Source organism: Arthrobacter sulfonylureivorans (genome assembly GCF_047607445.1).
Taxonomy (GTDB): domain Bacteria; phylum Actinomycetota; class Actinomycetes; order Actinomycetales; family Micrococcaceae; genus Crystallibacter; species Crystallibacter sulfonylureivorans_A.
In genome coordinates, this window is the sequence record NZ_JBLKRT010000029.1 from 1 (window position 1) to 55,267 (window position 55,267).

Consider the following 55,267-nt stretch of genomic DNA (forward strand, 5'->3'; position numbering starts at 1 on the left):
CGAGATTGTGGCCCAGGTGGAGAAGGCGTTCGGCGCCGACTCCAAGGCGTCGGTGACCGTGGTGACGTCGGACCGCGCGCTGCGCGAACGAATCGAGTCCCTCGGCGCACGCGCAGTCGGCGCGGGAACCCTGCTGGAACTGCTCGGCTGACTCGCCGCGGAGCCGCGCCGAAGTCCGCTCCGGATTCGCACGCCCCGGACAGTGGCCGCTCCATTCGATCCCACGTTTAATACCGGCTGGGAATGTTTCCGCAGGGCGGAATCAATCGGTGAATGCAACAACCTGAAAGGGGTTGCTGCATGGATTTCGATGATCCGGCGTCCATTCGTCTTGTTCAGTTGGTCCGCTCGGGGCTCTCACTGAAGAAGGCGTCTGCCCAGGCCGGCTTGTCTTACGACGAAGGCAGGACGCGGTGGGCGAGGCTTGACGGCCGGAAGCTGCAGGGCGGCAGGCTGGGAGGCCTGCCGAAGCCACCCCGCCGGAAGCCTGCCGTCAGGGCCCGCGGACCCTGGGAATTCACGGATGCTGCCTCGCTGCGTTTCGTGGAGCTGGTCCGATCCGGTGCGTCGATGTTGGCGGCCTCCCGCGAGGCGGGGCTGACCTACGACCAAGGCAGGACCCGGTGGGCAAGACTGGGCGATGTGAAACTGCAATTAGGCGCGATCGGCGGGATACCTCGGCCAAAGAAACCGCGGGGGCTGGCCCCCGGAGACATTCCGGCAGCGCCGGCAGCACCATGCACCGGACCGGTGACCTTCTATGAACGGTGCATGATCCAGTTGCGGCTCCAGGATGGGTGGAAACAGGCAAGGATCGCCAAAGAACTCGGCAGGGATCCGAGCGTCATCAGCCGTGAACGCTGCCGCAACCGGAACAAGGACGGCATCTATGACGCCAGATGGGCCCAACTCAATGCCGAGAAGCAACTGAAGCGGCCCAAAGGATTCAAGCTGTTGGCCAGTCCGGAGTTGGTCAAGTTCGTCGAGGACAACATGGACGACGGGTGGAGCCCGAAGCTGATCTCCGACGTCCTAAAAGTCCTTCACCCGGAGAATAGGGACATGCAGGTATCGCACGAGACGATCTACCAATGCCTCTACGTTCAAGGCCGCGGCGCCCTTCGTCAGGACCTCTACCGTAGCCTGAGCCTCAAACGCAGTTCCCGACGCTCCCACAGCCGGACAACCAGCATGCGCGGCAGCCGCTACGAGGACGCGCTGACCATCCGCCAGCGTCCGCCAACCGTCCAAGACCGTGCCGTACCCGGACATTGGGAAGGAGACCTCATCCTCGGCGCGGGCAACACATCCGCGATCGGGACACTCGTTGAACGATCGACCAGGTTCACGATCCTGCTGCACCTGCCCGGCGACCATACCGCCCACACCGTCGCCGAAGCGATGCTCAAGGCCATGGGCGAACTTCCCTGGCACCTGCGCCGCTCGATCACTTGGGACCGCGGCGTCGAACTGGCCGATTAGGACCGGATCATGCTTGAGCTGCAAGCGCCGGTCTACTTCTGTGACCCTTACGCGCCGTGGCAGCGCGGATCGAACGAAAACACCAACCGCTTACTGCGGCACTGGTTCGAGAAGGGCAGCGACCTCTCCGGCCACACTCCCGAGGATCTCCGCCGCGTCCAGGACAAACTCAACAGCAGGCCGCGACCAACCCTGAACCTGAAGACTCCGGCCCAAGCCCTGACCGAACTACTCTTGCCACAGGTAGCCTGAACCCGACTACAAAATTGCATTCACCAATTGAATCCGCCCAGGTCAGCGGCCTATGGGTAGTCCGAAACATGGGAAGTTACTGCGATACGTGGGAAGTTACTCCCGGCTTGGGCGAGCCGACGCGGCGCGAACCACGGCCAACCAGTGCTGACGCGAACGCCGACGTTAGTCGCCCGCGAACCGGCCCGATCCACCGCCGGCGCCAGCCCCTCACCAGCCTACGGAGCGGGCGTTACCACCGGCTGGGCGAAGACGTGGCGGCGGATCCACGCGTGCATCGCGATGGCCGCAGCGGCGGAGGCGTTGATCGAGCGGGTGGAGCCAAACTGCGCGATCGACAGCGTGGCGTCGGCGGCGGCGTGGACCTCTGGCGTCAGCCCTGGCCCTTCCTGGCCGAATACCAGCACGGCGTTCTCGGGCAGGTCATAGGTTTCCAGCGGCACCGAATCGGGGAAGTTATCGATCCCGATGATTCGCAGCCCTTCGCCCTGCGCCCAGGCCACGAAGTCCTCCACGGTGGGGTGGTGCCGAACGTGTTGGTAGCGGTCGGTGACCATCGCCCCGCGCCGGTTCCACCGCCGTCGTCCGATGATGTGCACTTCCTTGGCCAGAAAGGCATTGGCGCAGCGCACGACGGAGCCGATGTTCAGGTCATGCTGCCAATTCTCGATGGCCACGTGGAAATTGTGGCGGCGCGAGTCCAGGTCCGCGACGATCGCATCGTGCTTCCAGTAGCGGTACTGGTCCGTCACGTTGCGGCGGTCGCCGTCGGCCAGCAGCTGCGGATCCCAGTGGTCACCCTCCGGCAGCGGCCCTTCCCACGGCCCGACGCCGATGCTCGCCTCAGCGGCGCCGGTTCCGGGAGCGTCGCGGTCGGCCCGGGAAACATCCGAACCGAGTTCCTGGCCGTCAGTTAGCGGTCGTTCGGCCTCGGCTTCACCTGCGTTTTTTTCCACCCCACAAGCCTAGGTGACAGACTGGGGCCGGAAGCGCCGTCCCGTCGGCACTCCCCGCGCGCACGAAAGGGAACCATGCACCAGCAGAAGACTCGCACACCCGCCGACATTGAGTGCTGGCTCACCGACATGGACGGCGTGCTGGTGCATGAGAGCACCGCTATCCCGGGCGCAGCTGAACTGATCCAGCGCTGGGTGGACACCTCCAAACGGTTCCTGGTGCTGACCAACAACTCCATCTACACTCCCCGGGACATGGCCGCACGGCTGCATCAGGCCGGACTGGAGGTGCCCGAGGAAAACATCTGGACCTCGGCCCTGGCCACCGCCCAGTTCCTTCGCAACCAGACCCCCTTGTCGGAGGGGCACGGCCGCGCATACGTGATCGGCGAGGCCGGGCTGACCACGGCCCTGCACGAGGCCGGCTTCATCCTGACCGACCGGGATCCGCAGTACGTGGTGCTGGGCGAAACGAGAACCTACTCCTTCGAAGCAATCACCAAGGCCATCCGGCTCATCCTGGCCGGTTCGCGATTCATCGCCACCAATCCAGACGCCACCGGCCCGTCCACGGAGGGCGTGCTGCCGGCAACCGGAGCCATCGCGGCGCTGATCAGCAAGGCCACCAACCGCATGCCGTACATTGTGGGCAAACCCAATCCGATGATGTTCCGCTCGGCCATGAACCAGATCGATGCCCACTCCGAGACCACGGCAATGATCGGCGACCGGATGGACACAGACATCGTCGCAGGCATGGAGGCCGGGCTGCACACCGTGCTGGTCTACACCGGCATCACCCAGCCCGACGACGTCTCCCGCTTCCCCTTCCGGCCGAACCAATCCTTCGACTCAGTGGCAGACCTGATTCCGCACCTCTAGGCGGCGACGACGGCGGCCTCGCCCTAGGCGGCAGGGCCTCCCCTAAGCCGACAATCCGCCCCTAGAAGAACTGCGCCCGGAAGCCGCCCACCGGCAGCGGGAGGAATGCGTCCTCCACTTGCTGGATGATCGGGACGTAGATTGCCGAGTTCCACTGCGGACTTGCGTGGGCCGGCCGGGCGCCCTCGGTGACCAGGTTGTTGGTCAGGAAGTTCGCCTCGTAGTTCACCAGCCAACTGCGCCGGGCGGTGGTGTAGTTGATCGTTTGATCCCCCGGATTTCCCATCCACACCATCTTGGTCTCGCCGATGCTGTGGCTGAACCGGTGCGCGTCGAAGTGGTAAATGTACGAGGACTGCGACTGGATCAGCGTGCTGGAGACCGCCAGCGGGGACAGCTGCTCCATGGTCTGCTCAACGATCTGCCGCCAGCTGCGTTCGTTTTTGTGCACAATCCGTTCGCCCAGCTCGTAGCCTCCGCGCAGATAGCTCGGGACCCGGTAGCCGGCCTCATACAGGAACACCACGCCTTCGAACATGGTTTTGTCCAGCACGTCGAACCGGCTGTAAGGGGACGAATCCATCAGGATCAGTTCCACCGGGAAGCCTTTGGCCCGCAGGCGCGCGGTCATCTCGACCGCCACCATGCCGCCGAAGCTGTGCCCGTAGAAGTAGAGCCTCTCCAGCCGGTTGTCCTGGATGTGCTTTTGCAGCACCTCGGTCAGTTCGGCCAGATCCAGCCCGCGGTTCGAATAGCCCGCCACCGCCAGCCGTCCACGCTCCGCCAGGCCGGGACGCAGCGAGTTCAGGATCCACAGCCCTTCCTCCCAGCTGGTCTTGTACCCCGGGAACAGCACCCAGCTGGAGCGCGGGAAGCGCCGGTCGGCGTGCTCGTCCGCCAGCGTGAGGATCTGCGGTTCGTTGCGCATCTCCTGGATGGACCGAGTGGCCGCCAGATCCGCGGCGGTGCCCAGGCCGAAGGCCGCAGCGATCAGGAACGAGCGCCGCGAGACCCGGTGCAGGTCGCTGGCCAGGCGCAGTTGGCGGGCGGCCTTGTTCCTGCGTACATCCATGAGTTTGGTGGGCTGCCTGCCGCGGCTAGTCCAGTCCCAGCTCGTCCTTGCCGAAGGCGAACAGATACGGCACGCCGGCTTCGGCCTCGATGCGCTCCTTGGCACCGGTGTCGCGATCGACGATGACGGCCACGGCCTTGATCAGGCCACCGGCGTTGCGCACGCCTTCCACCGCGGTCAAGGCGGAGCCGCCGGTCGTGGATGTGTCCTCCAGTATGACGACGGAGCGATCCTTGACGTCGGGACCCTCCACTTGGCGGCCCATTCCGTAGGACTTCTGCGCCTTGCGCACCACGAAAGCGTCCACGGCGCGGCCGGCGTCTGCCGACGCGTGCATCAGCGCTGTGCCCACCGGATCGGCACCCATCGTCAGCCCGCCGGCCGACTGGAACTCGATGCCGGCCTCGTCCAGCATGGCCAGCATGACCCTGCCGACCAGGCGGGAGGCTTCGTGGTGCAGGGTGACCCGGCGCAGGTCAATGTAGTAGTCAGCCTCGGCACCGCTGGACAGCGTGACCTTGCCGCGCACCACGGCCAGTTCTTTAATCAGTTCGAGCAGGCGGGCGCGGTCGGCCGCTGGATCGGCCGCAGAAGTCTGGGTCATAATCCCCAGTCTATGGGGTTGCTCGATTGTCCTTCCCCATCGGTGACGCGGGGAGCGGGCGCAAAGTTTCGATGACCCGGGGAGCTGAACCCAGAGTTGCGCCGTCGCACGGACGCCCAGCGCAAAGTTTCCGGACTTCCGCGCCCCGCCAGCCTCCGGACCAGTGACCATCCGGCCCGGGGCTGTCATACTCAGGGCCACGCGAGCTAGGGGAGGTTTGCAGACAATGGCCACCTTTGTGTTGATTCACGGGGCCGGGGATGTCGGGTGGTACTGGCATTTGGTGGAGGCCCAACTGCGGGCCCGAGGGCATGACGTGGTCGCGCCCGATCTGCCCAGCGAGGACGAGGCCAAAGGGCTGGACGAGACGGCAGACGCGGTAGTCCGCGAGATCGGCGACCGGCAGGATTTGGTGGTCGTTGGCCAGTCCTTTGGCGGCTTCACCGCCCCGCTGATCGCCGCCCGGCTGCCGGTCAAGGTGCTGGTCTACCTTGCCGCAATGGTCCCGGCGCCCGGTGAGCGTCCCGCGGACTGGTGGGCCAACACCGGGTACAGCGAAGCGGCCGAGGCACAGGCGGCGGTGGACGGCGGATTGACCGGTAATCCGGATCCGTTCATCTGCTTCTACAACGGCGTCCCGCAGGAGCTGGCCGAGGAAGCACTGAGTTACGAGCGGGGCCAGTCCGAAGCGTCCCAGGCAGAACCCTGGCCGCTGGACGCACACCCGGACGTACCGACCAAGTTCATCCTGTGCAAGGACGACCGCTTCTTCCCCGCCGATTTGTTCCGCCGGATCGTGCCCGAGCGGTTGGGCATCGTCCCGGACGAGATCCCCGGCTGCCACTGCGTGGCGCTCAGCCACCCAAAAGAGCTGGCAGACCAACTGGAGAGTTACTTGGGCGAATAGCTGACTGGTCCCGTGCGGCAGCCCGTCGGCTACGGCCTGCCAGCCGTCCGGGACCGTCGCTTAAAGCCCCCAGACCAGCAGGTTCGGGTGCAACTGCTCCCAATCGGCTGCAAGTTCTCGGCTCGCGTCGTATCTGTCCTGAATCAGTTTGGCCTTCACCCCGGAGACGCCAAGTTCAAGCGGCTCGGGGCCGACTTTGCCGCAGCCGGCCGATGCCTCATCAACCTCCAGATCCACGATGATCAAACAGACGCCATGCTTGGCAAAGTTGTCGGCGAGGGCAACGTAGAAGGCGCGATCTTCCTTTTCCATCAACAGCCGCGTGCTGTCTGGCAAGACGTTCACGTTCCCCAGTCCGGCGTCCAGCTTGTCACTTGGGCGGGCCGGGGTTTCCAGTGCCCCGATCCCCGTCGGTGATCCGCTACAGCCGGCCAGAGCCAGCAGCAGGGCAGCACCGGCTGCCCCTTTGACCAGTGCGCGCATGGCTCCCCTTCCGCCATTGGATGGCTATTTGTCTCACGCTAGCCACGTAACAAGAGGCATGGGAGCTCGACGAGGTTGCGAAACGATAACTTCAGGACTATCCGGAGCGCGGCAGTCACGCCGACGCGGCAGCCTCGATTGCCTCCGGCGACAGCACGTGCCCGATCGCCAGCGATACGGCCCCCAGCACGCCTGCTCGTTGGCCGGCTACGGACGGAGCGATCCGCAAGTGCTCGGTCGCCAGTGGCAGTGAGCGCCGGTAGACCACTTCCCGGATGCCGGCCAGCAGGTGCTCACCCGCCTGGGCCAGTCGCCCGCCGATCACGATCACCGACGGGTTGACCAGGTTCACGCAGGTAGCCAGCACATCGCCGATGTCCCGGCCGGCCTGTCGCACGGCCTGGATCGCCTGCAAATCGCCCGAGCGCACCAAGTCAATCACATCCTGGCTGCTGTGGGCCCTCTTCCCCTCGGCGGACAACACCGCAGCCAGCGCCGGCCCGCCGGCCAGCGCCTCCAGGCAGCCGGTGTTCCCGCAGCGGCATGCCACGCCGTCGCCGCGCGGCACCCGTACGTGCCCCAGGTCCCCGGCTGTGCCTTGCGCGCCGCGTTGCAGTTGGCCGGAGGAAATGATGCCGGCACCAATTCCGGTGGCCACCTTGATTAACATCAGGTCGGCGGTGTCCGGCCAAGCCGTGGCCTGCTCGCCCAGCGCCATGATGTTGACGTCGTTGTCCACCAGGACCGGCACGTCGAAGTGTTGCTGTACCAGCCCGGGAACGTCCACGCGGTCCCAGCCAGGCATGATCGGCGGATTGATCGGCCGACCGGTGTCATGTTCCACCGGGCCGGGCAGTCCGATGCCAATCGCACCAAGGTCCGTGGCGCTCCGGCCGGATTCCTTCAGCAGCCTCGCCACCGCCTCGCACAGCCAGCCCAGCACGCTGTCCGGGCCACTGGCGATGCTCAGCTCGGCGCGCTCTTCGGCCAACACCGTACCGGAAAGGTCGGCCACGACCACCAGCGCGTGGGTTGCACCGAGGTCCGCTCCAACCACCAATCGTGCGGCCGGATTGAGCGCAAACAACGACGGCGGTCTGCCGCCGGTCGAGGTCGCCCCGCCGACCGGTGCAATCAGTCCCACCCGCATCAGCGCATCCACACGGGCGGTCACCGTGGACCGGGCCAGACCGGTCAGCTGCGCCAACTCTGCGCGGGTGCGCGGCTGGCCATCCCGGAGCAGCTGGAATACCTCACTGGCTCCTGCGGCTGGCTGCGCGGCCAGCCGCTGCTGGGCGACTTCGGAGTTCAACACACTTTCAGTAGAGCATGCCGCGCTTCTGTTTGTCTCTACGACGACTATGAAACAACTTCAAACAACTTTTGTTTGCCTATCGACAAAAGTATGTGAGGCATGCCACAGTAGGGGGCGTGGAGGGTATTCTCAGCAGCGATGCGGCCGAAAACGGCCAAATACGGGATCAGCCTGTGCTTGAAGTGCGCGGGCTGACGAAGAGTTTCTTTGGCAACCCGGTGCTGCAGGATGCGTCCCTGACGCTGCACCCGGGCGAGGTTCACGGCGTCGTCGGGGAAAACGGCGCCGGGAAGTCCACCTTGATGAAAATCCTGGCCGGGGTGTACCAGCGGGACTCCGGAACTGTGCTGCTGCGCGGGCAGAGCGTGCAGTTCAGCCACCCCACCCAGGCCCATGAAGCCGGCCTGTCCACCGTGTTCCAGGAGTTCAACCTGTTGCCGGACCGCACGGTGGCCGAGAACATCTATCTGGGCCGCGAACCCCGCAAGGGCCTGTTGGTCAGCCGGGCGAAGATGAACGCCGCCACCGCGGACCTACTGGAATCCCTCGGTATCGGATCGATCCGTCCCACAGCGCTGGCACGGTCGTTGTCAGTGGCCGAGCAACAAATCGTGGAGATCGCCAAGGCGGTCAGCTACGACGCCCGAATCATCTCGATGGATGAGCCGACCGCCGCTTTGTCCGGCCCGGAAGTCTCCCTGCTGTACGGCATCGTGCAGCGGCTGGCCGAGCGAGGCACCGGAATCCTCTACGTCTCGCACCGGCTGCGCGAAATCTTCGACCTCTGCCAGACCATCACCGTGCTCAAGGACGGGCGGATCGTGGACACCAAACCCGCCGCCGAACTGGACGACGCGTCCTTGGTGCGGATGATGGTGGGCCGGCCCATCTCCGCGTACTTCCCCGACAAGCTCCCGGCCGAGCCTGCGGCACCAAGCCGGACGGCGGAAAGCCCGGCGGCGGCGGCCGGCGAAACCGCTGCCCCCACCCCGTTGCTGGAACTGGAGGGTGCCGGCAACGACCAACTGGACGGCATCGGCCTGCGGCTGATGCCCGGCGAGATCGTCGGCGTCGCCGGACTCCAGGGCTCCGGCCGAACAGAACTGCTGCACGCCATCTTCGGCGCCGCGCCGTTCAACCGCGGCACCATGCAGCTGGACGGCCGGCCGGCCCGGGCACATTCTCCGCGGCAAGCAGTACGGCAGGGCATCGCGCTGATCACCGAAGACCGCAAGGCGCAGGGCCTGAGCCTGAACCAGTCGCTGCTGGACAACGCGCTGGGCGTGGTCCGCGCCGTGTTCCCCGGCCGCACGTCCAGCGTCCGGCGCGAGGTCGCCGGTTCGTTCAGCAGCTTGGAGGTCGTCGCCCGGGACCTGGACCAAGAGGTGCAGTACCTCTCCGGCGGCAACCAGCAGAAGATCGTGCTGGCCAAGTGGCTGGCAGTCTCCCCGCGCGTGGTGCTGCTGGACGAACCAACCCGGGGCATCGACGTCGGCGCCAAGGTGGCGGTGTACCGGTTGATGCGCCAGCTTGCCGCCGAGGGGAAGGGCGTACTGATGGTTTCGAGCGAACTGCCGGAGGTGATCGGCATGTCCGACCGGATCCTGGTGATGCGCGACGGGCGGCTCACCGGGGAACTCCCCGCGGGATCCACCGAAGAGGAAATCCTGCGACTTGCTACCGGCGCGAGGGTGCCCGGCACGACGCCGGAGGACGGCAGCACGACCGGAGGGACGGCATGACGACCACGCGCTCGGCAGCCCGGGCCACGCAGACCGCACCGGCCGGTGGGTTTTTCGCCAGGCTGAGCTCAACCCAGATCGTCTATCTGGTGGCTCTGCTGGTGCTGATCGCCGGCAGCATCCTGGTGGCCACCACCGGCCGCAACTTTTTCAGCCCGGGAAACATCTCCGCCATCCTGACCGGCACCAGCGTCCTGGGCTTCATCGCCATTGGCCAGACCCTGGTGATCCTGGTCGGCAGCCTCGACCTCTCGGTCTCCTATGTGACCAGCCTGGCCAGCCTGATCGGCGCCGGCGTGATGGCCAACCGGAGCGAGAACGTGGTGTCCGCCGTGGCCTTGGCACTGGGGATCTCGGCGGTGATCGGCCTGGCCAACGGCCTGATCGTCGCAGGCCTCAAGGTGCACGGCTTCATTGCCACCCTGGGTATGGGGTTGATCATCAGCGGCTACCTGGCCACCAACTACAAGGGCAGTTTCGGCCAGACGCCGTTTTCGTTCCGGCTGATCGGTGCCACCGGGCTCGGGCCGGTGCCGATCTCCACCCTGATCATGCTCGGCTGCGCCACGCTGGTGATCCTGATGCTGCACCGAACCCGGATCGGCCACCACATTTATGCCGTCGGCGGCGACCGGGACGTGGCCCGCATGTCCGGCGTCCGCGTGCCAGGGGCTGTGATCACCGCACACGTGATCTGCTCGGTTCTCGCGGGCATGGCGGGCCTGCTGCTGGCCAGCCGGCTGGGCGTCGGCAGTCCGACGGTCGGTTCGCAGGGCGGCTACGACCTGCTCTCGATCGCCGCCGTCGTGCTGGGCGGAACGCTGCTGGCGGGCGGCAAGGGCTCGGTGGTCGGCACGCTCGGCGGCGTGCTGATCTTCGCGATGCTGGACAACATCATGTCCGTGCTGCAGATCAACCCGTTCCTCAAGGACGTGGTCCGCGGTGTGGTGATCGTGGTCGCCGTGGCCGTCTATGCCCGCCGCACCGTCATCACCCGGCCGCCGCGCTTTGGGCACGGCGGACACCAGCAGGAGCTACAGCCATGAGCACCATCCTGGACCCAGCAGCCGGCCGCGAGGTCCTGCAGCACAACCGTGCCGGCCGCGGCGAGCGCTTCCTGCGCGGCCTGCGGACTCCGGGCGGCGGCGTCTTCATCCTGCTGCTCGCCCTGCTGGTTGCCATCATCGTCATTAACCCGTCGTTCGGCGAGCCCGAATCCTTCATCCGTTTCATTGGCCGCACCGCCCCGATCGCCATCGCGGCCATCGGGCAGTACTTCGTCATTGTTTCCGGCGAGTTCGACCTTTCCATGGGGTCGGTAGTCACCATGCAAGTGATCGTGGCCGGCAACCTGATCGGCGACGACGACTCCAAGGTCATTCCGGTGCTGGCGCTGATGTTCGTCCTCGGCGCCGTGATCGGTCTGATCAACGGCCTCATCACCACCTTGCTGAAAGTCCCCAGCTTCATCGTCACGCTGGGCATGATGCTGGCGCTGCTGGGCCTGGTGCTCTTCTGGACCGGAGGCGCCGCCCAGGGCAACCCGGCGGACAGCTTCCGGCAGATCGGCCGTGGCGGCATCGAGGACGTACCGGTGCTCGGGATCATTCCCTATCCGGTGATCATCCTGACCGTGGTGGCAGTGCTGGCCTTCTGGCTGATGCGCCGCCCGTACGGACGCACGCTGATGGCGGTGGGCGACAACGACGTCGCCGCCGCCCTGACCGGTGCCCGCGTCTGGTGGGTGCGCACCCGCGCCTTCATGCTCTCCTCGCTCGCCGCCACGGTCGCGGGAATCCTGCTGGTCGGCTACGCCGGAGTTCACCCCTCGGTAGGGCGAGGGTACGAGTTCACGGCGATCACCGCCGTCGTGCTCGGAGGGGTGGTGCTGGGCGGTGGGCGCGGCTGGGTGCTTTCCGCCGCCGCCGGCGCCTTCGCCCTGGAAGCGCTGTTCACGCTGCTGAACTTCATGGGCGTGGCGTCCACTTGGCGTCCCACAGTGCAGGGCGTCATCATCATCGTCGCCGTGGCTGCCGCCGCGCAGTCATGGCAACGCAAGCGCCGCGGAGGCTCTGCGGCCGCGCAATCCGAACAACAACGCATCACTGCGGCACCAGAGCCCGCTGAGGGCACCGACAAGGGAGGGAACTGACATGACGAGGAAACGTCTAAGTACCGCGGTCGCGCTCACAGCGGCCGGCTCGTTACTGGCCATGACGGCGTGCACCACCGATCAGTCGATTACGGAGGAGGGCGGCAGCCCCGCCGCGTCGGCTCCGGCGGAGACCACCGAGGCCACCACGGAGTGGTTCGACCAGGCGCTCTATGACGAACAGTTCGAACAGCGCACCGCCGACTTCGAGGGCAATCCCGACCAGCCGTGGCTGCAGTACATTGCCGGCGACATGACCGACACCGCCGACTTCGCCGCCGAGGGCGCCAAGAAGGTGTGCTTCGCCAATGCGTCCATCTCCAACCCGTGGCGCCAGACCGGCTGGATCACCATGAACCAGCAGCTCAAGGTGCTGCAGGACGAAGGCGTGATCTCCGAGATGGAGACCCGCGACGCGCAGGACGATTCCAATACCCAGATTGCCGACATCGACTACTTCATCAGCGAAGGAAACTGCGATGCCTTTGTGATCTCGCCGAACGCGACGGCGGCGCTGACGCCGGCCGTGGAGCGAGCCTGCGAGACCGGCAAGCCGGTGGTGGTCTTCGACCGCGGCGTCGAAACCGACTGCGCCACCACCTTCATCCACCCGATCGGCGGATTCGCCTGGGGCATCGACACCGCCAACTTCCTCTCCGAACGGCTGCAGCAGGGCGACAAGGTAGTGGCGCTGCGCATCCTGCCCGGCGTGGACGTGCTGGAGCAGCGCTGGGCGGCGGCGGAGAAGATCTTCGAGGAAAAGGGCATCGAAGCCACCGACTACTTCACCGGCGCCGATCCGACCGAGATCAAGAAGATCATCTCCGACGAGCTGGCCACCGGCGACGTACAGGGTGTTTGGATGGATGCCGGCGACGGCGCCGTCGCAGCGATCGAGGCGTTCGAAGACGCCGGCAAGGACCTCCCGGTGATGACCGGTGAGGACGAACTGAGCTTCCTGCGCAAGTGGAAGGACACCGGCATCGACGCACTAGCCCCGGTCTACTCCAACTTCCAGTGGCGCACCCCGCTGCTGGCGGTGCAGAAGATCTTCGCCGGCGAAGAAATTCCGGCCGAGTGGGTGCTGCCGCAGACGCCGATCCCGGCCGAGGAGCTGGACGACTGGCTGAAGCGCAATGAAGGCATGCCGGACGGCCACTACGCCAAGTTCGGCGGCGAGGACCTGCCGGGCTACCCGGAGGTCTGGCAGCAGCGCCAGATTCCGTAAAGCAGGCGTGTCCGGCCGGGTGTGGGGGCCCGTCCGGACACGCTCCTCCCGTCCGGACGCGTGTTCGGGCGGATCACGCACGGCACCGTGCACGGCAGCAGCAGTTGAGGGAGGTACACCATGGACCGGCCGATCGGGATCAACACCTGGGTGTGGCAGTCCCCGCTGACCGACGCCGTGCTGCCGCAGCTGCTGGCGAAGATCGCCGGGATGGGGTTCGATGCGGTGGAACTGCCGCTGGAAAACCCCGGCGACTTTACCGCCGGCACTGCCCGGGACGTCCTCGAGGCCACGAACCTGAAGCCCTACCTGGTGGGCGCCATGGCACCGGGCCGCGAATTGGTCCTGGCCGACGCCGGGTCGGTGCAGGCCACCCAGGACTATCTGGCGGCCTGCATCGATCTGGCGCACGACCTGGGTGCCCCCGCCGTGTGTGGGCCGTTCTACTCGAGCACTGGCCGGGTCTGGCGGATCGATGCCGAGGACCGGAACGAGGCGTACCGCCAACTGCGCGCCAATCTGGCGCCGCTGGCCGCCCGAGCCGAAGCGGCCGGCGTCGTGCTGGGAATTGAACCGCTCAACCGGTACGAGACTTCGCTGATCAACACCGTGGAGCAGGCGCTTGAAGCGCTGGACCCACTGCTCGGCCACGGTGTGGGGCTGGCGTTGGACAGCTACCACCTGAACATCGAAGAACGTTCCAGTTCGGCGGCCATCCGCGCTGCCGGCGAACACCTGGTCCACCTGCAGGTCTGCGGCAACGACCGCGGAGCCCCGGGCGGCGACCAGACCGACTGGCCGGCGCTGCTGAAGGCGCTGGACGACGTGGGCTATGCCGGCCCGCTGAACATCGAGAGCTTCACGGCGGACAACGCCGCAATCGCCACGGCCGCCTCCATCTGGCGTCCACTGGCACCGAGCCAAGACCGGCTGGCCGAGGACGGGCTGGCGTTCCTGCGCAGCCTCTGACCGCGGCCGCTGGCCTTCAGTCGCCCGATGGTTCGGGCGCAGCACAGGCCGAGCCACAGCACAGACCGACGAGCACCAAGGAGAAGACGATGACCGCCAATCCGGACGGGCCGCCGCTGGGCGTGGCGGTATTGGGGCACGCCTTCATGGGCAAGGCGCACTCCAATGCCTGGCGCAATGTCTCCGCCTTCTATCCCGGCGGGCCCGCGGTGGCCCAGCGGGTGCTGGCCGGCCGCGACCCGCACAGCGTCGCCGCTGATGCCGGCCGGTACGGCTGGGCCGAGGGCTCCACGGACTGGCGCGCCGTCCTGGAACGCGACGATGTGCAGATCGTGGACATCTGCACCCCCGGCCACCTGCACGCCGAACTGGCGGTGGCTGCGCTGGAGGCCGGCAAGCACGTGATCGTGGAGAAGCCGCTGGCCAATTCGGTGGCCGAGGCCGAGACGATGGCGGCCGCGGCCCGAACCGCGCGCGCCTCCGGTGTGCAGGCCATGGTCGGCTTCAACTACCGCCGGGTTCCCGCGCTGGCCTTGGCCCGCCAGTTGATCGCCGAGGGCAGGATCGGCACCGTCCGGCAGGTGCGGATCGCCTACCTGCAGGACTGGCTGGCCGACGATACCGCACCGATGACGTGGCGGCTGCGCCAAGAGACCGCGGGCTCGGGGGCGCTCGGCGATTTGGCTTCGCACGCGGTGGACCAGATCCACTTCCTGCTCGGCGCGCGCGTTACCTCCGTGTCCGCCACGCTCAACACGTTCGTGGACACCCGGCAGGGCCCGGACGGGCCGGAGCCGGTGACCGTGGACGACGCGGCGTGGGCCACGCTGCGACTGGACTCGGGCGCGGTGGCCAGCCTGGAGGTCACCCGGATGGCCACCGGCCGAAAGAACGCGCTGCGGATCGAGGTGTACGGATCGGGCGGGAACCTCAGCTTCGATCTGGAGCGGTTGAATGAACTCCACTATTACGACGCCGGTGCCCCGCCAGGGCTGGCAGGTGCGGCGAGGATCTTGGTCACCGAGCAGTCGCACCCGTACCTGCAGGCCTGGTGGCCGCCCGGGCATGTGCTCGGCTGGGACCACACCTTCACCAGCCAGGCCGCGGACTTCCTGGCCGCGGTGGCTGCCGGCTCGGCGCCCAGTCCCGGTTTTGAGGATGGTCTGGCGGTGCAAAAGGTGCTGGACGCGATGGTGCGCAGCGCCGCTCAGGAGGGCACCGCCGTCGTCCTTGCCGAACCCGGCACCCCGCACGACCTTTCAGCGACAGGAGCAACCGATGCCTCGTAACTTCACTCTGTTCACCGGCCAGTGGGCGGACCTGCCCTTCGAGAAGGTGGCGGAACTCGCCGCCGGATGGGGCTACGACGGCCTGGAAATCGCGGTGTCCGGCGACCATCTGGACGCGTGGCGTTGGGACGACGACGACTACATCGCCAACCGGCTGGACATCTTGGAACGCCACGGGCTGAAGGTATGGGCCATCTCCAACCACTTGAAGGGCCAGGCGGTCTGCGACGACCCGATCGACTTCCGGCACCAGGCGATCGTCGGCGAGCGCGTCTGGGGCGACGGCGATCCGGAAGGCGTCCGGACACGGGCGGCCGAGGAGATGATGCACACCGCGCGGCTGGCGCAGCGGCTCGGGGTGAAGACCGTGGTGGGGTTCACCGGGTCCTCCATCTGGCAGTACGTGGCGATGTTCCCGCCGGTGCCGGCCCACGTGATCGACGACGGCTACCGAGACTTCGCCAACCGGTGGAACCCCATCCTGGACGTGTTCGACGAATGCGGCGTGCGGTTCGCGCATGAGATCCACCCGTCCGAGATCGCCTACGACTACTGGTCCACGGTGCGGGCGTTGGAGGCCCTGGGGCACCGCGAGGCGTTCGGGATCAACTGGGATCCCAGCCACATGATGTGGCAGGACATTGACCCGGTGTCGCTGATCTGGGACTTCAAGGACCGGATCTACCATGTGGACTGCAAGGACACGAAGCTGCGGATCACCGGACGCAACACCCGGCTGGGATCGCACCTGCCCTGGGGCGACCCGCGGCGCGGCTGGGACTTCGTCTCCACCGGACGCGGAGACGTGCCGTGGGAGGCCAGCTTCCGGGCACTGGCAGCGATCGGGTACGACGGACCGATCTCGGTGGAGTGGGAGGACGCCGGGATGGACCGGTTGCAGGGGGCGCCGGAAGCGCTGGAGTTCCTGAAGCGGTTCGACTTTGACCCGCCGGAGACCTCGTTCGACGCCGCGTTTAAGCAGTAGCGGCGCGGGGGGGGGTTCGCACCGGGGTCCGCGGCCGGGCCACCGGCGGGTTCCCCCGCCAGAACTGTCCAGGTTCAGCCATAACTGTCCACGTTTCGACGCGCTGCGAGCCCCTGACCTGCGACGATGTTCAGGCGGCCGCCAAAACGTGGACACCAATCCGAGGTCCTCCAGTAGGCTGAGGTCATGCGTGAACTCCAAGCCACGATCATTGACGAAATGGGCGTCCAGCCCTCCATCGACCCGGCGCAGGAAGTCGCACGGCGCGTCGGATTCCTCAAGGACTACCTCAAGGCCACCGGCACCAAGGGCTACGTGCTGGGCATCAGCGGGGGCGTCGACTCCAGCCTTGCCGGCAAGCTCGCGCAGCTGGCCGTGGACGAGCTCAAGGCCGAGGGCGTAGAAGCCACCTTCGTTGCCGTGCGCCTGCCATACGGGGTCCAGCATGACGAAGAGGACGCCCAGGCAGCGATGGACTTCATCAGGCCGACGGCGTCATGGACGTTCAACATCAAGTCAGCGGTTGACGGCTTCCAGTCCGAGTTCACGGAGACCACCGGCGAAGAGATCACCGACTTCAACAAGGGCAACATCAAAGCCCGCGCCCGGATGATGGCCCAGTACGCGCTGGCGGGACAGCACAACTACCTGGTGCTGGGCACGGATCACGGCGCAGAGTCGGTGACCGGCTTCTTCACCAAGTTCGGCGACGGCGCGGCCGACGTGCTCCCACTCTTTGGGCTGAACAAGCGGCAGAACCGCCAACTCCTGGAACACCTCGGCGCCAGCGACCAAGTGGCGCACAAGGTGCCGACGGCGGACCTGCTGGACGACAAGCCGGGCCGCACGGACGAAGACGAACTGGGCATCAGCTACGACCACATCGACGAGTACCTCGAGGGCGGCACGATACCGGATGAGGTCGCCGAGAAGATCGAGCAGCGCTACCTAATGACCAGGCACAAGCGCACCACCCCGGTGTCCATCCTGGACAAGTGGTGGCGAAGCTAGCTGTCCTGAGCCTGGACCAGCTGGCGCTCAGCCGACCAGTCTCTTCGCCCGCCGCACGGCCTGACGGAAGTCTTCCTGGTTCTTCTTGCTGATCATCCCCCGGCTGCCGGGGCTGGGCGCCTTGATGACGGTCGGCTTGCTGAACGCACCCATGTGCTTCGCCCACTGGGCCTTGGTGAAGGTCCCGCACAGCACGACGACTTCCAGGCGAGGCAGCAGCCCCAGCACCGATTTGAGCGCTTTGACTCCGGCGATGGTCTGAACCGGTGTGGGCTCGGCCCCGTCCAGGAAAAAGGGCACGGTGTTCCACAGCACGATTCCGTCATGGAGCTCCGCGTCGTTGCGTTCTGTCCAGCACCGCTCGGCGGCCTGGTCCGGGTTGTCTACCGAGACGAATCCCGGCTCCTCGGCCGTGACTGTCGCGGCTCCGGGGCTGTCGAGCAAGAAAAGCACCCGCGCTGCGGAACCGGCATCCGCCGGGTCGAAATGCGGTACGGGCTCTGTTCGTGTCTTTGCGAATTCCTCCCGCCATTCTTCAAGTTCTTGGATGGCCGGCGCGGTGTGCAGCATGGCTTTCCTCTGCTGCTGTTCGTTCGGATCTGCGAGAGACTGCGGCTTATCGGCGAACATGTCCCCAACATACCCTCGGGCCAACGGAGCCGTCAGGGCCATTCGCCGCTGCGTGGCCCGATTAGCCGAAGGCGGGAAGCGCAGCCTGCGCCGGTTGGGTAACGTAGCTGTTGTGAAGATTGCTACCTGGAATGTGAACTCGATCCGTGCCCGCGCCGACCGTGTTGAGGCTTGGCTGCAGCGCTCCGACGTGGATGTCCTGGCCATCCAGGAGACCAAGGCCAAGGACGAGAACTTCCCGTGGGACCTGTTCGAGAAGAACGGCTACGAGGTGGCGCACTTCGGCCTGAATCAGTGGAACGGCGTGGCCATCGCTTCCCGGGTTGGCCTGGATGACGTGGAACGGACTTTCCCCGGCCAGCCGCACTTCGGCAAGACCGAAGAGATCACCGCGGCCGAGGCCCGCGCCATCGGGGCAACCTGTGGCGGTGTGCGGGTCTGGAGCCTGTATGTTCCCAACGGCCGGGCGGTCAACGACCCCCACATGCCCTACAAGCTGAACTGGCTGAAGGTCCTCAAGGAAGAAGCCGCCAGCTGGGTCCAGGCCGACCCCACCCTGAACCTCGCCCTGATGGGTGACTGGAACATCGCCCCCACTGACGACGACGTCTGGGACATCGAATGGTTCCGCGCCCAGAACGCCACGCACATCACCGAGCCGGAGCGGGCTGCCTTCCGTGCCTTCGAAGAGGCCGGATTCGTGGACGTGGTCCGGCCGCACACCCCCGGCCCCGGCGTCTACACCTACTGGGATTACACCCAGCTGCGCTTCCCCAAGAAGGAAGGCATGCGCATCGACTTCATCCTGGCTTCCCCCGCGCTGGCCGCCCGCGTCAGCGGCGCGATGATTGACCGCGAGGAGCGCAAGGGCAAAGGCGCCTCCGACCACGCACCGGTCATTGCGGAGCTGGACTGAGATGAAGTTTCCGTACGTCTCCTACCTGCGGGTCTTCGAACCACTGGATGTGTTCGACGACGAACAGCAGCTGCTCATCATGAGCCAGCGCGGCCGCGGTCGGGACGTGACGGAGAACCTGGACCGCGGTGACTCGTTGCGCCGGATCACCCGCACAGTGTCCGATCCGTTCCCGCATTCCAGCGAGGACCTGATCCGCGTATTGCATTACCCGACGTCGGATGGCATCACCGCCCCGCGGTATTGCCCCAACCAGCTGGCCGTCCGCAGCACCTTGGCCGCCGAATCGCTCTCCAGCAGCCTGCGCGACCCGCTGCTGGGGCTGCTCGTGCCGGAAGCTGCGCGCGACGCCCAGCAGTCGCGGCTGGATCCGGACAACTTTGTGGAATCGCTGGCCAAGCTGCACACACGCAGCTCCACGTGGGGGATCCCGTTCGGCTGGTTCGTGCTGTTCCGCGAGGACGACCACACCGAAAGGGTGGAGACGGACCACACGCTGCAGACCGTACGGTTGGCCGCCCCGGTTCCGCAGTGCATTGACCGGGCCCGTTATGCGGCGGCATCGCTGGCCGTGGCCGCCCCCGGACTGGATCTGCTGGAAGAGCTGACCGAGCTGATCGAGTGGCTGGAGACCTTTACGGCCGATGCCATCGTGGAGCTGGATTACGGTCGCGTGGCCGAACTCGTCTACCCGGACGAATCGCCGTCGGATGTGCACGCCGGCATTGAATCGCTCGCGGAGGGAGACATGACCGGCGCCGCTGCGGCCTACCGTCGGCTGGCCGGCCGCTGGATCAAGATCCGCCAACTGGCCCGCGCCTCCTAACCGGCGGCACCCCCCGCGCGACGGCGGGGGCGATCCCCTTGCCCTACCGCCTGACGCGTCAGCTTCCCATCGGTGACGACGGCGGTGGGCCGGTCGATGCCCTAACCACCAGTTCGTGCGGCTGGATCCGCGGCACGTCCAAGCGGGCCTTGCCCTGCAGCTCGGCCAGCAGCAGCTCCGCTGCGTAGGCGCCCTGCTCGTCCGGCCGCTGCCGGATGGTGGTCAGGCCCATCGGCTCGGCGAACTCGTGATCGTCAATCCCCACTACGGACAGGTCCTCGGGCACCCGAAGCCCCCGTTCATGCGCGGCCTGCAGCGCACCGAAAGCCATTTCGTCCGCGGAGGCGAAGATCGCCGTCGGCCGCTCCCCCGGAGCATCCAGCAGCCGGCCAGCGGCTGCCTTGCCGCCGGCGAACCGGAAGTCCCCCATGGCCTGCCATTCCGGGCGGACCGGCAGGCCGTGCCGGGCCATGGTGTCCCGGAAGGCCTGCTCGCGTCGGCGCGGCACGTCGAAGTCGATGCCGTAGGCGCCGCCGCCCTGCAGGTGGGCAATTCGAGTGTGACCGAGCGAAATCAGGTATTCCACCGCGTCGGTGGCGGCGGCGGTGTCGTCCACGCTGACGCTGCGCAGCCCGTCAGCGTGGCCACCCACAATCACGTTGGGATACTCCAGCGTCTGCAGGGCTGCCAGTTCGTCCGGGGTCAGCTGCATGCACATCACCAGCAGCGCGTCGATCCGTTTGCGCAGCATCGACCGGTGGAAAACGCGTTCGCGGTTAGTGCCGGTGCCGCCCAGGCTGAACACGATCAGGTCGTAGCCCGCAGCGCGCAAGGCCCGGTCCACGCCTTCCAGCGCGGACGCAAAGTACCAGCGCTCGATCAGCGGCAGCAGCACGCCCATGGCCATGGTGCGGCCGGAGGCCAGATGGGCTGCCGACGACGACGGCTCGTAACCCAGCGAGTCGGCTGTCTGCAGCACCCGGTCGCGGGTGGCGGCGGAGACCCCGGACAGCCCGCGGAGGGCGCGCGATACCGTCGCCGTCGAGACGCCGGCGGCCCGCGCGACGTCGTCGATCCCGGTCACGGTGCCATCACCCCTTGAGGCCACCCGCCATCAGGCCGCGGACAAAGTAGCGTTGCAGGCCGAAGAACACCGCCAGCGGCACGATCATGGAGACGAACGCTCCCGCCGTCAGGCGGTGCCACTCGTCGCCGCGGGTGCCGGTCAGTTCCGCCAGCCGCTGCGTGATCGGTGCGACGTCCGCGGTGCCGCCGGAGAACACCAGTGCCACCAGCAAGTCGTTCCAGACCCAGAGGAACTGGAAGATGCCGAAGGCGGCGATGGCCGGCATGGACAGCGGCAGGACGATCCGCCAGAAGATGGTGGCGTGTCCGGCGCCGTCGACCCGCGCTGCCTCGATGACTTCGCCCGGGATTTCGGAGATGAAGTTGTGCAGCAGGAAGATGGCCAGCGGCAAGGCGAAGATGCTGTGCGCTATCCACAACTGGGCGTAGGTTCCCGAGGGCAGCAGCTGGAACTCGCCGATCTTGAGGTTGATGAACAGCGAGAGCAGCGGGATGAGCGCCATCTGCAGCGGCACGATCTGCAGCGCGAAAATGAAGATGAACAGCGTGTCCTTGCCGCGGAACCGGCCCCAGGCGAAGACGTAGGCCGCCATGGAGGCGATCACCAACGGAATGATGGTGGCGGGGATGACGATCGCCAGCGAGTTGATGAAGTACTGTCCCAGGTTGGATGCGGAGCCGCCTGCGGATGCCAGCACGTCGGTGTAGTTCTTGGTGGTGAACTCCAGGTCACCGAGGATGTTCCACCAGCCGTTGGCCTGGATGTTGTCTTCCGGCCGCAGCGAGGAGATGAACAGTCCGAAGGTCGGCACCGTCCACATGACGGCAATGATGATCGCGGCGGCGGTGGCCCCGCGCGAGGTGAGGCGCTTTTTGACCCGACGGGCGATCGGGGCCTGGTCTTCGGCGGCTCGGGCCACGGCTGCCTCGGGAGCGGCCGGGATGGCTGGCGTTGCGCTCATCGGATTTCCCTCTGCTTCTTGAGCTGCCGGGCGTTGTACAGCACGATCGGGAGCACCATCAGGAACAGGACCAGCGCCAGCGCGGCGCCGCGTCCCGGCTCGCCGGCGCGGAACGCCTGGGTGTACATCTCGTTGGCCACCACGGAGGTTTCAAAGTTCCCCGCGGTCATGGTCCGCACAATGTCGAACACCTTCAGCGTGCCGATGGTGATCGTCGTGACCACCACGATCAGTGCCCCGCGGATGGAGGGGATGGTGATGGAGAAGAACTGCTGCCAGGCGCTCGCCCCGTCCAGCCGGGCCGCCTCCACGATTTCGGTGGGAATGCCCTTGATCGCCGCGGAGAGGATGACCATGGCAAAACCGGTCTGGATCCAGACCATCACGGCGATCAGGAAGAAGGTATTCTCCGGCGCATCCAGCAGAAACTGCTTGGATTCGCCGCCGAACCACACCAGGATCTGGTTCAGCAGGCCGATCTGCTCGCGTTCGGCCCCGCGGTAGGTGTACATGAACTTCCAGATCACGCCGGCACCCACCATGGAAATGGCCATCGGCATGAAGACAAGCGCCTTCAGCGCCTTCTCCCCGCGCGCCCGGTCGATGAACACCGCATAGGCCAGGCCGATGCCGGTGGACATCAGCGGCACCAGGACGACCCACAGCAGCGTGTTCCGCAGCGTGACCAGCGCCTCGGGCTGGGTGAACATCCAGACGAAATTGTCCACCCCGTTGGGCGCGCCATTGCGGTCGGTGAAGGCCAGGTAGGTGGTCTGGATGGCCGGCCAAATCAGCCCTATAGCCAACAGCACGACGGCGGGGGCCAGGAATCCGATGATCGTCGCCTTATCGCGGAACGTCTTCGGGGCCCGGTCCACCAGCAGCATGATCAGGGCAATGATCGCGGCAAAGATGGCCAGCGCGATCACTACCTGCACAAGCTTGTCGCCAACATCTTCCATGGCACGTGCCTCCTTGCGGCGTGGAAGGGAAGGGTCGCGCCGGCCGTGCCGCCTGCAGTGGTTACAGGCGGCACGGCCGGGCTACGCGGACCGGCTTAGTCCGAAGGCCAGCTGGCTTCGATCGAGTCGACCACTTCCTTGGTCGACTTGCCGTTGATCCATTCCACTACGCCGCTCCAGAAGGAGTTGGCGCCCACCGCACCGGGCATCAGGTCCGAACCATCGAAGCGGAAAGTGGTGTCCTCCGACTGCAGCAGTTCGATGGACTGGCGGTCCAGTTCGCTGGTGGCGAGGGCCGGGTCCAGGCCCTTGTTGGCGCTGATCGCGGCGCCCTGTTCCACCCGCTTGTTGGCGAACTCGGGCGAGGCCATGAACTGCAGGTAGGCCGAGACCTCTTCGCTTTCGGTGTAGGCAGCCACGAACTCGCCGCCGCCGGTAATGGCGCTGGCGCCGGCTTCCTGTCCCGGAGTGATGAAGGCCCAGACGTCGCCGTCCTCGGCTACGTTGGTGCCCTCGGGCCAGTTGGCCGCCTGGAAGGTGGCCTGGTGGTGCATGGCGCAACTGCCGTCGATCACCGGCAGGCCGCCGTCGTCCACCGAGGTGGAGATGATGGAACGGACGTCACCGATGCCGCCGTTGACGTAGTCCTCGTTCTTGAGGATGTCGCCCACCGCGTCGAAGGCGTCGGCCACCTGCGGGTCATTGAACGGGATGTCGTGGTTGACCCACTGGTCGTAGACGTCAGGACCGGCCTGGCGCAGCAAGGCATCCTCGATCCAGTCGGTGCCGGCCCAGCCGGTCGCGTCGCCGGACTCAAAGCCGGCGCACCACGGCTTCATGGAGCCCTCATCCGCGATGGTCTTGGTCAGCGCCATCATCTCGTCCCACGTCTGCGGGACTTCCCAGCCCTTGTCCTTGAATGCGGACGGCGAATACCAGACGTAGCCCTTGACGCTGGCCAGCATCGGAGCGGCGTAGAAAGTGCCGTCGATCGTGCCGTAGGCCTTCCAGTCCGCGGACCAGTTCTCGTCCACCAGGTCCGAGACTTCCTGCGGTGCCGGCTTGAGGTTGCCGGCGCGTGCCTGGGCTGCCAGCAGGCCCGGCTGCGGAATGATCGCCACGTCCGGCGGGTTGCCGCCCTGGGCGCGGACTTGAAGCTGGGTCTCGAATTCGTTGGAGCCCTCGTACACCACGTCGATCCCGGTGCACTCCTCGAACGCCACCCAGGACTGCTCAAGCTTGTCCTGCTCGGTATCCGTGATGGTTGAGTAGACGCTGACCTCGGCGCCGTCGAAGGTGCCGTAGGACTCATAGGCGGAACAGTCGGCGGCTGCTGCCGACCCACTGGGCTCTTCCGAGTTTCCCCCGCAGGCGGAGAGAGTCAGGGCCATGGCGCTGAGCGCGGCCAACGGCAGGACGGCCTTTCTGGAGCGTGCAATGTGCATGATGTGACTCCTTTGTCTGGTGGCCGCGCAGACGCTGATAGGTCAGGAAGAAGCCACCCCAAGTACCAATCTGGTAAGTGGTAACGTAAACGCTTACTAAGTGTGCTGCAAGACACATATTTGGGGTCGGGTCGCTTCGATATCGAATCGTGATCTATGCCGCATTCACGGTCAGTGGGCGATCGCGCCTGCCCGCTCCGCGGGGATGATCATTAGGCTGGAAGTGGTCCTGACCCGCGAGCCGAGGAGTATTTATGGCTGCAGCATCCGTACCGTGGTGGCGCGACGCCGTCATCTACCAGATCTATCCGCGCTCATTTGCGGACAACAATGGCGACGGCATGGGCGATCTGGCCGGCATCAGCGCCAAGATCCCCTACCTGAAGAACCTGGGCGTGGACGCTATCTGGCTCTCGCCTTTCTACGTCTCCCCGCAGAACGATGCGGGCTACGATGTGGCCGACTACCGCGACGTCGATCCGCTTTTCGGCACCTTGGACGATTTCGACTCCCTGCTGGCCCGCACGCACGAACTCGGCATGCGGGTGATCGTCGATCTGGTCCCCAATCACACCTCCGACCGGCACGAGTGGTTCGTCAGCGCACTGGCCGCCGACCCGGACTCTCCCGAGCGTGCCCGCTACATCTTCCGCGACGGCAAAGGCCCGAACGGCACCGAACCGCCCAACAACTGGCAGTCCGTGTTCGGCGGCAACGCCTGGACCCGGACCACCGGACCCGACGGCACGCCGGGCCAGTGGTATCTGCATTTGTTTGACTCCACGCAGCCAGACCTGAACTGGGAGAACCCGGAGGTCCAGGCAGAGATGGTCTCCGTTTTGCGGTTCTGGCTGGACCGCGGCGTGGACGGCTTCCGGATCGACGTGGCCCACGGCCTGGTCAAGGCCGACGGCCTGCCGGACTGGGCGGCGAAGACTTCGATGGTGGCCGGCAACGAGCGGCTGCCCGGCGAAGACGCCTTGCTTGACGACGACGGCTCCCCGGTTGGCCGGCCTGCCGGCGCATCGCCGGCGCCCGATGCCCGCCCGGCCCGTGAGCAGGTGCTGGAACCGACCGGTGGGAGCGCCCCAGGCACGGCCGCCCACTCGGCAGCCGGCATGGACGCGGCCGTTCAGCAGGCTTCCGGCCTGGCGGACACGACCGTCCACCCGGATACCCCGCCCTATTTCGACCAGGACGGCGTGCACGAGATCTACCGTGAATGGCACAAGGTCCTGGCGGAATACGATGGCGACCGCATGCTGGTGGCGGAGGCTTGGGTGGAACCGGCCGAGCGGCTCTTCGCCTACGTCCGGCCGGACGAAATGCAGCAGGCCTTCAACTTCGACTTCCTGCTGGCCGGCTGGGACGCCGAGCGCATGACCCGCAGCATTGACGATTCGCTGGCGGCGGCAGCCTCGGTGGGCGCGCCGAGCACCTGGGTGCTGTCCAACCATGACACGGTCCGGCACAGCTCCCGCTACGGGCTGACCGACCCCACCACGTTCCCCAAGGGGATTGGCCCGGAGGACGAACAGCCGGACGAGGAACTCGGGTACGCCCGCGGCCGTGCCGCGACGCTGGTGATGCTGGCACTGCCCGGCTCCGCCTACATCTACCAAGGTGAAGAGCTGGGCCTGCCGGAGCACACCACCCTGCCGGCCGAGGTGCGGCAGGATCCGGCATTCTTCCGCACCGGCGGCGAAGAGCGCGGCCGGGACGGCTGCCGCGTTCCGATCCCCTGGCGGGCGGAAGCACATGGCTTCGGCTGGGGCTCAACCCAGCACGAACCGTGGTTGCCGCAGCCGGAAGGGTTCGCCCGGTACGCCGTGGACCGGCAGCTGGGTGTGCCCGGTTCCAGCTACGAACTGTACCGCGCGGCGCTGGCCCTGCGCGCCGAGCGGAAGCTGGGCCAAGGCAGCTTCGAGTGGGCGCCGGAGCACGATCCGGCATCCGGCATCCTGAGCTACCGGAACGGAACGGTGCAAGTGCTGGCCAACCTGGGCAGCTCAGCGATCCGGTTGCCAGCGGGCGCTTCGGTGCTCGTGGCATCCACAGAGCGAACCGCCGACAGCGGCTCGCTGGCACCAAGCACCGCCGTCTGGATGACTACGGGACGCTAGCCCCCGCAGACTCCCACCGCGAAAGCTGGATCGTGCCGCCTTCACCGTGTGGAGGCGGCACTTCAGTGCTCACGGAGCCCCGGTCAGCGGACGCGGTCGGCGCGGACCAGGCGGGAGCGGGCGCCGGCCACCAGGTGGATCACCACCGGGAAGCTCATGCCGAGGGCCAGGTCCAGCGCTTCCACCAGGTCGGAGACTTCGTCGGCCACCGCTTGCGGGGACACCCCGAGTCGGGGCACCACCCGGATGCGCAGCGCCCCGCCGCCGTCGTAGTCGTAGGCGGTGACGGTGGCATGCAGAATGCTGTCCCGTTCCTGCAGCGCGGCCCGCAGCGCCTGCTCGGCCACGCCGGAACTGAGCTGGACGGCGCCTGGTGCGCCGTCGCCGTCAAAATCAGCAGCAATGGTTCCGGTGCGGCCCTTGCCCTGTTGCGCGATCCACGCGATCATCAGCAGCACCAACAGGAGCAGCACCAAGGACACCACAATCCAGAGCCAGCTGTCCCGCTGGCCGGGCACAGTGGTGGAGTCCAGCAGCGCCTGCAGGTTGGCGCCGGCCTGTGCCGTGACGGCATGCCACCAGCCCGCGAGCGCCGGAACCAGCGCCAGTGCCAGGGCAATGCCGCCGGCCAGCATCAGCTTCAGCCCGAGGATGGTGATCAGGATGCGGTTCAGGGTCCGCGGCGTCTGGTTCACTGTCCCACCACCCCGGAGCTGGATACAAAGACGCGCACCTGCGGGACCGGACTGATCCGCGCCCGGCGGACTTCGTCCTCGACAGCCAGTTGGATGGCATCGGCGTTCACCGGAGTGCCGGAAGTGGGCCGCAGCCGGACCTCCACCAGGGCACGGGACACCACCACCAGCACCTGCTCGCGCGTCACTTGCGCCTCGGTACGGGCGCGGCGCGCCAGCGAGGCGGCGAGAACTTCATCGTCCACCACCACGACGCCTCGCCGGCCGGGAATGCGGTGGCGGTGCAGATGCCCCGGCAGCACGCCCTGCAGGAAAAAGAACAACCCCAGCAGCAAGATCAGCGCGCCGCACGCCCCCAAAATGACCGGCGAGGTGTTGCCCGGAAGTTGGTGCAGCCAGCTGGCCACCTGCTCCGGCAAGGCCAGCCAAGGCTGCTGCCCGAGGGCCTTCAAGGCTGCTTCGAGCAGCAGGTACAGGCTGACCAGAGACACCAGGACGGCGGCAATGACCGCCGCCGTAGCCCGAGAACTGCGCAGTTCCCGGTTGGCCAGGCGCTCATCGGCCAGCCGTTCGTGAGCCGGCCGGTCGCTGTCAACGTCGAGATGGCTCACCGGACCCGGCCTCCATCCTGCACCCGGATTCCGGTGACCCTGATGTCCACCCGGCTCAACTGCGAGCCGCTGATCCGCGAAACCTCGGCCAGGATCGCGCCCTTGGCCGCATGGGCCCGATCCCAGACGGTGCCGCCGAAACCGGACACCAGCTGGGGGTCGCGCAGCACCCGGTTCAGCGACGGAATGCCAATGGGAAGTGCCAAGGACAGGGCGAGGGAACCGGCGTCGTCCGTCCAGGTGGCGCGGACCAGCCCCGGCGAGATTCCCAACACCTTCGCCGCGGCACCCTGGGCGGTGCTGGTCAAGGCCTGCGTGCTGACCCGGGTGTGTCCGACGTAGCGCTCCGCGGGGGGCCCGGCGGGGTGCGACGCCAACGGCTCGCCGTCCGGGAGGCTGCCCGGCGCTGCCCTGACCGGGCGCGGAGGTATTTTCTCGGCATTCACGGCGCGGTCCGTCATGAAGACGAGCGGCGTCCGGTCAATGCATCGCGGATGCTGCGCCAGTCAAGCTTGCCTTCCGCGGCGCGGCCCAGCAGCGCCCCCACCAGCAGGAACACCGCCATCAGCAGGAAACCCCAGAAGTGGAATACCAGTGCGGCCCACGCCAGCACCGCTCCGACGGCCATGCCGACCACCGTGTAGCTCATCCTTACTCCTCCCACCGTCCCGCGCATCCTGTTACTGGGCCACTTGCCGGACCGGCTTCTCCGCCGGCGCCTTGGGGTCCAGCCCGGGAACGTGGACGTCGTTGATTTCCACGTTCACTTCAACCACGTCCAGCCCCACCAATTGCTCGACGGCGGTGTACACCGCCGCGCGCACGCTCGCCGCCAGCTCGTGCAACGGCTTACCGTAGACTGCCACCAGGTTGATGTCCACAGCTACCTGGGTCTGGCCGACTTCCACATGCACGCCCTGGCCAGCATCGCTGCCGCCCACCACGTCGCGCAGCGCGCTCAATGCGCGCGCCGTGCCGCTGCCCAGTGTGTAGACTCCGGGAACCGAGCGGGCTGCTACGGCCGCGACCTTGGCTACCGCGGCTTCGGAAATGGTGGTGCGGCCGGGAGCAGCCGGGACGGCCACGGCCGCGTCGGGAAGCAGCGCCGGATCAACGCCGGCGGCCAGAGGCACCTGCCGGTCCGGCACTTCGGTGCTGCCTGCCGCGGCAGCTGCGGAGACCGGGACTTCCCCAGCGGCATCTCCGGCGGACGGGGCAGCCGGCCGATCCTCGTTGTGCATCTGTTCTCCCTGACGCTGTGCTGACTCTCAGGGCAAGCCTAACGCGTCAATCCCCGCAGTGTTCGGACAGCCATTCCTGTACCGGCTCAAGTGCTTCAGCAAAGGCTGTGACGTCGACGTCGTGGTCCGGTGCGGCCTGCTCCAGCAGCTGCTCGACCCGATCCAGATCATCGGTGAGCTGAGCCGGGACGTCTCGGCTGAAATCGTCCAGTTCCTCCTGCAGGGACTCCAGGTCGGAGTCCTCCACGCCGGTCATGAAGCCGAGCGGGACCAGCAACAGTGAGGCCACGTTCGCGGCCACCGCTGCGCAAGCGTCGGCTTGGTCGCCGTAACGGCCCCACTGGTCGGTGCTCTTGTTTGCTTCGCCACCTTCCTTGGGGTCAGCGGAGTCCGACGGCGGTGTTGGGCTGGGCGCTGCGGTGGCGCTTTGTTCATCGGCCGGGTCAGGAGCGGCGGGTACTTCTGCAGAGGCGTTCGGTAGGGAGGCGGCCGGGGCAGAGGGGGCGGGCACCGCCGTCGTTGGTTGGCTTGCCGGGTTTGCGCTGCTGCATGATGTCAGCATGGCGGCCATGACCAAGCCGCTGACTGCAATCTTCAGAAGGGCCTGCACTACTCTCCTCGCTCCCATCGTCCCCGGTTAGTGCCTCATCAGGTGCAGGCGGCACTCGGAATACCCACCCATGGTAGGCCGGTTTTCCTGAACGGAGGCTGTGAACAGACTGTGTCCCAGGCGTGCGGCGGCGCATGGGCCGCGAAGGCGAGGGGGTCAGGCCGGAAGCAGTGTGTCCGGCAACACCGCCTGGTCCTGCAACCACTGCTCAAGCGTCCGGTTGAAGAGCTCGGGACGGTTCATCGGCCACTCGTGCGGGGACTTCGGTGCCAGCCCGCCCCGGGCGTTCGGCATCAGCCCGGCCAGCATCGCTGCCGATTCCTTGGCCTGCCGCGGTTCCCGTTCTCCCGCCGTGATGAGCACCGGACAGCCGGCTTGGTCGAGGCCCTCCACGTTTGTGCCGACAAAAATTTCGGAAATGATCGCACGGTATTGCTGCGGATCCAGCGGCTGGTTTGTGGCCAGGTATTCGGCCATCTGCTCGGGCCCAAGCCGAAGGTACTTGGCCGACGCCCGCCACAACATCCGGTTCTTGGTCAAGCCCGCGAGGGCAAGCTGCGCCTTCAGCATCCAGCGCGGGACGGGAAGCACCAGGACACCGGTCAGCAGGGCGGTCTGCACCAGTTCCGGGCGTTGTGCCAGCAGCCGCAGACCAACGTCCCCGCCCATCGACAGACCAACCAGGTGGACCGGCTGGTGCGCAACGGATTCGATGAGGTCGGCGACGAGTTTTGCGGTGGCATCCAGGCTCTGCCAGCCGATGCCGCTGCTGGCGCCATGACCCGGCAGATCGGCGGCAAGGCAGCGGTAGGACTCGGAGAAATGCTTCATTTGCTGGTGCCAGGTGATCCCGGGCCAGCCCGCCCCGTGCAGGAAGAGGATGGTTTCAGCTGACTCTGGTCCAGTCGCTTCGAAGGCAAGGTGCGGCATCAGTCCACTGTAGCGGCGGAGGAATCGCCACAGGGAAGACCGGGTGAACGACTGCTGAACGGCCGGCTGGATCCGCCATGTTGCGGCCAGCAGGACGTCCCCTGCCTACAGGGACTGCTTCTCTCCCGGAGTGGGGATTCGGAGCCGGTCTTGGAGACCGGCAGCGGCAAACTCTGTGCGCAGTTCGCTGTGCCCCTCGCTGAAGTGCTGCCAGCCTTCGGCATGGACCGGCACCACAACGGCTGTTTCCAGGATGCGAGCGGCTTCGGCCGCGTCAGTGGCGGTCAGCGTCAGGGCTGCATTGTCAAAGAGGCCAACCCGGGCAGCGCCGGCGAAGAGTACCGCCAGGCCAATCGGTGCGAACCGTTTGGCGACGTCCCCCACTACCTCCAGCGAGGCGTTGTCGCCGCTGACATAAACGGTCGGAAGGTCGGCCGCCGTGAGCACGAAGCCGGTCACTGTACCGGTCACGGATTCGCACCCGGCCGGTCCGTGCTGGGCCGGAACGGCGGTAACGGTGACCGTGGTCCGGTCGGGAGCCTCAAGCACTGTCCGTTCCCAGGGAGCCACGCCGGTAACCGTCGCCAGCCTGTCCGCGGCTTCCAACGTGCCGAGAACCTTGGTTCCGCCGGACTCCACCAGGCTCCGACCGGATGTATCAAGATTGTCGGCGTGTTGGTCATGCGAGAGCAGGATGACGTCCACTGCCGGAAGGTTTTCGGCCCGAATGGCCGGCCCGGAGGTCTTGACCAAGGTCCCTGCGGCTCCTGGGTACTCACCGGGTTCGTCAAAGGTGGGATCGGTCAGGAAGGTCCAACCAGCGAACTCCAGCAGGCCTGTGGGACCGCCAACAAGGGTGAATGCGGTTTCGCTCATGTGCCTATGGTGCCGCACTGCGCCCGCCGTGGACAGAGGCCGGATGCTACAAAGCCCCGCATCCTGATTCCGCACGGCGGGCTTCGCTTTTCCGGTTGCTCCGACCGACGTCGATCCGGTGGCCTTTTGAGGGACGACGGACGCTTCCTGACGGACCCAGCAGGCACAATCGGAGCAAGGGACGGCGATGATCCCGCCCCTGATGGAATATCGGGAGGTAAGCCATGAAAACACTTGGGCAGTTGCTCCTGGCCCTGGCAGCTGGCTGTGCGCTGGCAGCGATCTGGATGGCCGAGTTCCGCTGGCAGTGGGCCTTTACTGCCCTGTTGGTCTTCTTTATCGGCAGGGCACTGGCAAAACGGCCGGGGCGAGAAAAGCGGCTCAGGTACACCCGGGCGAACATCGACGCGGTAAACCGGCTCCTCAGGGACTAGCAGCGTCCGGACAAAGAAATACCCCGGAACTCACCGAGCTCCGGGGTATTCGATTCAGTTTTGCTGGTGGCTCCGACCGGCGTCGATCCGGTGACCTTTCGATTTTCAGTCGAACGCTCTACCAACTGAGCTACAGAGCCTGGCAACATCTCTCGATGATCACCGATGGCGTTCCGAAATCGCTCCGGAAACCAAAGCGACCCTGACGGGACTTGAACCCGCGACCTCCGCCGTGACAGGGCGGCGCGCTAACCAACTGCGCTACAGGGCCTTGCATTTTTTACGAGACTCAATCCTACCAGCCTTTTGAAGCGGTTCTGACCACTTCTGCGGCTGCCATTCATGACGTCTCGCGTACCCCCAACGGGATTCGAACCCGTGCCGCCGCCGTGAAAGGGCGGTGTCCTAGGCCGCTAGACGATGGGGGCCAGGACCACTTGGGATTCATTTCCCCGCTGTGGACCTATAAAACTATAGGGCCTGCTTCGGGAAAAACCAAAACGGACCATCCCGCCTTGCTCTGGCAGCCCTGGAACCCCCTGCCTCACCCGCCATGGGTAGAGTCGATTGCATGCCGATGGAGATGTCCCTGCCGGAGTTCGAGGACGCGGTCAACGACGCGATTGACCAGATCCCGGAGGACATCATGCGCGAAATGACGAACGTGGGCATCTTCGTCGAAGAGGAATACACACCCCAGCCCTGGGAGGATCCGAAGACGGAGCTGCTGGGCATTTACGAGGGCACGCCGCTCACCGAGCGGGACCACTGGTGGGGTGCCGGATCGATGCCCGACCGGATCGTGATCTTCCGCGGCCCCACCCTCCGCATGTGCTCCTCCCGGGAAGAGATAGTCCACGAAGTCCTGGTCACGGTGATCCACGAGGTCGCCCACCATTTCGGCATCGACGACGAGCGCCTGCACGAACTGGGCTGGGGCTAAGGCCACCGCCTCCCCTCCCGGGCATCTGCAGGCGCGGGCACGGCATGCCACACCCGGCGCTGGCACCGGATGCGCCCCTCCCGAATAGCCGTCACGGCGCGAACCGACGCGCCGTCCCACGGATTCATCGAGCGCTGCGGAAAACCACCATCTCCCCGCCGAGCACTCCCAGACCCGGAGGCGACACGCCGCGCCCTCATCAAAACCCGCGAAATGACACCAATGTTGTTTATGTTACTCGTGAGGCGAATGTTGCCAAAGTGACCGAAGGTGCATATTCTCAACGTGCTGTGTGAATGCAGTTCGGTCTAGTTGGGGTGCCACCCGTTCGCACATTGACCGCTCTCGGCCCCAAGGCCGGCCGTCCCGAAAGGGCGCGTGCATTTACTGCGCTCGTATTAAGGACCCGTTCGGATGAGGCTGCTTCCCTCGGGGCGTCCTGCCCCGCATCGATCGACGACGCCGGCGCGCGCCGTTGCGCTCTTCTCTGCTACCGCCCTGCTCGTCTGCGTACCGGCTCTGGCGCCGGCCGTCGCAGCCCCGGCCGGACAGTTGCCCCAGGTGACATCAGTCCGGATCACCCTCCCGACTGCGCCATCACTCCCGTCCGGCGATGAGATCGAGGACGCCAAGGGCGATGCAGCTGCCACCCAGGCGCTGGTAGACCGGATCGAAGAACAGCTGAAGACGGCCTCAGGGAACCTGGCCAACGCCCAGTTCGATTCGATGCGTTCGCAGAACACCTACAGCGAGTCGCTGCTGAAGCAGCAGGAGCGGACCGCGGAGCTCGAGGACGCCAAGGCCAAGTCGTCGCAGGCCGCCGAATACTTCGACTCGGTCAAGAACCAAGTGGGCCAGCTGGCCGGCGAGCTGTACCGGAACGGCGGCGTCAACCCCGCGCTGAGCGCGCTGCTGGACAGCAAGAACTCCGGCGATGTGCTGTACAAGGCCTCCACGCTGGATGCACTGACCGCGAACCGCTCGCAGACGCTGACCGAGTCCCAGCAGGCCGCCCAGCTCTGGGCCGCCTGGGAGCTCTATGTCACGCAGGCCGAAGAAGCTGCCAAGGACGCCGCCGTTGCGGCGGAAGCCGCCGAGACCGACGCCAAGGCCGCCAGCGCAGCCCAGGAACAGCTGGTGATCCGCTACGAGGAACAGCGGCAGGCGCTCCTGGTGCATCTCGCCGAACTCAGGGGGACCAGCACCAGCGAGGAAGACGCCCGCATCGCCGCCTTGGAGAAGGCCGAGCAGGACCGCCAGCTCCAGGCCCTGGTTGAGCAGTCGGCGCAAGAGGCGGCCGCGGCGCAGCGGCCCTCCAGCAGCAACGCGTCACCACAAGGCTCCACCGTGGCCCCGGCCAGCGATGACATCACGGCGCCGCGGCCCTCCACCCCGTCGACCTCGACCCCGTCGGCGCCCCGGCCTTCCACTCCGCGACCAACTACGCCGCGGCCCTCAACGCCGGCTCCGTCCGCTCCTACGACACCCACGACACCCCGGCCGACTCCGCCGCCGACCCAGCCCGAACCAGAGCCGGAGCCAGAGGTCACGCCGCCTCCGGTGGTGAATGCCCCCGCAGCGAACGGCGGCATCGCCGGCGCAGCGATCAGCTTCGCCATGGCGAAGGAAGGCAACAAGAAGTCCTTCTACGACTGGGGCGGCAACGGTCCGCTGGGTTACGACTGTTCGGGCCTGACACAGGCGGCGTTCAGCAGCGCCGGGCGCTATCTCCCCCGCGTAGCCCAGGCCCAGCTTGATCAGGCACCTTACAAGGTTCCGCTGTCGGAGCTGCAGCCCGGCGACTTGGTGTTCTGGGGCGAACCGAATGCCATCTGGCACGTGGCGATCTACATCGGCAACTGGCAGGTGGTTCACGCCCTGAATCCGGATGTCGGACTGACCGTGACGAACATCAGTCACATGTACGGCAAGCTGCACACCGTCGGGGCCCGCTGGGCCGTGTAGACGGAGCCAACTGCTAAGGGCTGGGCCCGGAACCTCGCAGGTTCCGGGCCCAGCCCTTAATGCGATGCTTACTGGCCTTCGGCGTCCGGCAGCGGGCCGAAGTTCCGGCGGTCGTCCAGCCGCGGGTCGTGCTTGTCCGGGACCACCATGACCGGCCCCTTGGCGTGGTGCAGCACGCCTTGGCTGGTGGAGCCGAGCAGCATTCCGGCGAAGCCACCGCGGCCGCGCGTACCGACCACCAACAGTTCCGCCGTGCGGGTAGCCTCGATCAGGAGTTCCACCGGCGAACCGTCCTGCACCTCGCCGATGACGTGCAGGTTCGGGAAGTGGCTCTTGATCCAGGCCACGCCGGCGTCGAGCTGCTCGCGGATGTCTGAGTAGAGCGCCTCCCGGTCCAGCGGCGCGGGCACCCAGGCCAGCGAGCCGGTGAAGGGCGGCAGCGCGCAGACCAGCTTGAGCGGGTAGCCAAGCCGTTCCGCCTGCTCCGCGGCCACCAGGGTGGCATTGCGGGCCTGCTCGGACCCGTCGACGCCGACGACGACGACCCTCTCGATGTCCTCCGGCCGCACGGTCTGTTCCTTGGACCGCGGGACTTCGATCTCCAGGTCGCCGAGCCGGGGGGCACAGGCCAGCGGGATGGTCACGGTGGGGCACTCGGCGTGGGCCGGGACGGCGCTGCTGACCGACCCGAGCAACCTGCCCATGAAGCCGCCGCGTCCGCGCGTGCCGACCACTATGAGTTCGGCCTGCTCGGAGAGCTCCAACAGGACGCCGGCCGCATCGCCGGTTTCCACACGGGAGTCCACGTCGAGGTTGTAGCCTTCGATTTTCGCCACCGCCTGCTCGAGCACGGCTTCGGCACCTTCGCGGATGACCGAATCATCCAGCGTGGCATAGCCGGCATCCATGCTCGATGCGGCAAAGACCGCAACGGTGTAGGCGGTCACGACATGCAGTGGGGTCCGGCGCCGCTGCGCCTCCTCAGCAGCCCAAACCAACGCGCAGATGCTCTGGTCGGAGCCATCGACTCCGACGACGATGCCGCGTGGTGCGGCACCCTGTCCGGCGCTTCCGGCAGTGGCTTCTGTCATTCGTTCCGCCTCCCTCAACGTAGCACTGGCTCCCTCGCCAGCTACCCTCAGCTTACTCTGCAACAAAGCCCTTCTCAGTGGCCGGAAAGTTATGTAGGCTTCGATGAAATTACTTGTTGAACAACAGTTTCACAACGCGTTGCGGGCGGTCCGTTCGCCGTCCGAGGTTCTCCCTACCGTTCAAGGAGTCCGTGCATTGAGTGGCGCTTCTTCCCCAGAGGTTCCGACCGAGTACACCACCACGGTGGTTATTGGCTCCGGCCTGCCCGGATTGGCGGTGGCCAGTGAACTGAGCCGCCGGGGCGTGTCCTCAATCGTTGTGGAGGGTCTGCTCTCGCAGTCCTCCGACCCCAGTCGCCGGTCACCGTTGCCAGACTCGTCGGACCGCGGCGAACGCAATGACCTACTGCGGCTGCTGCAGGCCTACGCCGCGAGCCATGAGCTCGACATTCGGCGCAGCACCTTTGCCTGCGGAGTCAGCCGGACCTCGGGGAAAGGCGCTCCCGCCCTGCAGTTGGACCCGCACTCTGGAGCACTCGAGGCACGCACGGCCCGCGTTCCTTCGATCAGCCGGGACAGCGCGCAGCGCTGGGTCATCCGCACCGAACGCGGGCTGCTGGTCGCCGATTCCGTGGTCCTGACTGGCTGCGCACAGAACCAGATGCGGCGGCTGCTGCGTAGCCTGGGCATCGCGGCAGGACAAAACGCTGTGGCTGTCCTGAACGCCATCGGCTTGTACCTGGTGGGCGTCGCAGACCTGCTGGCCCCGAGCACCCGGGAGATCATCCGGCAGGCAAAAGTGGCGGGAAATGCCATCGCTTCCTCCGGCCGCACGGCCGTCGCCTGACCCTCCGAAGCCAAGCGCCGCCGTCGTACGCCCCTGCACGCTGCAGGAGCGTAGAATTTTGGGGAAACTTCCAACTATGCCACTCACCCGTGGAGGACATTCCCCATGCCCGCAAAGGCAGCAGTAGCCGACAAGACTTCGGTGCTCGACCGATACTTCGAGATCACCAAGCGCGGCTCCAACTATTCACGTGAAATCCGCGGCGGTCTGGCCACGTTCTTCGCGATGAGCTACATCGTGGTGCTGAACCCGCTGATCCTGGGCGGCGCCGATTCGACCGGAGCCATGCTTGGCGCCGAACGCGTCGCAGCGGTGACGGCCCTGGTGGCCGGCGTGCTGACGATTGCCATGGGCGCGTGGGCCAAGTACCCGTTCGCTCTGGCGACCGGGTTGGGTGTCAACGCCTTCGTCGCTATCACGGTTGCTACGAATCCAGGCCTGACCTGGCCGGACGTCATGGGCCTGGTGGTGCTCTCCGGTATCACCATGCTGATCCTGGTACTCACCGGGTTCCGGACCGCGGTGTTCAACGCCGTACCGCAAAGCCTGAAGACGGCCATTGTGGTGGGCATCGGCATGTTCATCGCCCTGATCGGTCTGGTCAACGCCGGCTTCATCCGACGCATTCCGGACGCGGCGGGCACCACAGTTCCGGTGGGCCTCGGGTTCGACGGCGTGCTGCTGGGCTGGCCGACGCTGGTCTTCATTTTCGGCCTGATCCTGACCATCGCCCTGGTGGTGCGCAAGGTCAAGGGCGGCATCCTGCTCGGCGTGCTGTCCGCTACTGTGCTCGCGGTGATCATCGAAGCCGTGGCCAACGTCGGACCTTCAGTGGGCCCCGACGGCTTCAACCCGCAGGGCTGGTCCCTGGTAGTGCCCGAACTGCCGACCGGCAGCTGGGTGGGGCTGCCCGACCTGAGCCTGGTCGGCCAGGTCAGCATTTTCGGCTCCTTCGGTACGCTGGGCTTCACGGCCGCATCCCTGCTGGCCTTCGCGATCCTGCTGAGCATCTTCTTCGACGCCATGGGCACCATGGTGGGCCTGGCCAATGAGGCCGGCCTGACCGACAAGCAGGGCAACATTCCGCACGTGGACCGGGTGCTGATCGTCGACGCCGTGGGTGCCGTTGCCGGTGGTGCCGCATCGGTCTCCTCCAACCAGATCTACGTGGAATCCGGCGCAGGCATCGGCGAAGGTGCGCGCACCGGCCTGGCCAACGTCGTGACCGGGCTGCTGTTCCTGCTGGCCATGTTCTTCACACCGCTGATCTCGCTGGTGCCCTTCGAGGCAGTGGCGCCGGCGCTCGTCGTCGTCGGGTTCATGATGGTGTCCCAGGTGGGCAAGATCGATTGGTCCGACTGGGGCGTGGCCATCCCTGCCTTCCTGACCTTCACCCTGATGCCGTTCACCTATTCCATTGCGAACGGCCTGGGTGCGGGCTTCATCGCCTACGTGCTGGTGCGCACCTTCCAGGGCCGGGCCCGGGAGATCCACCCGCTGATGTGGATCGTGGCCGCTGCCTTCGTGCTCTTCTTCGGTATCGGGCCGATCGAACAGCTGATTGGCTTCCGCTGATCAACCGCTGCTCCCTGAACGGCTAAGGGACCGGTGCCCGCCCCCCAACGGGCGGCACCGGTCCCTTTTGCTTGCCTGGTGAAGTGTTGCCTTGGGCTTAACCCGGGCGGCCAAGCCCTGCTTCCGCCTAGGCCTGGGCCCGCACTTCGGATCCGGTCTGGGCCGCGATGTCGGCCCGGTCGAGGTCGCGCAGCGAGGCTCCCTTGGTTTCACGTGCGAAGTACACCGCCACGATGGTGATGAGGGAAGCGACCACGAGGTACAGCGCAATCGGCAGCCAGTGCTGGAAGTCCTTCAGCAGCGTGGCGGCGATGATCGGGGCCAGCGAGCCGGCGAAGATCGACGTGACCTGGTAGCCCAGCGAGACACCGGAGTAGCGCATCCGGGTGGGGAACATCTCGGCCATGATGGCTGGCTGTCCGGCATACATCAGGCCGTGTACGGCAAGGCCCAGGAAGATCGCGGCCAGGATGATGATCGGGTTCTGCGTGTCGAACATCGGGAAGGCGACGAAGGCCCAGACGCCCGACAGCACGGCGCCTGCCATGTACACCGGCCGGCGGCCGATGGTGTCCGAGAGCCGCCCGTAGAACGGAATCACCACAAAGTGGAAGGCGTGCGCCAGGATCAGCAGGCCCAGCACGGTGGTGACGTCGAAGTCGTGCACGGTCTTCAGGTAGGTAATGGAGAACGCCACCACGATGTAGTAGATGATGTTCTCGGCGACGCGCAGGCCCATGGCGGTGAAGACACCGCGCGGGTAACGCTTCATCACTTCCACCACACCGTAGGAGGTGGACTTGACCTTGGCGGCCTCTGCCTGGGCTTCCAGGAAGATCGGCGCTTCGGTGACCTTGGTGCGGATGTAGTAGCCCACAATCACAATGACGGCGGAGAGCCAGAAGGCAACGCGCCAGCCCCAGGCCAGGAACTCGGCGTCGGACAGGACAGTGGACATGATCCACAGCACTACGGTGGCCAACATGTTGCCCATCGGCACGCCGGCCTGGGGCCAGGATGCCCAGAACCCGCGCTTGGCTGCCGGGCTGTGCTCGGCGACCAGCAGCACTGCGCCGCCCCATTCGCCGCCGATGGCAAAGCCCTGGATGAACCGCAGCGCCACAAGCAGGCCCGGCGCCCAGTAACCGATCTGGTCGAATCCTGGCAGGCAGCCCATCAGGAAGGTGGCTGCGCCGATCAGGATGATGCTCAACTGCAGCAGTTTCTTCCGGCCCACCTTGTCACCAAAGTGGCCGAAGACAATGCCGCCGAGCGGCCGGGCGATGAAGCCAACGGCGAAGGTGACGAAGGCTGCGATGATCGCATCCAGTTCGGTACCGGCGTCCGGGAAGAACAGGGCGCCGAAGACCAGGGTGGCCGCCGTTGCGTAGAGGAAGAATTCGTACCATTCAACGACCGTGCCGGCCATGGAAGCCGTGACAACCTTGCGCAGGACCGACGGCGGCGACTCGTGTGAGGTGCCGGATCCGGGTCCGGTGGGGGTAGCGTGGGCGCTCATCTTTCTCCTTGCGTGGCGTGCGGATACTGCAGGTGCGGGGCCTCCGGAGTGTCCCGGCAGGCCTGTGAGTGAGGTCACAATGCGACCACCCTGAGTATTCCCTCTAACCGCGTGTGCATCAATGGCAAAGTTTGCAGATCGGGTCTGCGAAAATGCAGATATGACCTCCGCGCCCTTGCCCGCTAACCCGGACGATCTGATCATCCTGCTCGCCGTTGCCCGCACCGGCAGGTATACCTCCGCAGCCGAACACCTGGGCCTGAACCACACCACGGTCTCCCGCCGGATCACTGCCCTGGAGAATTCCTTGGGCGGCCGCGCCTTCTCGCGGGCGCCGGGTGGCTGGGAACTGACCGATCTTGGCCGCAAGGCGGCGGCAGTGGCAGAACGGATCGAGGAGTCGCTGGCCGGGCTAAACCGCGCACCGGATGAGGCAGACCAACTGACCGGTGTGGTGCGAATGTCCGCGACCGACGGCTTCAGTGCCTTCGTCGCCGCGCCGGCGATTGCCCGACTGCAGCAGGACCACCCCAAGCTCAGCGTGGAGATCGTGACCGCTGCCCGGCGGGCTTCACAGCACCGGCCGGGCCTGGATTTCGAAGTGGTCGTCGGACGGCCGCAGGTCAACCGGGCCCGATCCATCCGGCTGGGCAGCTATGTCTTGGGTCTGTACGGTTCCCGCGACTACCTGGCCAAACATGGCACGCCGGACACTGTCCGCGCGGCAATGAACCATCCGCTGGTGTACTTCATCGATTCGATGCTGCAGGTGGACGATCTGGACGCCCCGCGCCGGCTGCTGCCCGCAATGGCCACCGCCCTCGGCTCCACCAATGTGTTCGTCCATGTGGAGGCCACCCGCGCCGGCGCCGGCCTGGGCCTGCTGCCCTGTTTCATGGCTAACCAGCATCCGGACCTGGTCCGGATCTTGCCGGAGGAATTGGAGGAGCGCCTCGGTTACTGGCTCGTGGCTCGCCCGGACTCGCTGCGGCAACCAGCCGTGGCCGCCGTCGTCGATGTGCTCAGACGAGAGGCCCGCAGCCGGGAGGCAGAGCTGCTGGGACGAACGGCGCACGGCTGAGGGGACCCGGCCAACCGCCGGTGAAAAGCTCTGGTGAAAGGATTCAAGAGACCGAGATGCCGGGCACTGGACCTAACTTGGGGGGATTAGGTTGTCAGCACCCGGCATCCGGCGCCGGACCAAGTCCGGCTGAGCAGACATAGCGCTCCAGCCACCATCCATAGTGTCGAAGCCGTTTTTTCTATGCCTGCCTCCGGAGAGCCAACCGCAAGCGGCCCGCTCCCGGGCCTAATACGGCCGCCGATCGGCCGTTCGCTCTCCATCTTACAAACATTTTCCAGCCGAAGTCATAACGTTCCAGGAAAGGCAGCTAATTGACCGGCGGGTCTTGCCTGATCGCCGATCCTCTGCAAAACTGCGCTATTTTTGCCCCATCCCACAGCTGGGCCGGGACCGCGCCGTGCAGCAGTTCACGGATCAACGCCGGGCCGGTCTCCAACGGCTCGTCACTGGCAGCGATCACCACGTTGCCGTGCCGCCGGCCCTTGAGCATCGGCGGATCGGCGATCATCACCAGGTGTTCGAAAACCTCACCGATGGTCGCCGCCTCCTCGCGCGCCCCGGCCAATTGGGGTGTATCGCCGCAGTTCACCAGGTAGACCCCGCCGGGCGAGAGCACGCGCCGCACCGCCCGGGTGAATTCCAGCGTGGTCAACCCGTCCGGCGTGGTGCTGCCGGCAAAAACATCCCGGATCAACAGGTCCCTGCTGCCTTCGCTCAGCGATTCGGTCACCGCCCGCGCTTCGCCCACCCTGATCCGCACCAGCGGCGCCCGCGGGATGTCGAACCAGCGCCGCACCAAGTCGGCCAGCTTCGCGTCGATCTCGACAACCACCTGCCGGGCCTGCGGATAGGCGGCCGCCAAGTAGCGCGCCATCGAGCAGGCCCCGCCACCCAGATGAAGGACGCGCAGCTTTGCCTCGGCCTCCCAGCGGGATCCGATCAGCGCCGCCATCCAGCGCATGTACTCAAAGTCCAGGCGCAGCGGATCACCGACCACCACATGGGAGGACTGGACGCCGTTGATCTTGAGCAGCCAGCTGTCCGCGGATTCCGGTTCCCGGATCAGCTCGGCCGTCCCGGAGGAAATCTCGTAGCGTCCTTCCGCCGGCCCGCGGGACGCCTCCGGCTCCCGGGCCTCGTCGGCCCGGGTACTTCTCCGCCCCATCGATTACTTGACCAGAGCCAGCGCGAAACCGTCCCAGCCCTTGCCGCCCACGGTCTGGATGGCGGTGGCGTCCAGGCGTTCGTCGGAGCCCAGCAGCGCCAGCGCATCGCGGGTCCCGCGGATGTCGCGGTCCTGCGTGCTGCCACCGGACCCGTCGGCCAGCACCTGCCCGGAGCGAACCACGTTGTCCACCACAATCAGGCTGCCCGGACGCGTCAACTTCAGCGCCCACTCGACATAATTCCGGTTGTTTTCCTTGTCCGCGTCAATGAACACCAGATCGAAGGGCCCGGCATTCTCGGCGGCCAGTGCGGGCAGCGTTTCCAGCGCCGCACCAACGCGGATGCTGACCTTCTCCCCGACGCCGGCTGCGTCCAGATTCCGCCGGGCGACTTCGGCGTGATGCGGTTCGTACTCGCAGCTGACCACTTCGCCGCCATCCAGCACTCCGCGGGCCAACCAGATGGTGCTGTACCCGCCGAGCGTGCCAATCTCCAGCGCCTTGCGTGCACCGGTCAGTTTGGCCAGCAGCATCAGCAGTTTTCCCTGCGGCGCACTGACCTCGATGGCCGGCAAGCCCTCCCGGTCGGCGCTCTCCCGAGCCGACACTTGCGCCGGATCCTCGCCCACCAAGGTGACCGTCAGATAGTCTTCGACCGCTGTCCAGGCTTCGGCCCGATCGGCGTCCTGCATGCCGCGCTCTTGGCTCACTTCTGCTCCTGCTCGGTGACGGCCGCTTCCAGCCGCTCCACCTTGCCGGAGAGTTCGCCGTAGTAGCCCGGCCGGATATCCGCCTTGAGCACCAGCGACACCCGTGAGCCGTACAGGCCGACGGCCTCGGTGGCTCGCTTGACGACGTCCATGACCTCGTCCCATTCGCCCTCGATGGTGGTGAACATGGCGTCGGTCTTGTTCGGCAGGCCCGATTCCCGGACCACCCGGACCGCCGCGGCAACGGCGTCGTGCACCGAAGCGTCGTGGGGCGCGGGGCCGGCCGTGGGAACGCCGGAGGGTGCAACAGAGAAGGCTACAAGCATGGCTTCAGTCTTCCACAGGGCCACAGCCAAGGACAGGTCCGCCGTCACCTGCCGCAATCGGCGGGAAATCGGGACACCGCCGGAGGGTGACGGACGATACATGCATATACATGGAAATTGCGGATGGGCCGGGCTACGGTGGCAATAGGGCCACGAGCCCTACCGCTCCGGCGGACCCTCCGGAGCGAAACGCTAGAAACGCGCTACAGGAGAACCCATGAAAGCCTGGCAGTTCACCAACACCCACGAGCCCCTCGTGCTGACCGACGTCGACGAGCCCACAGCCGCCCCCGGTGGTGTGGTCGTTGATATCAAGTCCGCGGGCTTGTGCCACTCCGACGTCGGCATGCTGGAGGACGAGGGGTGGCTCTCCACGCTGGCCAAACGGCCCATCACCCTGGGCCACGAAGTCGCCGGGGTCATCACCGAGGTTGGCGACGGCGTGACCGAGTGGAAGATCGGTGACCGGGTTGGCTTCTGCCCCACCACGTCCGCGGGCGCTCCCGGCTACGCGTTCGACGGCGGCTTCTCTTTCAAGGCTGCAATTGACCAGGAGGCACTGGTCCGCATTCCGGACAACGTGAGCTTCTCGCAGGGCGCGGCCGGCACCGATGCCGGCATGACCAGCCACCACGCTGTTATCGCCAACGGACAGGTCAAGGCCGGCGACAAGGTCGGCATCATCGGCTTCGGCGGCCTGGGCTCCATCGGCGCGCGCGTGGCGGTGCTGGCCGGAGCGGAGGTCTACATCGCCGAGGTCAACGAGAAGATCTGGGACCAGGCCCGCGAGGTCGGCGCCAAGGACGTGGCCAAGTCCATCGCGGAGTTCAAGGAGATCGGTCTGGACGTCGTCGTGGACTTCGCCGGTTTCGGCACTACCACTGCCGAGGCCATCGAGACGGTCCGCCGCGGCGGCCGCGTGGTCCAGGTGGGCATGGGCCGGCTGGAATCCACCATCAGCACCAAGACCCTGATTCTGTCCGAGGTCACCCTGGTTGGCTCGCAGGGCGGCACCAAGGAGGACGTACAAGGGGTCTACGACTACTTCGCCACCGGCAAGCTCAACCCCACGCTCACCGAGATCACCTTCGACGAGATCCCGGAGGGCCTGGAGAAACTCAAGAAGGGTGAAGTCGTCGGCCGGCTGGTCGCCAAGATCGCTGACTGACTCCGAACCGATTAATTGACGACGGCGGTGCGCACCGCCGTCGTCAATCCGCCTTAACGCCGCCTCCCCTTAGGCCGACGCCCTCTTGAATGCGGCACACCTGCCGGCCGGTGAGGGCAGGCCGGGGCTACCCCCAGCCAGCCAGCCGGAGCAGGGCGGCCGCGGCGGCTCCGGCAATCACCACCACCAGGAAGGGCGCGCGCAACAACAGGGCGACGGCGGCGGCCAGCAGGGCACCGAGCCGGGCGTCGAACACCAACTGCTGGCCGGTGGAGAAGGTGTTGACCACGGTCAGCGAGGCGAGCAGCCCGATGGTCATGGTGGCGGCGATGCGCGACATCCGCTGGTTCTTCATCCACTTGGCCGGCACCAAGTAGCCCGCCAGCTTGGTCAGGTAGGAGATGGCGCAGGCGAGCAGAATCCAGATCCACAGGCTCACGGTGCGTCCTTTCCGTCTGTGCTGTCCGCGGGGCCGCCGTCCTGCCCGGTGCTGCGGCGCTCGGACTCGGCGAGCGAGTGGGCTCCGTCGTGCTCGCTGTACGGTTCGGCGTAGGGCTCGATGTCCGGAGCCATTCCGGCGGGCACTGGTTTGTGCGTGAACCAGCCGATGGCCGCCGCGACGGCTGCGGCCACCAGGATGGGCACGCCGCTGGGAACGAACGGCACCGCCAGCAGCGTGGCCAGGGCGCACACCACGGCGATGGCCGCCGGTTCTTTGCCTTTCAGCCGCGGCCAGAGCAGGGCCAGGAAGGCCGCGACGGCGGCCCCGTCCAGGCCCCACTGCTTCGGATCCCCCAGCGCGTTGCCGGCCAGCGCACCCACCAGGGTGAACAGATTCCAGAGCAGGAATATACCTACCCCGGCGGTCCAAAAACCGCGCCGGCGCTCGTCCGGGTCCTCTTGGCCGGACGCCGTGGCGGTGGACTCGTCGATGGTCACCTGGGCCGCCAACGGACGCCGCCAACTGCGCGGGGAGACCAGCGCATTCATCTGCATGCCGTAAATGCCGTTGCGGATGCCCAGCAAGGCAGAAGCCGTCATCGCGGCCAGTCCGGTGCCGCCGCCGCCAATCACGCCAATGAAGGCAAACTGGGAGCCGCCACTGAACAGCAGCAGGCTCAGCGCCATGGTCTGCCAAAGATCCAGTCCGGACGTCACGGACAGCGCACCGAAGGAGACCCCGTACAGTCCGGTGGCGATGGAGATGGACAGCCCCACTTTGACGGCAGGGGACTGGAAAAACTTCACCCACCTACAGTAGCCGGGCAGCAGGGTGCGATGTCCCGCGGACGGGCAGCGCCGTCGTCGCACAGGTTAACGCAACGGGAGGAGCCGCTGGCCTACACCGCGTCCTGCGCGTGGCCGTTAATGGCGTCAGCCGCCCGAATCAGGGCCAGGTGCGAGAACGCCTGCGGGAAGTTGCCTGTCATCCGCTTGTTCACCGTGTCGTACTCTTCGGCCATCAGCCCCAGATCGTTCGCGTAACCCACCAGCCGGTCCATCAGGTCGCGCGCATCGCCAATCCGGCCGGAGCGGGCGTACTGCTCCACCAGCCAGAAACAGCAGGCCAGGAACGGGTGTTCACCCGGGGCCAGCCCGTCCATCCCGGAGGTGGTCCGGTAGCGCAGGATCAGTCCGTCCGCATCCACCAGCTCCTGCTCGAGCCGGGCCACGGTACCGAGCATCAGGTCGTCGTCGTACTTCACAAAGCCCACCTGCGGCAGCACCAGCAACGACGCATCCACTTCGGTGCTGTCGTAGCTCTGCGTGAAGGAGTTGATCTCCCGGTTGAAGCCGTGCTCCATGACCTCCTCACGCAGCCGGTCCCGCAGCTCCGTCCACCGCACGGCCTTGCCGTCCAGTCCGTGCTCCCGGACGGCGCGAACGCCGCGGTCAAAGGCGGCCCACATCATCACCCGGGAGTGCGTAAAGTACCGCCGGGGCCCGCGCATCTCCCAGATGCCCTGGTCCTTCTCGTCGAAGTGTTTCTCGATGTAGTGCAGCATGGCCTTCTGCAGCGGCCAGGAGAAGTGGTCCTCGGTGCCGCCCAGGTTGCGCAGTTTTTCCAGCGCCACCATGACCTCGCCGATCACGTCCGCCTGGTACTGGCACACCGCCCCGTTGCCCACCCGGACCGGCACGGAACCTTCGTAGCCCGGCAGGTGCTCGATGATGCGCTCCTGGAGATCGCGTTCACCGGCCACGCCGTACATGATCTGCAGGTCTTCCGGATCGCCGGCCACCGCGCGCAGCAGCCAGTTGCGCCATTGCAGCGCCTCGTTTTCATAGCCGTGCGTCATCATCGACTCCAGCGTCAACGCCGCGTCGCGCAGCCAGACGTACCGGTAGTCCCAGTTCCGTTCCCCGCCGAAGGACTCCGGCAGCGAGGTGGTCGGCGCGGCAACGATTCCGCCTGTGGTCTCGTGCGTCATGGCGCGCAGCACCAGCAGCGAACGCTTGACCATGCCGTGGTGGTCCCCCTGCGGCGGGAATTGTGAGCACCAGTTCTGCCAGAAATTCACCGTCTGATCCAGGGCTGCATCGACGTCGATCATCGGCGGGACGGCCTGGTGGGAGGGAAACCAGCACAGCTCGTAGTCGATCTTCTCGCCGGCTTTGATGGTGAATTCGCCCTGGTGCCGGCGTTCCGAGGCGCGCGGCAGGTCGTCCCCGTGCAGCACCAGTGCATCCGGTCCGGCGATTGCGACGATCGATTCCTTCCCGCTCTCTTCGTCCTTGACCCGGTTCACCCAGGGGACCACGTCCCCGTAGTGGAACCGCATGATCAGCTCTTGCCGGATCTTCATCTCGCCGGACATGCCCTCGATCCGGCGCACCAGCGATGCCCTGCGGTCACCCACCGGCATGAACTCGGTGATCAGCGCCTCGCCCGTGCTGCTCTTCCACCGGGTCTGGAGCACGAAAGTGGACACAATATAGGTCCGCTTAACGACGACGGCGTGCGGCTCGCCTTCGGCTGCGGTGCCGCTGGGCTGGCGGTGATGCCGTGCGGGCCGCGGGTGGACCGGTGCCGTGGTTGCACCGTTGCTGTGCATGGCGTCCGCCGTGACGGGCTGCCCGGACCCCGATCCGGCCGGCGTCTCGGCCGTGGAACTGGTGGCGCCTCCGGAGGCTTCGGCGGTGCCGGCAGCGTCCTCGGATGCTCCGGCTCCATTGGTTGCCCCGGGTGTTTGGGCCGCGTGGGCTGCCCCGCCCGTACCGGCCGCCTCTTCGGCCTGTTCGGTGGCGGAGGACGCGTGGGTTTCCGGATCCGAGGAGACTGCTTCGTTGTGTTCCTGGGTGGAAACCGGGTGCTGGCGCTGCTGGGCTTCCAACGGGTCGTTGCTCTGTGCCCCCTCCGGGCCAGTGCCCATTGGCTCGCCGGTTTGGGGCCGCGCGCCGTCCGGGGCCAGCAGCCAGCGGCCGTGTCCGGGGCCGCCCAATAGCGCGGAGAAGACGGAGGGCGAGTCGAAGCGGGGCAGGCAGAGCCAGTCCATGCTCCCGGACCGCGACACCAACACTCCCGTGTGCAGATCCGATATCAGTGCATAATCCTCAATCGGAGATGCCATGCACCAAATAAACCACAAAGGCCATGGTTGCGGCAGAGGCCTTCGGCAGGCTCTTTGCCCGCGGGGGCGGTCCTAGACGTGGGCTGTCTCGAGTTGCCGGCGGACCTCGGCCGGACGGTTGGTGGTGATCTCGCCGAAGCCCAGGTCCCGGCACAGCTTCACGTCCTGCGGATCGTCCACCGTCCAGACGCGGAACTGCATACCGGCCTCCAGCCAGCGGCGGATCAGCGGCAGATGCGAGCGCACGTAGTCCACGCCGGGTCCGGCCAGACCCACGCGGTGTTCTTCGATCAGCCCTTCGCCTTCGGACAGCGCGCGCCGCAGCAGTCCCGCCACCGCACCGACGGTCAGCTCGCCCATCATCAGGCTGGCCTTGAGTTCCTCGGCGTCGATGTCGTCCAGCAGCTGGCAGAGGTACTCGCCGGGCATGTTGTCGGCCAGGTACTTCACCGCGTCCGGGTGGAAGCTCATGAAGCTCATCTGGATGTTGTCCAGCCGCGAGGTCTCCGGGTCCCAGCCCTCTGCCATCAGGTACTTGAGCAGTTCGTCCTCCAGCTCCTGCCCGTACGGACTGGGGTGCTTGAGCTCCACGGCCAGGCCCAGCGGCCGTCCGGCGGCCCGCATCAGGTCCACCAGGTCGTCGAGCGTGACCAGTTGGTCCGCGGTGCCGCCGTATTCGGGCGGGATCGGCACGCCTTTCCAGGAACTGACGTCCAGCTGCAGCAACTCATCCAGGGTGTGGTCGGAAACGTTGCCGGTGCCGTTGGAGGTGCGGTCCAGTGTGAAGTCGTGGAAGCAGACCAGCCGGCGGTCCTTGGTCAGGTGGACGTCGCACTCGATCCCGTCGGCGCCGTCGGCAATGGCCTGCAGATAGGCGGCGCGGGTGTTCTCCGCATACTGCTCGCTGGAACCGCGGTGAGCGTAGATCCTCTGGGGCATGAATTCACCGTACGCGATGACCGGACAACCGGGACCGCCGTAGGGTTGACTGAAGGGTGAACGGTCGATGATCGTTCGGCGATTCGGTTCGGAGGCAACATGGGCACTCAGACGGGCGGCGGCGTCGCACCCGACACTGCGGACGGGCGTACGGATGGGCCGAGGGACGAGCCGGTGAGCGGACGGGCGGCGGGGAGCACGCGCGGAGGCGGGCCATACGGCGGCAGCCGCAGCGCTGGTCTGACGGACAGCGACCGCGCCGCCGCGCTGCGCCGGATGAAGCTGCTGGCCACCGGCCTGCTGGTGGTCCTGGCCCTGGTCTTCATGGTCTCCTTCGCCCTGCAGGAAAGCTATCCGTGGCTGGGCTACGTCCGGGCCGCGGCCGAGGGCGGCATGGTGGGTGCGCTGGCCGACTGGTTCGCGGTGACCGCTCTGTTCAAGCACCCGATGGGGCTCAAGATCCCCCACACGGCCATCATTCCGCGCCGCAAGGACCAGATCGGGGCGAGCCTGGGCCAGTTCGTGGAGGAGAACTTCCTGGCCGAGGACGTGGTGAAGGCCAAGATCGGCTCGCTTGGCATCACCGCCAAGGCGGGGCTCTGGTTGGAACGGCCGGAGAACACCGAACGGGTTGCCCGCGAGGGAGCCACGGCCATCCGCGGGGCCCTGCAGGTGCTCAACGACGAGGACGTCCAGGAACTCATCGAGTCGCTGGCCCGCCGGCACCTGCTGGACCCGCCGTGGGGTCCGCCGCTGGGTCGGCTGGCCGAGCATGTGCTGCGCGACGGCCACCACCTGAAGCTGGTGGATCTGCTGCTGGACCGCGCCGCCGACTGGGTACTCGACAACCAGGAGACCGTGGCGCGGCTGGTCTCCGACCGCTCGCCGACCTGGGTGCCGCAGTTCGTGGATTCGTTGGTCGGCGACAAGGTCCATCTGGAGCTGTACAAGTTCATCCTTGCCGTGCAGGCCGACCCGGAGCATCCGATGCGCCGGCAGTTGGACACCTACCTCAACTCCCTGGCCCAGGATCTGCAGCACGACCCCGAAATGATGGCGCGGGTCGAAGCGATCAAACACAATGCGCTGGGCGATCCCGAAGTGCGGGCACTAGCAACCCGCACGTGGGAGACGCTCAAAACCTCGCTGCTGGAGGCAGTGGACGATCCGCAGAGCGAGTTGAGCCTGGCATTCAAGCGGGCAGTAGCGGACTTCGGCCACCGGTTGGCGACCGACGCCGAACTGGCGGCAAAAATCGACGGCTGGATCGAGGAAGCGGCCGGGTACCTGGTCCGGACCTACCGTTCACAAATCGCCAGCGTCATTACCGAGACGGTCGAGCGCTGGGACGCGCAGGAGACGTCGCGCAAGATCGAACTTCAAGTGGGCCGGGACCTGCAGTTCATCCGGATCAACGGCACCGTGGTCGGTTCACTGGCCGGGCTGACGATCTTCACCGTGGCCACCGCCATCTTCGGCTAACCGCTGCCCGCCGCACAACGGGGAGCGCTCCCATTTGAGCGGTCTGCTCCCCCTCGAACGGGAGCAGACGATCCAACGGGAGCGAACGGTCCAAACGGGAGCGCCTCGCAAACGGCTGTGCTGCTCAGCCGGCCCAGTGGAAGCGGATGCGCTGGCCGGGCCGGGCTTGGGCAAGCAGCGGCAGGTCCGCCGGCGCCACCACGGCCGGCACCGGATAGCCGCCGGTAAGCGGATGGTCGGCCAGAAACACGGTGGGCAACCCCGACGGCGGAACCTGCACCGCGCCGGTGACCATGCCCTCGCTGGGCAGTTCGCGTTCGACCACCCGCTGCAAGGGCCGCCCCAGCAGCCGCAACCCCACGCGATTGCTGTCAGCACTCACCGACCAGTCGCCCAGCGCCAATCGTTGCCGGGTGTCCGCGGCGAACCAATCCAGCCGCGGTCCGGGCTGCAACCGCACCGCCACGGTGCCGGCGGGCGGATGCGGAACCGGCAGCCACGGGGCCTCGCTGGCTGGCACGGCCGGGCCGACCCGCAGCACGTCGCCGTCCTGCAATCGTGCCGGCCCCATGCCGGAAAGCACGTCGGTAGCGGCCGACCCCATCAGCGGCTCCGCCATGATGCCTCCGGCAACTGCCAGGTAGTACCGCAGCCCGGAGGTGGCCACGCCGATCTCCAGCCGCTGGCCAGCCTCAACCCGGAACGGGCGGTAGCGCTCTTTGCCACGCCCGGAGACCGCCAGCTCGCCGACGGCGCCCGTCAGCGCAACCACCGCGTCGTCGTCAAACTCCAGAACCGCCCCGCCCAACAGCAATTCCAGACCGGCGGCGGATTCTGTGTTGCCCACCAACCGGTTGGCCGCCCGCAGCGCCCGGGTGTCCAGTGCACCGGACGGGCTCACTCCGACGGAGGCATGGCCGGGCCGGCCGAGGTCCTGCACCAGCAGTTCCGGTCCCGTCTTGAGCACCGTCAGCATGACTACACCGCCCTAAACCGGACGCGTGTTCCCGGCGTTATCAGTGCCGGCTGCTCCCGCGCCGGGTCCCAGAGCCGTGCATCGGTCCTGCCGATCAGCTGCCAGCCGCCCGGCGACTCCGACGGGTAGACGCCGCTGAACTCCCCGGCCAGGCCCACGGATCCGGCGGGCACCCGGGTCCGCGGTTCGGCCAGCCGCGGCACCTGCAGCGGATTCTCCGGCGCCACCAGGTAGGCGAAGCCGGGCGCGAAGCCGGTGAACGCGGCAGTCCATTCGCACTGCTGATGCTGCCGGACCACGTCGGCCTCGCTCATGCCCAGCAGCCGCGCTACCTCCGGCAGGTCCTCGCCGGAGTAGTCCACCTCCAGCGTGACGATGTCCCCGGGGCCTTCCGCGGTGCCGGCTTCGGCGTCGTGCGGTGCCGTGTCTTCCAGCCATTGGCGGACGACGGCGCTGCTCGCCGGGGCGGCGAACGTCACCAAAATGGTGCGGGCAGCAGGAACCAGTTCCGTGACCCCGGGCGGCAGCGAGGCCGAGAGCGCGCCGTAGTGCGCCAAAACGTCGTCGAGGGTGCTGAATTCGGCCAGCAGCGCGCTTTCGCCGAAAGGCAGGACCTGCACCTTACCGCCCGGAGGCCCGGGCGGCGTCGGTGAACGGACGGAGGCTGATTCCCGCCGCAGCCAGCCGCTGCCGGACCAGCCGTGCCATCGCCACCGCGCCGGGGGTATCGCCGTGCACGCAGAGCGAATCAGCCGCACCCTGCAGGGCGAATTCCACCGCGCGGTCGGCTATCTGCTCCAGGTCCTCCAGCAGGTCGCCCGGCTCGCCGCGCGGAATCAACGTGCCGTCGCCGCGATAGCCGCGGTCCACAAAGGCCTCCCGGAATACCGGCAGCCCGGCACCGGCGGCCAGCTCAAGCACCGCGGAACCGGGCAGACCCAGGATGGGAAGCTGCGGATCGAAAGTGCCGACGGCCTCCACCACCGCCGCTGCCTGGGTTCGGTCGTGGACTATCCGGTTGTAGAGCGCGCCGTGCGGCTTCACGTAGGCAATGGGCGTTCCGGCGCTCCGGGCAATCCGATCGAGGGCAGCCAGTTGGGACGTCACGTCCGCCACCAACTCGGCCGGCGGAACATCCATGGACCGCCGGCCAAACCCGGCCCGGTCCTGATACGAAACATGCGCGCCCACCGCCACCCTGTTCTCGGCGGCGCGGCGGCAGCTGGCCAGCATGGTCTCGTCGTCGCCGGCATGGTAGCCGCAGGCGATGTTGGCACTGGTGATCAGCGGAAACATCGCAGCGTCGTCGCCCATTAGCCGGCCGTCGACCGATTCGCCGAGGTCGCTGTTCAGGTCGATGCCGGGCCGGTCACTCGCCGTCATGATCCGCGGACTCTGTGATAGCTTTCTGGCCCTTGCGCTTGATCACGGGCAGCTTCTCCAGCATTTTGGCGGTCAACCGCCCGGGCGCGGCCGGGAGTGTCCCCAGCCGGTACCGGTTTTCCACCAGGTCCTCCACCAGGGACATCGGCAGGACCAGCGGCGGTTGTCCAAAGGCCGCCCGGGTGGCGGCAACAACACGCCGTCCCATCACATGGTTGCCTACACCACCCACCGCGGCGCCAATGCCGAACGGAATGACCCGGCCCAACATTGCCGCACCCTGCTTGGCCACCACTTTGGCCAAGAAGCGCTTCTTCAGGCTGTCCACCAGTGAACTGACCATCCCGGTGGACATGGTGCTGCCCACGGCGCTTCCCCAGGCGCGGGCCGGATTCCCGCCGCGGCCGCCGGCCTGCCCGGCGAACTCCTTGATCAACGAACGGCCCTCTTCGCCCATCAGGATGGCCATCACCATCGCCTGCGAGCGCTCCGGGTTTTCAGTGTCAATGCCGTGCAGTTCAGCGATGGACTGGGCAAAGAGCGCCGTGGATTCCAGAAAGCCGACAGTTGCCACCGCGGAAAGACCCAGTGAGGCCACCGCGGTTATTCCGGGAACGACGGCGGTGGCACCTACCGCCGCGCCGCCTGAGCTCACGGTTGTCAGATAGTGCTTTTCCAGCGTCGCCGCCAGGTCCGCCGGGGTGGCGTCCGGGTACTTACGCCGCAGCCGATCCAGATTTGCCAGCACCAGCGGCCGCTGGACGTCCAAAGCCTTCATGAAAGCTGTTGTTGTGCCGGGCTTCAGATTGCCCTGCTTATCGAACGCCGCATCCGTAGCCACCCGCATGGCTGGATTGATCTTCCGTCCTTTGGCCACAAAACCTCCTGGAACTCTCAGCACCGCGATGGTGTTCCGGCCTTAAGCCTAAATCACAGCTTCCGGGACGATTCCGGAAACAACAAGTATGCTGACAATTGCACCATGTACTTCCTCACCGACGGTCGGCAGCGACACTTGCTCGCCGACCGCCCAATGTCAAAGGAGTTACTGGCTATGAGAATTGGATCATCAATTGCGTTGATCGCCATTGGCGCGATCCTTGCCTTCGCTGTTGCTGACGTAGTGGATTTCGTCGACCTGACCCTGATCGGGTGGATCCTGATGGGTGTCGGCGCACTGGGCCTGATCATCTCGATCGTCATGGCCATCCCACGCAACGACCACCGCGTGACTGAGACTCGCCAGGTGCAGGACCCCAACACCGGCGAAACCATCCGTCGCGACGAAACCCGCGGCAGCCTGTAGGCCCGGCCTCAGGCGCCAAGCCTTTGCTGCCGCCGGAATGGGGTTCACTCCGGGACTGACGCTTCGGCTCCGTGAAGTTTCAGCGCGGCTTCTTGCTCCCCAACGCCACCAGCGACAGCACAATGCCCGCCCCGCAAACCAGCGTGGCGAGGTAAGCCAAGGCCGGCGTGCCGCTCGCCGCGCCCAGGGTCAGGCTGAGCGGTAGCCAGAGCACAGCCCAGCCGAGCACGCCGAACAACGGCGCATAGCGTTCGCCCCGAGCCGTCCACCGGTACGCAAAAATCGCCAGCACCACGACGGCGAGCGCACCGCCCAGGGAGATCGTGGCAAGCGCCCAGCCCGCGTCCGGCTCGTCCGGCGGCCCGCTGGGCTGCGCGGTCAGCGCGTCCACGGCCATCACTATGGTCACGCCCGCAATGGCCAGCAGCAGGACGTTGCCTGCCTGGATCACCAGCATGCGGCGCACATCGGGTCTCACGCTGCCTCCTCCTTGCAGGCCCGGCCATAGGACAGTCTGCGTGCTAACGCCTCATCAACTGCAATGCCCCGGCGGAACCTGTCCGCCGGGGCACTGCGTTCGGGCACTGCGCAGTTTTACCAGCGCACTTTCTTCTCCGGCGGGCCCTGCCTGCCGCTGGCATGCTTTGGCTTGTGGCTGTTGCCGATGCTGTGCCATCCGGGCAGGTCGCCGGCTTTCGCGCCCCGCGCGGACGCCAACCTGGCCTGTTGCTCAGCGGTCAGCTTGGCTGCGGCAGCCGGGGATAGGTGGATGTTCGGTGTACTAAGTTCTGCGGGCTTCGGTGCCCGCGGATCGATATCAGTCATGGCTCTCCTTCGGTAATCTCGTCGAGCCTGCTGGAGACTTTTCCGCCGGATCAGCGCTCACGGCGAAGACGCCAAAAGAACCGGATCGGATCCGGAAAGCGGGGTGGATTCAGGGAACCACTCGCGAGGTAGAGCCTCAGCAAGCCTTGTTTCGGTTGTCGGTTTTGACCGGTCCAGGACCTAGTTACTCGAAAATCAGAATTCCCATGGCGCACAGCCTAACAGCGTTGCCCGGCATCCGGTAGATTCACAGAAAGGACGGCGACAAGGGGGACCATGTCCGCATCACCATCACAGTTCGACCAGCGGTACGACACGATCTACCAGCGCGGCGGTGACGCCCCGGAGACCGCGCGAAGCGTCGGCCTGACTGCCTCCGGCCCGTCAGCCGACGCGACCGTCGCGGCACCGAACGCCGACAATGCCCGACGCGCCGTCCCCGCGCCAGCGGCGGAGCTCGCGGGCGACAGCGTCGCGCAGTCGACCGGGATTGCCGAGGTCATCCCGCCGGACGCGGCACCACAGGCCCGGGCGGAGGGCGCTCCCGCTGCGCGCCGCAAAATCAATCCCTACCTGCTGGCGCTTTGGGTGCTGGGATTAGGGCTCACCGCTTTTGGCGCGTGGGGATCGGTGGCGCCGTATGTTGTCGATATGAATCTCATGGGTGCCCAGGGCGCTATGGACAACGGGTTCCCTTGGTTCATTATGGTCTCG

At 66.6% G+C, this 55,267-nt stretch carries 56 protein-coding genes, 3 tRNA genes and 1 pseudogene (1 of these 60 cut by a window edge); 24 read left to right on the forward strand and 36 right to left on the reverse strand.

Going from position 1 to position 55,267, the window contains the following annotated elements; translation table 11 throughout:
- The first annotated feature begins 534 nt into the window (after positions 1–534).
- Positions 535–1,734, forward strand: a pseudogene (locus tag ACMX2H_RS13920) (IS30 family transposase).
- A 218-nt stretch (positions 1,735–1,952) separates the two neighbouring features.
- Here ACMX2H_RS13920 and ACMX2H_RS13925 read toward each other — a convergent pair.
- Positions 1,953–2,570, reverse strand: coding sequence for a TrmH family RNA methyltransferase (locus tag ACMX2H_RS13925; RefSeq protein WP_414961261.1), 618 nt, complete (start codon positions 2,568–2,570; stop codon positions 1,953–1,955).
- A gap of 195 nt (positions 2,571–2,765) precedes the next feature.
- Here ACMX2H_RS13925 and ACMX2H_RS13930 point away from each other — a divergent pair, with 195 nt between their 5' ends.
- Positions 2,766–3,572 (forward strand): HAD-IIA family hydrolase, encoded by an 807-nt coding sequence (locus tag ACMX2H_RS13930; RefSeq protein WP_414961158.1) that lies wholly within the window; start codon positions 2,766–2,768, stop codon positions 3,570–3,572.
- A 61-nt stretch (positions 3,573–3,633) separates the two neighbouring features.
- Here the strand turns inward: ACMX2H_RS13930 and ACMX2H_RS13935 are convergent, their stop codons facing one another.
- Together ACMX2H_RS13935 and pyrE are read right to left on the reverse strand one after the other, a co-directional pair.
- Complete coding sequence (locus ACMX2H_RS13935; protein WP_414961160.1) at positions 3,634–4,644, reverse strand: thioesterase domain-containing protein; 1,011 nt, start codon at positions 4,642–4,644, stop codon at positions 3,634–3,636.
- A gap of 25 nt (positions 4,645–4,669) precedes the next feature.
- Positions 4,670–5,248, reverse strand: coding sequence for an orotate phosphoribosyltransferase (gene pyrE / locus ACMX2H_RS13940; RefSeq protein ID WP_414961162.1), 579 nt, complete (start codon positions 5,246–5,248; stop codon positions 4,670–4,672).
- 226 nt (positions 5,249–5,474) lie between these two features.
- Here pyrE and ACMX2H_RS13945 point away from each other — a divergent pair, with 226 nt between their 5' ends.
- Entirely contained in the window at positions 5,475–6,155 is a 681-nt protein-coding gene (locus ACMX2H_RS13945) for an alpha/beta fold hydrolase (protein ID WP_414961164.1), read from the forward strand.
- A gap of 60 nt (positions 6,156–6,215) precedes the next feature.
- Here ACMX2H_RS13945 and ACMX2H_RS13950 read toward each other — a convergent pair whose 3' ends face one another.
- Positions 6,216–6,638 (reverse strand): hypothetical protein, encoded by a 423-nt coding sequence (locus ACMX2H_RS13950; protein WP_414961166.1) that lies wholly within the window; start codon positions 6,636–6,638, stop codon positions 6,216–6,218.
- A 115-nt stretch (positions 6,639–6,753) separates the two neighbouring features.
- A complete protein-coding gene (locus tag ACMX2H_RS13955) occupies positions 6,754–7,953 on the reverse strand; it encodes an ROK family transcriptional regulator (RefSeq protein ID WP_414961168.1) in 1,200 nt (399 codons plus the stop codon).
- Positions 7,954–8,069: 116 nt separating this feature from the next.
- On the opposite strand from ACMX2H_RS13955, the gene ACMX2H_RS13960 reads away from it, so the two are divergent.
- The 8 genes from ACMX2H_RS13960 (at position 8,070) to nadE (ending at position 17,329) form a co-directional block, all read left to right on the forward strand.
- Positions 8,070–9,695 (forward strand): sugar ABC transporter ATP-binding protein, encoded by a 1,626-nt coding sequence (locus ACMX2H_RS13960; protein ID WP_414961170.1) that lies wholly within the window; start codon positions 8,070–8,072, stop codon positions 9,693–9,695.
- Positions 9,692–10,741, forward strand: a complete 1,050-nt coding sequence (locus ACMX2H_RS13965; RefSeq protein WP_414961172.1) for an ABC transporter permease — start codon at positions 9,692–9,694, stop codon at positions 10,739–10,741. Before ACMX2H_RS13960 ends, ACMX2H_RS13965 begins: the two co-directional genes overlap by 4 nt.
- The gene (locus ACMX2H_RS13970; protein WP_414961174.1) at positions 10,738–11,847 is read left to right on the forward strand and encodes an ABC transporter permease; all 1,110 of its coding nucleotides are present in this window, start codon (positions 10,738–10,740) and stop codon (positions 11,845–11,847) included. Before ACMX2H_RS13965 ends, ACMX2H_RS13970 begins: the two co-directional genes overlap by 4 nt.
- 1 nt (position 11,848) lies before the next feature.
- Positions 11,849–13,075 carry a substrate-binding domain-containing protein gene (locus tag ACMX2H_RS13975; protein ID WP_414961176.1) on the forward strand — a complete coding sequence of 409 codons (1,227 nt, stop codon included), beginning with the start codon at positions 11,849–11,851 and terminating at the stop codon, positions 13,073–13,075.
- A gap of 120 nt (positions 13,076–13,195) precedes the next feature.
- On the forward strand, positions 13,196–14,044 hold the full coding sequence (locus ACMX2H_RS13980) for a sugar phosphate isomerase/epimerase family protein (protein WP_414961178.1): 849 nt from the start codon (positions 13,196–13,198) through the stop codon (positions 14,042–14,044).
- A gap of 89 nt (positions 14,045–14,133) precedes the next feature.
- The gene (locus tag ACMX2H_RS13985) at positions 14,134–15,333 is read left to right on the forward strand and encodes a Gfo/Idh/MocA family protein (protein WP_414961180.1); all 1,200 of its coding nucleotides are present in this window, start codon (positions 14,134–14,136) and stop codon (positions 15,331–15,333) included.
- Positions 15,323–16,318 (forward strand): sugar phosphate isomerase/epimerase family protein, encoded by a 996-nt coding sequence (locus ACMX2H_RS13990; RefSeq protein WP_414961182.1) that lies wholly within the window; start codon positions 15,323–15,325, stop codon positions 16,316–16,318. Before ACMX2H_RS13985 ends, ACMX2H_RS13990 begins: the two co-directional genes overlap by 11 nt.
- Before the next feature lie 186 nt (positions 16,319–16,504).
- Positions 16,505–17,329: an ammonia-dependent NAD(+) synthetase gene (gene nadE, locus ACMX2H_RS13995; RefSeq protein WP_414961184.1), complete on the forward strand. Its 825-nt coding sequence runs from the start codon at positions 16,505–16,507 to the stop codon at positions 17,327–17,329.
- 27 nt (positions 17,330–17,356) lie between these two features.
- On the opposite strand, the gene ACMX2H_RS14000 is transcribed toward nadE, so the two are convergent.
- Positions 17,357–17,959: a uracil-DNA glycosylase family protein gene (locus tag ACMX2H_RS14000; RefSeq protein WP_414961186.1), complete on the reverse strand. Its 603-nt coding sequence runs from the start codon at positions 17,957–17,959 to the stop codon at positions 17,357–17,359.
- 112 nt (positions 17,960–18,071) lie between these two features.
- Here ACMX2H_RS14000 and ACMX2H_RS14005 point away from each other — a divergent pair, with 112 nt between their 5' ends.
- On the forward strand, positions 18,072–18,875 hold the full coding sequence (locus ACMX2H_RS14005; protein WP_414961188.1) for an exodeoxyribonuclease III: 804 nt from the start codon (positions 18,072–18,074) through the stop codon (positions 18,873–18,875).
- 1 nt (position 18,876) lies between these two features.
- Entirely contained in the window at positions 18,877–19,701 is an 825-nt protein-coding gene (locus ACMX2H_RS14010; RefSeq protein WP_414961190.1) for a hypothetical protein, read from the forward strand.
- Between the two features lie 58 nt (positions 19,702–19,759).
- Here ACMX2H_RS14010 and ACMX2H_RS14015 read toward each other — a convergent pair whose 3' ends face one another.
- From ACMX2H_RS14015 to ACMX2H_RS14030, 4 genes are all read right to left on the reverse strand, one after another.
- Positions 19,760–20,785, reverse strand: a complete 1,026-nt coding sequence (locus ACMX2H_RS14015; RefSeq protein WP_414961192.1) for a LacI family DNA-binding transcriptional regulator — start codon at positions 20,783–20,785, stop codon at positions 19,760–19,762.
- Between the two features lie 7 nt (positions 20,786–20,792).
- Positions 20,793–21,749 (reverse strand): carbohydrate ABC transporter permease, encoded by a 957-nt coding sequence (locus ACMX2H_RS14020; protein ID WP_414961194.1) that lies wholly within the window; start codon positions 21,747–21,749, stop codon positions 20,793–20,795.
- A complete protein-coding gene (locus ACMX2H_RS14025) occupies positions 21,746–22,711 on the reverse strand; it encodes a carbohydrate ABC transporter permease (RefSeq protein WP_414961196.1) in 966 nt (321 codons plus the stop codon). The genes ACMX2H_RS14020 and ACMX2H_RS14025 overlap by 4 nt, the downstream gene beginning before the upstream one ends.
- 95 nt (positions 22,712–22,806) lie before the next feature.
- Positions 22,807–24,156: an ABC transporter substrate-binding protein gene (locus ACMX2H_RS14030; protein ID WP_414961197.1), complete on the reverse strand. Its 1,350-nt coding sequence runs from the start codon at positions 24,154–24,156 to the stop codon at positions 22,807–22,809.
- A gap of 254 nt (positions 24,157–24,410) precedes the next feature.
- Here ACMX2H_RS14030 and ACMX2H_RS14035 point away from each other — a divergent pair, with 254 nt between their 5' ends.
- Positions 24,411–26,279, forward strand: coding sequence for a glycoside hydrolase family 13 protein (locus ACMX2H_RS14035; RefSeq protein ID WP_414961199.1), 1,869 nt, complete (start codon positions 24,411–24,413; stop codon positions 26,277–26,279).
- Between the two features lie 83 nt (positions 26,280–26,362).
- Here ACMX2H_RS14035 and ACMX2H_RS14040 read toward each other — a convergent pair whose 3' ends face one another.
- From ACMX2H_RS14040 to ACMX2H_RS14075, 8 genes are all read right to left on the reverse strand, one after another.
- A complete protein-coding gene (locus ACMX2H_RS14040; protein ID WP_136785655.1) occupies positions 26,363–26,974 on the reverse strand; it encodes a hypothetical protein in 612 nt (203 codons plus the stop codon).
- On the reverse strand, positions 26,971–27,585 hold the full coding sequence (locus ACMX2H_RS14045; RefSeq protein WP_414961200.1) for a hypothetical protein: 615 nt from the start codon (positions 27,583–27,585) through the stop codon (positions 26,971–26,973). The genes ACMX2H_RS14040 and ACMX2H_RS14045 overlap by 4 nt, the downstream gene beginning before the upstream one ends.
- Positions 27,582–28,046, reverse strand: coding sequence for a hypothetical protein (locus ACMX2H_RS14050; RefSeq protein WP_414961202.1), 465 nt, complete (start codon positions 28,044–28,046; stop codon positions 27,582–27,584). The genes ACMX2H_RS14045 and ACMX2H_RS14050 overlap by 4 nt, the downstream gene beginning before the upstream one ends.
- Positions 28,043–28,234 carry a DUF2273 domain-containing protein gene (locus ACMX2H_RS14055; protein ID WP_136785653.1) on the reverse strand — a complete coding sequence of 64 codons (192 nt, stop codon included), beginning with the start codon at positions 28,232–28,234 and terminating at the stop codon, positions 28,043–28,045. Before ACMX2H_RS14055 ends, ACMX2H_RS14050 begins: the two co-directional genes overlap by 4 nt.
- A gap of 31 nt (positions 28,235–28,265) precedes the next feature.
- Positions 28,266–28,826 (reverse strand): Asp23/Gls24 family envelope stress response protein, encoded by a 561-nt coding sequence (locus ACMX2H_RS14060; RefSeq protein WP_414961204.1) that lies wholly within the window; start codon positions 28,824–28,826, stop codon positions 28,266–28,268.
- A gap of 46 nt (positions 28,827–28,872) precedes the next feature.
- Positions 28,873–29,436, reverse strand: a complete 564-nt coding sequence (locus ACMX2H_RS14065) for a hypothetical protein (RefSeq protein ID WP_414961206.1) — start codon at positions 29,434–29,436, stop codon at positions 28,873–28,875.
- Between the two features lie 156 nt (positions 29,437–29,592).
- On the reverse strand, positions 29,593–30,366 hold the full coding sequence (locus ACMX2H_RS14070; RefSeq protein ID WP_414961208.1) for an alpha/beta fold hydrolase: 774 nt from the start codon (positions 30,364–30,366) through the stop codon (positions 29,593–29,595).
- Positions 30,367–30,471: 105 nt separating this feature from the next.
- Positions 30,472–31,242, reverse strand: coding sequence for an MBL fold metallo-hydrolase (locus ACMX2H_RS14075; RefSeq protein ID WP_414961209.1), 771 nt, complete (start codon positions 31,240–31,242; stop codon positions 30,472–30,474).
- Between the two features lie 224 nt (positions 31,243–31,466).
- Between ACMX2H_RS14075 and ACMX2H_RS14080 the strand changes: the two genes are divergently transcribed.
- Positions 31,467–31,676: a hypothetical protein gene (locus ACMX2H_RS14080; RefSeq protein WP_414961211.1), complete on the forward strand. Its 210-nt coding sequence runs from the start codon at positions 31,467–31,469 to the stop codon at positions 31,674–31,676.
- A 64-nt stretch (positions 31,677–31,740) separates the two neighbouring features.
- On the opposite strand, the gene ACMX2H_RS14085 is transcribed toward ACMX2H_RS14080, so the two are convergent.
- The 3 genes from ACMX2H_RS14085 to ACMX2H_RS14095 form a co-directional block, all read right to left on the reverse strand.
- Positions 31,741–31,816 (reverse strand) — tRNA-Phe (locus ACMX2H_RS14085).
- Positions 31,817–31,873: 57 nt separating this feature from the next.
- Positions 31,874–31,947: transfer RNA gene (locus tag ACMX2H_RS14090), tRNA-Asp, on the reverse strand.
- A gap of 84 nt (positions 31,948–32,031) precedes the next feature.
- A tRNA-Glu gene (locus ACMX2H_RS14095) sits at positions 32,032–32,104 on the reverse strand.
- 143 nt (positions 32,105–32,247) lie between these two features.
- On the opposite strand from ACMX2H_RS14095, the gene ACMX2H_RS14100 reads away from it, so the two are divergent.
- Complete coding sequence (locus tag ACMX2H_RS14100; protein WP_414961213.1) at positions 32,248–32,619, forward strand: metallopeptidase family protein; 372 nt, start codon at positions 32,248–32,250, stop codon at positions 32,617–32,619.
- Positions 32,620–33,033: 414 nt separating this feature from the next.
- Positions 33,034–34,584 (forward strand): C40 family peptidase, encoded by a 1,551-nt coding sequence (locus tag ACMX2H_RS14105; protein ID WP_414961215.1) that lies wholly within the window; start codon positions 33,034–33,036, stop codon positions 34,582–34,584.
- A 68-nt stretch (positions 34,585–34,652) separates the two neighbouring features.
- Here the strand turns inward: ACMX2H_RS14105 and ACMX2H_RS14110 are convergent, their stop codons facing one another.
- Positions 34,653–35,675 (reverse strand): universal stress protein, encoded by a 1,023-nt coding sequence (locus ACMX2H_RS14110; RefSeq protein ID WP_414961217.1) that lies wholly within the window; start codon positions 35,673–35,675, stop codon positions 34,653–34,655.
- Positions 35,676–35,871: 196 nt separating this feature from the next.
- On the opposite strand from ACMX2H_RS14110, the gene ACMX2H_RS14115 reads away from it, so the two are divergent.
- The gene (locus ACMX2H_RS14115) at positions 35,872–36,522 is read left to right on the forward strand and encodes an FAD-dependent monooxygenase (RefSeq protein WP_414961219.1); all 651 of its coding nucleotides are present in this window, start codon (positions 35,872–35,874) and stop codon (positions 36,520–36,522) included.
- 105 nt (positions 36,523–36,627) lie between these two features.
- Positions 36,628–38,097, forward strand: a complete 1,470-nt coding sequence (locus ACMX2H_RS14120) for an NCS2 family permease (protein WP_414961221.1) — start codon at positions 36,628–36,630, stop codon at positions 38,095–38,097.
- Positions 38,098–38,224: 127 nt separating this feature from the next.
- On the opposite strand, the gene ACMX2H_RS14125 is transcribed toward ACMX2H_RS14120, so the two are convergent.
- Positions 38,225–39,616, reverse strand: a complete 1,392-nt coding sequence (locus tag ACMX2H_RS14125; protein ID WP_414961223.1) for an MFS transporter — start codon at positions 39,614–39,616, stop codon at positions 38,225–38,227.
- A 160-nt stretch (positions 39,617–39,776) separates the two neighbouring features.
- Here ACMX2H_RS14125 and ACMX2H_RS14130 point away from each other — a divergent pair, with 160 nt between their 5' ends.
- Positions 39,777–40,697, forward strand: a complete 921-nt coding sequence (locus ACMX2H_RS14130; RefSeq protein WP_414961225.1) for a LysR family transcriptional regulator — start codon at positions 39,777–39,779, stop codon at positions 40,695–40,697.
- Between the two features lie 310 nt (positions 40,698–41,007).
- Here the strand turns inward: ACMX2H_RS14130 and ACMX2H_RS14135 are convergent, their stop codons facing one another.
- Genes ACMX2H_RS14135 through ACMX2H_RS14145 form a run of 3 tightly spaced genes read right to left on the reverse strand, consistent with a single transcriptional unit; the run spans position 41,008 to position 42,902 of the window.
- Complete coding sequence (locus ACMX2H_RS14135; RefSeq protein WP_414961227.1) at positions 41,008–41,865, reverse strand: spermidine synthase; 858 nt, start codon at positions 41,863–41,865, stop codon at positions 41,008–41,010.
- A gap of 3 nt (positions 41,866–41,868) precedes the next feature.
- A complete protein-coding gene (locus ACMX2H_RS14140; protein ID WP_414961228.1) occupies positions 41,869–42,576 on the reverse strand; it encodes an O-methyltransferase in 708 nt (235 codons plus the stop codon).
- Positions 42,573–42,902, reverse strand: coding sequence for a thiamine-binding protein (locus ACMX2H_RS14145; RefSeq protein WP_136785640.1), 330 nt, complete (start codon positions 42,900–42,902; stop codon positions 42,573–42,575). Before ACMX2H_RS14145 ends, ACMX2H_RS14140 begins: the two co-directional genes overlap by 4 nt.
- A 217-nt stretch (positions 42,903–43,119) precedes the next feature.
- Between ACMX2H_RS14145 and ACMX2H_RS14150 the strand changes: the two genes are divergently transcribed.
- Entirely contained in the window at positions 43,120–44,070 is a 951-nt protein-coding gene (locus tag ACMX2H_RS14150) for a zinc-binding dehydrogenase (RefSeq protein WP_414961230.1), read from the forward strand.
- 127 nt (positions 44,071–44,197) lie between these two features.
- Here the strand turns inward: ACMX2H_RS14150 and ACMX2H_RS14155 are convergent, their stop codons facing one another.
- From ACMX2H_RS14155 to ACMX2H_RS14170, 4 genes are all read right to left on the reverse strand, one after another.
- Entirely contained in the window at positions 44,198–44,509 is a 312-nt protein-coding gene (locus ACMX2H_RS14155) for an AzlD domain-containing protein (RefSeq protein ID WP_136785638.1), read from the reverse strand.
- Positions 44,506–45,318: an AzlC family ABC transporter permease gene (locus ACMX2H_RS14160; protein WP_414961233.1), complete on the reverse strand. Its 813-nt coding sequence runs from the start codon at positions 45,316–45,318 to the stop codon at positions 44,506–44,508. Before ACMX2H_RS14160 ends, ACMX2H_RS14155 begins: the two co-directional genes overlap by 4 nt.
- A gap of 92 nt (positions 45,319–45,410) precedes the next feature.
- Complete coding sequence (locus ACMX2H_RS14165) at positions 45,411–47,660, reverse strand: glycoside hydrolase family 15 protein (RefSeq protein WP_414961235.1); 2,250 nt, start codon at positions 47,658–47,660, stop codon at positions 45,411–45,413.
- Positions 47,661–47,714: 54 nt separating this feature from the next.
- Complete coding sequence (locus tag ACMX2H_RS14170) at positions 47,715–48,581, reverse strand: glycerophosphodiester phosphodiesterase family protein (protein ID WP_414961237.1); 867 nt, start codon at positions 48,579–48,581, stop codon at positions 47,715–47,717.
- 276 nt (positions 48,582–48,857) lie between these two features.
- On the opposite strand from ACMX2H_RS14170, the gene ACMX2H_RS14175 reads away from it, so the two are divergent.
- Positions 48,858–50,063, forward strand: coding sequence for a DUF445 domain-containing protein (locus ACMX2H_RS14175; protein ID WP_414961263.1), 1,206 nt, complete (start codon positions 48,858–48,860; stop codon positions 50,061–50,063).
- Positions 50,064–50,187: 124 nt separating this feature from the next.
- On the opposite strand, the gene ACMX2H_RS14180 is transcribed toward ACMX2H_RS14175, so the two are convergent.
- Genes ACMX2H_RS14180 through ACMX2H_RS14195 form a run of 4 tightly spaced genes read right to left on the reverse strand, consistent with a single transcriptional unit; the run spans position 50,188 to position 53,299 of the window.
- On the reverse strand, positions 50,188–51,039 hold the full coding sequence (locus tag ACMX2H_RS14180) for a 5-oxoprolinase subunit C family protein (RefSeq protein ID WP_414961239.1): 852 nt from the start codon (positions 51,037–51,039) through the stop codon (positions 50,188–50,190).
- A gap of 2 nt (positions 51,040–51,041) precedes the next feature.
- Positions 51,042–51,659 carry a 5-oxoprolinase subunit B family protein gene (locus ACMX2H_RS14185; RefSeq protein ID WP_414961241.1) on the reverse strand — a complete coding sequence of 206 codons (618 nt, stop codon included), beginning with the start codon at positions 51,657–51,659 and terminating at the stop codon, positions 51,042–51,044.
- Between the two features lies 1 nt (position 51,660).
- Positions 51,661–52,422, reverse strand: coding sequence for a LamB/YcsF family protein (locus ACMX2H_RS14190; protein ID WP_414961243.1), 762 nt, complete (start codon positions 52,420–52,422; stop codon positions 51,661–51,663).
- Positions 52,409–53,299, reverse strand: a complete 891-nt coding sequence (locus tag ACMX2H_RS14195) for a hypothetical protein (protein ID WP_414961245.1) — start codon at positions 53,297–53,299, stop codon at positions 52,409–52,411. The genes ACMX2H_RS14190 and ACMX2H_RS14195 overlap by 14 nt, the downstream gene beginning before the upstream one ends.
- Positions 53,300–53,476: 177 nt before the next feature.
- Between ACMX2H_RS14195 and ACMX2H_RS14200 the strand changes: the two genes are divergently transcribed.
- A complete protein-coding gene (locus ACMX2H_RS14200; RefSeq protein WP_414961247.1) occupies positions 53,477–53,728 on the forward strand; it encodes a DUF6458 family protein in 252 nt (83 codons plus the stop codon).
- A 79-nt stretch (positions 53,729–53,807) separates the two neighbouring features.
- Here the strand turns inward: ACMX2H_RS14200 and ACMX2H_RS14205 are convergent, their stop codons facing one another.
- Both ACMX2H_RS14205 and ACMX2H_RS14210 read right to left on the reverse strand, forming a co-directional pair.
- Positions 53,808–54,206: a hypothetical protein gene (locus tag ACMX2H_RS14205; protein ID WP_414961249.1), complete on the reverse strand. Its 399-nt coding sequence runs from the start codon at positions 54,204–54,206 to the stop codon at positions 53,808–53,810.
- Positions 54,207–54,322: 116 nt separating this feature from the next.
- Positions 54,323–54,553, reverse strand: coding sequence for a hypothetical protein (locus ACMX2H_RS14210; protein ID WP_414961251.1), 231 nt, complete (start codon positions 54,551–54,553; stop codon positions 54,323–54,325).
- A 276-nt stretch (positions 54,554–54,829) separates the two neighbouring features.
- On the opposite strand from ACMX2H_RS14210, the gene ACMX2H_RS14215 reads away from it, so the two are divergent.
- On the forward strand, positions 54,830–55,267 hold the 5' portion of the coding sequence (locus ACMX2H_RS14215; RefSeq protein ID WP_414961253.1) for a hypothetical protein. Its footprint extends 93 nt past the window's final position; 438 of the gene's 531 nt are visible here — the first part of the coding sequence; it begins with the start codon at positions 54,830–54,832; its stop codon lies off the right edge, out of view.

Coding starts and splice junctions, on each gene's coding strand:
- ACMX2H_RS14105 (WP_414961215.1), top strand. CDS start 33,034: ATGAGGCTGCTTCCCTCGGGGCGTCCTGCCCCGCATCGATCGACGACG.
- ACMX2H_RS14120 (WP_414961221.1), top strand. CDS start 36,628: ATGCCCGCAAAGGCAGCAGTAGCCGACAAGACTTCGGTGCTCGACCGA.
- ACMX2H_RS14175 (WP_414961263.1), top strand. CDS start 48,858: ATGAAGCTGCTGGCCACCGGCCTGCTGGTGGTCCTGGCCCTGGTCTTC.
- ACMX2H_RS14050 (WP_414961202.1), bottom strand. CDS start 28,046: ATGACGGACCGCGCCGTGAATGCCGAGAAAATACCTCCGCGCCCGGTC.
- ACMX2H_RS13965 (WP_414961172.1), top strand. CDS start 9,692: ATGACGACCACGCGCTCGGCAGCCCGGGCCACGCAGACCGCACCGGCC.
- ACMX2H_RS14025 (WP_414961196.1), bottom strand. CDS start 22,711: ATGGAAGATGTTGGCGACAAGCTTGTGCAGGTAGTGATCGCGCTGGCC.
- ACMX2H_RS14070 (WP_414961208.1), bottom strand. CDS start 30,366: ATGCCGCACCTTGCCTTCGAAGCGACTGGACCAGAGTCAGCTGAAACC.
- ACMX2H_RS14100 (WP_414961213.1), top strand. CDS start 32,248: ATGCCGATGGAGATGTCCCTGCCGGAGTTCGAGGACGCGGTCAACGAC.
- ACMX2H_RS13970 (WP_414961174.1), top strand. CDS start 10,738: ATGAGCACCATCCTGGACCCAGCAGCCGGCCGCGAGGTCCTGCAGCAC.
- ACMX2H_RS13975 (WP_414961176.1), top strand. CDS start 11,849: ATGACGAGGAAACGTCTAAGTACCGCGGTCGCGCTCACAGCGGCCGGC.
- ACMX2H_RS14055 (WP_136785653.1), bottom strand. CDS start 28,234: ATGAGCTACACGGTGGTCGGCATGGCCGTCGGAGCGGTGCTGGCGTGG.
- ACMX2H_RS14210 (WP_414961251.1), bottom strand. CDS start 54,553: ATGACTGATATCGATCCGCGGGCACCGAAGCCCGCAGAACTTAGTACA.
- ACMX2H_RS14130 (WP_414961225.1), top strand. CDS start 39,777: ATGACCTCCGCGCCCTTGCCCGCTAACCCGGACGATCTGATCATCCTG.
- ACMX2H_RS14180 (WP_414961239.1), bottom strand. CDS start 51,039: ATGCTGACGGTGCTCAAGACGGGACCGGAACTGCTGGTGCAGGACCTC.
- ACMX2H_RS13945 (WP_414961164.1), top strand. CDS start 5,475: ATGGCCACCTTTGTGTTGATTCACGGGGCCGGGGATGTCGGGTGGTAC.
- ACMX2H_RS14135 (WP_414961227.1), bottom strand. CDS start 41,865: ATGGGGCGGAGAAGTACCCGGGCCGACGAGGCCCGGGAGCCGGAGGCG.
- ACMX2H_RS14150 (WP_414961230.1), top strand. CDS start 43,120: ATGAAAGCCTGGCAGTTCACCAACACCCACGAGCCCCTCGTGCTGACC.
- ACMX2H_RS14190 (WP_414961243.1), bottom strand. CDS start 52,422: ATGACGGCGAGTGACCGGCCCGGCATCGACCTGAACAGCGACCTCGGC.
- ACMX2H_RS14035 (WP_414961199.1), top strand. CDS start 24,411: ATGGCTGCAGCATCCGTACCGTGGTGGCGCGACGCCGTCATCTACCAG.
- ACMX2H_RS14170 (WP_414961237.1), bottom strand. CDS start 48,581: ATGCCCCAGAGGATCTACGCTCACCGCGGTTCCAGCGAGCAGTATGCG.
- ACMX2H_RS14060 (WP_414961204.1), bottom strand. CDS start 28,826: ATGCACAACGAGGATCGGCCGGCTGCCCCGTCCGCCGGAGATGCCGCT.
- ACMX2H_RS13980 (WP_414961178.1), top strand. CDS start 13,196: ATGGACCGGCCGATCGGGATCAACACCTGGGTGTGGCAGTCCCCGCTG.
- ACMX2H_RS14080 (WP_414961211.1), top strand. CDS start 31,467: ATGAAAACACTTGGGCAGTTGCTCCTGGCCCTGGCAGCTGGCTGTGCG.
- ACMX2H_RS14010 (WP_414961190.1), top strand. CDS start 18,877: ATGAAGTTTCCGTACGTCTCCTACCTGCGGGTCTTCGAACCACTGGAT.
- ACMX2H_RS14000 (WP_414961186.1), bottom strand. CDS start 17,959: ATGTTCGCCGATAAGCCGCAGTCTCTCGCAGATCCGAACGAACAGCAG.
- ACMX2H_RS14030 (WP_414961197.1), bottom strand. CDS start 24,156: ATGCACATTGCACGCTCCAGAAAGGCCGTCCTGCCGTTGGCCGCGCTC.
- ACMX2H_RS14020 (WP_414961194.1), bottom strand. CDS start 21,749: ATGAGCGCAACGCCAGCCATCCCGGCCGCTCCCGAGGCAGCCGTGGCC.
- ACMX2H_RS14200 (WP_414961247.1), top strand. CDS start 53,477: ATGAGAATTGGATCATCAATTGCGTTGATCGCCATTGGCGCGATCCTT.
- pyrE (WP_414961162.1), bottom strand. CDS start 5,248: ATGACCCAGACTTCTGCGGCCGATCCAGCGGCCGACCGCGCCCGCCTG.
- ACMX2H_RS13985 (WP_414961180.1), top strand. CDS start 14,134: ATGACCGCCAATCCGGACGGGCCGCCGCTGGGCGTGGCGGTATTGGGG.
- ACMX2H_RS14125 (WP_414961223.1), bottom strand. CDS start 39,616: ATGAGCGCCCACGCTACCCCCACCGGACCCGGATCCGGCACCTCACAC.
- ACMX2H_RS14110 (WP_414961217.1), bottom strand. CDS start 35,675: ATGACAGAAGCCACTGCCGGAAGCGCCGGACAGGGTGCCGCACCACGC.
- nadE (WP_414961184.1), top strand. CDS start 16,505: ATGCGTGAACTCCAAGCCACGATCATTGACGAAATGGGCGTCCAGCCC.
- ACMX2H_RS13935 (WP_414961160.1), bottom strand. CDS start 4,644: ATGGATGTACGCAGGAACAAGGCCGCCCGCCAACTGCGCCTGGCCAGC.
- ACMX2H_RS14145 (WP_136785640.1), bottom strand. CDS start 42,902: ATGCTTGTAGCCTTCTCTGTTGCACCCTCCGGCGTTCCCACGGCCGGC.
- ACMX2H_RS13950 (WP_414961166.1), bottom strand. CDS start 6,638: ATGCGCGCACTGGTCAAAGGGGCAGCCGGTGCTGCCCTGCTGCTGGCT.
- ACMX2H_RS13930 (WP_414961158.1), top strand. CDS start 2,766: ATGCACCAGCAGAAGACTCGCACACCCGCCGACATTGAGTGCTGGCTC.
- ACMX2H_RS13990 (WP_414961182.1), top strand. CDS start 15,323: ATGCCTCGTAACTTCACTCTGTTCACCGGCCAGTGGGCGGACCTGCCC.
- ACMX2H_RS14075 (WP_414961209.1), bottom strand. CDS start 31,242: ATGAGCGAAACCGCATTCACCCTTGTTGGCGGTCCCACAGGCCTGCTG.